Consider the following 55,426-nt stretch of genomic DNA (forward strand, 5'->3'; position numbering starts at 1 on the left):
TGTTTAACCATAACACCGGGACCTTGAAGCTCCCGGGCATGGAGCCGCCGCCCACATGTCCCTTCATCAAATCGACAATGTCAAAGAGCGAAAAATGCAGACGCCCAACCTTCCCCCGTTTTACCGGGGTGACCGGGCGTCTCGATTTTTGCGACCGCCGTAGGAGCCAGTGTGGCGCCCCGCTGCGGTGAAAGGGCATATATGGAGACGGTTCCCACCGGTCAACGTCTTTTTGCAATTTTGTTGCACAGACCCACAAAAGCCAGGAAAATCGGGCGTTCGGATCGTCTCCGTTGCAACGGTCCGCCAGCGCCCATCCCGAATCGCATCATGATCGCTTCACCGTCTCGGCGCCCTCAAGCGCGCTGAAACCCCGCCATTGCTGGCGTTCGCCCGATTCACCGTCTCAGCCGAGCTGATTCGGCCGCCCTCGCCTGCCGTCTATCCATAAAGGAGCGACAGGGTGATCGCCGCCGCTGCGACCACGATCACGACCAGCGGCGCCCCCATCCGCGCATAGTCCAGGAAACGATATCCGCCCGGCCCCATCACCAGCAGATTGTTCTGGTGACCGATGGGGGTCAGGAAATCGGACGAGGCGCCGATCAACACTGCGAGCAATGCGGCATCCGGTGGGATGCCCAGCAGCGTCGCAGCGTCCAGCGCGAGCGGCCCGATGATGATCGCGGTGGCGACATTGTTGAGGAAGATCGACAGCAGCAGCGTCAAACCGCACAGCACCGCGAGCACGCCGACGAGCGGCATCCCTGCCAGCACTTGACCGATCATCTGCGCCGCAATCGCCGCAGCCCCCGATGTCTCGAAGCTGCGCCCAACCGGAATCATCGCTGCGAGCAGCACGATGATGCTCCAGTCGATCGAGCGATAGACCTCCTTTGCCGGCAGCAGGCGAGCCGCCGTGATCGCGACCGCGGCGCCGAGGAAGGCGATCGCCGGCGATATGCCGCCGATGACGATGGCGAGGATCGATGCGATGAAGATCGCCATCGTCAGCACCGCGCGGCGCGGCGGCACCGGCTGCGGATCGAATCGATCGATCTCGAGCAGGCGTGACACGGATGCGAGTTCAGCCAGCCGCTCCGGCACACCCCGGATGAAGAGCTGGTCGCCCGCCGCGATCCGCAACCGGCCGAGCGGCTGCCGCTCACGCGCGGCCCGCGGCCCCGCCGCGGCGACCGCCAGCGCCCCTTCCGAACGGATCGCGATCGCCGCGTGCGACAGCCCGATCAGATCCGAACCATAGCCGACGACGAAGCGCGTCGTCACCGCGCGATCCTCATCGCGGTGGTGCATCGTCGGCCTGAGCCCCAGATCCTCCGCAACCTCCCACTGGTTCCGTCGCGCGAGCAGCAGCAGGCGATCCCCCGCATCGACTAGGCCGGCGCTGCCCGGCGCCCCATCCCGGTGAGTGGCGAGCAGCCGCGCCCCCGCAGCTCTCAGCCGTGGCAGCAGATCGGCGACCGCCACCGGCGCATCCGCATCCAGTTCGAACACGCGCCACGGCCGCTTGCGCGCGCGCTCGGTCGCTTCGCGTACGGGCAACAGCCGCCAGCCGATCAGCGCCAGATAGGCGAGCCCCGCCACCACGACCACGCATCCCACCGGCGTCATGGTGAAGAAGCCGAACGGTGCGCCCAATTGCTGTTCGCGCACCGAGGAGAGAATCAGGTTCGCGGGCGTTCCGATCAAAGTGGTCATCCCGCCGAGAATCGTCGCGAAGGCCAGCGGCATCAGCGTGGCGGTGGGCGAACGCCGCGCATCCCGTGCCACCTCGGCCGCCAAGGGCATGGTGATCACCAGCGCGGCGATGTTGTTCATGAAGGCCGAGAGCGCCGCCCCCAATGCCAGCAGCATCGCCAGCCGAAAGGCGAAGGGCGCCCGCGCGGGAAGCAGGCACCGCGCGGCAAAGGCCGCCACGCCGGAAAGTTCGACCGCACGGCCGACAACGAGAATCGCGGCAACCGCGACCACCGCCGGATCGGCGAGCCCGACAAAGGCTTCATCGATCGGAACGAGGCCAAGCAGCAGACAGGCAAAGAGCGCCAGCAACGCCACCAGATCGTGACGAACCCGCTCCGACACGAACAGGCCGAGCGTCGCCACGAGAATCAGCGCGCACAGCGCGGCGTCACTCATGCGGCGATGGCCAAGATCGAATTGCCGCCATGGCACCGACGATATTCGCGGCGCGCGTGCAGGTCGACCCGCTTCTCTGAAACGCTGGAATAGTGGTGCCGCTTACAGGACTCGAACCTGTGACCCCCGCATTACGAATGCGATGCTCTACCAACTGAGCTAAAGCGGCCGAACCACATACCGGCACAGGCCCATGGCCCGCCGGAGCGCCGCCCCTACCAGCGGCGGCGCGGTGAGACAAGAGGTGTCGTGACGATCACTTCGTCGGGCAGAACGCGCCCGTCGGATCCGCCGCCAGCCGCAGGTCGGCGACGCTGATCGTCAGCGGCCCATCCGCTTCCAGCGCGAAAGGCGCGGTGACCTTGGTCACGTCCGCCCCCCGATCGAGGAAGCATTTGATCGGCACGCGCAGCACCTGCCAGCCGCTGCCAGCCTTCGCCAGCGCCGGTGCAACGTCGACCACCCCTGCGCCCAGCGCCATGCGCACCGGCCCGCGTGCCGGCGAATCGAGGCGATAGGTGAGTTGCACCTGCACATCGGCATTGCTCTCCCGCGTCAGGTCGAGCGACGGCCCTTCGATTCGCACGCTGCCTTTGCCGGTCGCCGGCCAGGTCCATTGCGCAGCACCTTCCTGCAAGGTGGCGCTGTCGACCGCGCGCTGGGTGACGGCGCCGGCGGTCAGCCGGAACGGTGCCGGCACCTTGCCCTTGGCGAAGAACAGGCTGGTGTTGGCGACAGAGGCATCGATCCCCGCAACCTCGCTCAGTTTCCCCACGCGCGCAGGCTGGGCGTAGCTTGCGCCATGGCCGAACGCGAACAGCGGATCATAGCCGGGCGCGCCACGGTTGAGCACGAACTGCGCCGCGGTCTTCGGCCAGGAGAAGGAAAGCTTCCCGGTAAAATCGTGCCGCGGCTTGCCGTCGGCCCCGGCGATGAGCATGTCGGCAATGCCGCCGCCCTCAGTACCGGGCAGCCAGGCGGCGACGAACGCATCCGACGCGTTCAGTTCGGGGTTCACCCACAGCGGCCGCCCCGAAAGGAACACCGAGACGACAGGGACACCCGCGCCCTTCAGCTTCTTCAGCAGCGCCAGCGCTTCCTTGTCGCCGGCCTGAAACTCGAGCGAGCGGATGTCACCGCGCATCTCTGCATAGGGCGTCTCGCCGAACACCACGATCGCGACATCGGGCTTGCGAGTGAAGCTGCCGTCGACGCTCAACGTCGCGCGGCCGCCGGCGCCCTTCGTCGCTTCGGCAATGCCCGCATAGATCGACTGGCCATTGGGGAAATCGGCATTGCTGTTGCCGTCCCCCTGCCACGACAAGGTCCAGCCGCCGGACTGCATGCCGATATCGTCAGCACCCGGCCCCGCGACGAGGATGTCGGCGCCTGGCTTTATCGGCAGCACGCCCTCATTCTTGAGCAGCACCAGCGATTTGCGCACCGCCTCGCGCGCGATCGCGCGATGCGCGGGCGCACCGACCACGCCGGCGCGGTTGATCATCGGCCGTGCGGTCTCGAACAGCCCCAGCTTCAGCTTCACGCGCAAGATGCGGCGCACCGCATCGTCGATCCGCGTCATCGGGATGGTGCCGTCGCGCGCCTGTCGCAAGGTGGCGTCATAGAGGCCCTGCCAGCTGTCTGGCGCCATCGCCATGTCCAGCCCGGCGTTGAAGGTGGCGGCGCAATCGGTCTTGGTGCAGCCGGTCACCTGCGCATGGCCGTTCCAGTCACCGACTATGAAGCCCTGGAACCCCATCCGCCCCTTGAGCACATCGGTCAGCAAAGAGCGATTGCCGTGCATCTTTTCGCCCTGCCAACTGCTGAACGAGGCCATCACCGTCATCGTCCCGGCATCGATCGCGGGCGGGTAGCCGGCATTGTGGGTTCCGACGAGGACCGCCTCCGACACATCGGCATCGCCCTGGTCAATGCCGTCCTTCGTGCCGCCATCTCCCAGGAAATGTTTGGCGCTGGCGGCGACGTGGCCATCCTGGATGCGCCCCTGCCCAGCCTTGCCCTGCAACCCCTCCACCGCCGCCGCGGCATAACCGCGGACCAGCGCCGGATCCTCCGAATAGCCTTCATAGGTGCGGCCCCAGCGATCGTCCTGTGGTACGGTGAGGGTGGGACCGAACGCCCAGTCGATGCCGGCGGCGGCGGTTTCCGCGGCGGTCGCAGCGCCGATGCGGCGGATCAGTTCGGGATCATGCGCCGCGCCGAGCGCTATGTTGTGCGGGAAGATGGTGGCGCCGACGATGTTGTTGTTGCCGTGCACCGCATCGATGCCAAAGATCAGCGGGATCGGCTCATGCTTCGATTGCCGCGCCATCGCGACGGCGTTGAACGCCTGCGCGGTCGCCGCCCAGTCGCTGCCGGGCGACCTGTCCGGCTTGCCGATCGGCGGCGAACTGCCTCCCGCGAGGATGCTGCCCAGCGGATATTTTCGCAGATCCTCGGGCGTGATCGCGCTGATATCGGCCTGAATCATCTGGCCGATCTTTTCCTCAAGAGTCATCGCCGCGAGCAGCTTGTCGATGCGTGCTTCGGTCGCCGGATCGACAAGCCCTTGGCTTGCGGCACGTGGCCACGCGTCGGGATGCGCCGCGCCGCGCGCGCCCGGCGCCTGCGCCGATGCCCCGCCCAGGCCAACAAGGCCGGCAACCAATGCGATAACCGCGGTGCGCGTCAGTCCGGTCCGCATGCCCATCTCTCTCCTGCCCTTGTGCCATTGGCCGCATCCGGCCAAACTTTATCGAATTTCCTCGCGTGACAACATCACGGATCGACCGGCTTCCACCTCGCACATGTTATCGCTCACGTTCAAGGCCGGGCACAGCGTGTGGTTGCGCAATCCGTACTCAGAAGCCGCTCGGGTTATCCGCGTTCGGGGCCCGCAACAACACGACTTTACCATCATTTTCTATATTTGTTGCAGTGCGGCAAGTGCGCATATCCTACAACCAAGGTCGTAATCTACGACCTTGGTCTTATGACAAATCGGCAACACAAAGAAATCAGTACGGCCGCTCTGAAACGCACTGAGATATCGCGGTAACCCTTAGGGAAAAGCTGCATTTCGATTACGTGATCGGTGGATTTTACTCAGAGTTATCGCCGATATTCTCTTGGCGCCTTCCGGCGGTTCTATTGACAGCCTCCAGCCGCATGATAGCGTGTTGATGTAGCGGTCAATGGTAGCGCTATCTCAGCAGAAACGGCGTAACGGGGACAGTTTGCGCCGGTCAGGAAAAAGGGGAGGAATGGGCATGATTGCGTTCAACGTCACCGCCGCGCCCGGCACGCGCCGATTGTCGCGCGCCTTGCTGCTCGGCATGTCACTGACGGCCTTTGCCGTTTCCGCGGGCACCGCCCACGCGCAACAGGCGGATCCGACAACGCCACCCGAGGTGGCGGACGAGCAGGACATCGTCGTTACCGGCCTGCGCGCCTCGTTTGAAGCGTCGATGGACATCAAGCGTGACTCGACCGGCGTGGTCGACGCGATTTCCGCGCAGGACATCGGCAAGTTTCCCGATACCAACCTCGCGGAATCGCTGCAGCGCATCCCGGGCGTGTCGATCGACCGCCGCAACGGCGAAGGCGCACGCGTGACGATCCGCGGCTTCGGCCCGCAGTTCAACCTGGTGACTGTCAACGGCCGCCAGATCGCGACGTCGGACACCAACACCGTCGGCGGCGACCAGGACGTCGATTTCTCGCGCGCGACCAGCCGATCCTTCGACTTCTCCAACCTCGCCTCGGAGGGCGTGTCCCGCCTGGAAGTCTACAAGACGGGCCGTTCGGCGCTGCCTTCGGGCGGCATCGGCGCCACCATCAACGTCGTGACGCAACGCCCGCTTGACCGCCGCGACAGCGGCCTCACCGGGTCAATCGGCGCGAAGGCGCTTTACGACACCAGCAACGACGACTTCAAAGTGAATCCGGAAGTGTCGGGCGTGTTGAGCTGGTCGGACGATGACGACAGGTTCGGCGTTTCGCTGTTCGGCGCCTATCAGAAGCGCGATTCGGCGGCCGCGAGTTCGACCTCCAACGACTGGAACGTCGCGCGCTTTGCGGACATGCCCGGACGCGCCGCTGACACGATCATCGAGAACGCGCCATCCGACCCCAACACGCTGGTCGCGATCCCGAACGACAGCCGCTACCATTATTCGGAATCGTCGCGCGAACGTATCAATGCCTCGGCCACCCTGCAGTTCAAGCCGGTCGAAACGCTGACGCTGACCGCCGACGTCATCTATGCCCAGAACAAGATCAGCGAAGCGCGGTCGGATCAGGGCAACTGGTTCAACCGCCCCTTCGATCGCGTGCGCTTCGACGACAACCCCGTCATCGCGACTGCCGTCTATCTGGAAGAAGGTTCGCGCTACGGCGTCAAGGACATCGGCTTCGAGCAGCAATATCGTGCGACCAAGACCGAGCTGGAATCCTACGGCCTGAATGCGAGCTGGGAAATCGGCGAGGGCCTGACCCTCAACCTCGACGGCAACCATTCCAAGTCGTCGAGCCTTCCCGATGCGCGCAACGGCGCGAGCTCGACGCTCGTCAGCCTTGGCGCACCCGTGGTCGACGGCCATTCCGTCGATTATAGTGGCAAGATCCCCCAGCAGAACTGGACGCTGAACGACCGCACGCGCGGCAACGGCAATGGCGTGCTGGATATCGGCGACCTCGGCACGCAGGTGCAGCGCACCAACAGTTCGACGCAGCGGCACCGGTTGAATCAGATCCGCGGCGATCTTGGCTGGGAGTTCGAGGGCGGCGGCCGCTTCGACATCGGCGCCACCTATATCGACTCGCGGATGACCAGTGCGCGAATCCAGACCCAGCAGACGCTGGGCGACTGGGGCATTACCCAGGTCGGCGACGTCCAGCGTCTCGCGGGCGATCTGTTGCAGCCCTTCTGCATGAGCTGCAAGTTCGATCGCTACAGCCCCACTGGCAACGACATCGCCTTCCGCGGCAATGCCGTCGACCTGTATGAAGCCTTCGCCGACGCCTATGTCACCGCGGGCAACCCGATCAACGTCACCGGCCGCGACTTTGACCGGATCAACGAGAAGATCTGGTCGGCTTATGCCCAGTTCACCTGGAAGGGCGACCTGATGGGCCGGCCGAGCAGCCTCGTGGTCGGCGCGCGTTACGAGAACACGAAGACGGATGCCTATGCGATCATCGCGCTGCCCGACATTATCGAATGGGATTCGGACAATGATTTCAGCCGGATCGTAACCACCAACTCGCTCGAACGGACGCAGGAGGGCGAATATAGCAATCTGCTGCCCGCCATCGATTTCCAGATCGAGCCGATGGACAATGTCGTTGCGCGCGCATCCTACAGCCGCACGCTCGCACGGCCTGACTATGGCAATCTGTTTGCCTCCCAGTCCGCCAACGGACCGAACCGACCCACGGCGCTGGGCGGCGTCGCCACCGGGAGCCAAGGCAATACCAACCTGAAGCCGCTGGTCTCGGACAATTTCGACATCTCGCTGGAATATTATTATGCACGGTCCAGCTACGTGTCGGTCGGCTTCTTTGCCAAGAAGGTGAAGAATTTCGTCGGCGTCGGGCAGGAAAGGCTGAACCTGTTCGGCCTGCGCGATCCGACCACGGGCGCGCCGGGCACACGCTCGGGCACGGCGCTCACCCAGTTGCAGACGCTGGGCATCACCGTCAGCGATGTGAGCCTGTTCACGCTGACCGCGCTGCTCGACGAGAATAACGGCAATCTTGCCGCCGCGACCGCCCAGCTCCAGGCCAACATCAACAATGGCGTGCTCGATCAGGCATTCGTCGATCAGGTTCTGGCGCGGCGTGACGTTCTTGCCGACGGTACCGATCCGCTGTTCGAGTTCTCGGTGTCGACGCCGATCAACAACCGCCAGGGCAATATCCACGGCTTCGAAATCCAGGGTCAGCACTTCTTCGGGGAAACCGGCTTCGGCGTCTCCGGGTCGTTCACCAAGGTTTCGGGCGACGTGAGCGTGGATGTCGGTGCCGACCCGACGCAGAACGTGTTCGCGCTGGTGGGCTTGAGCGACAGCTTCAACATCACCGGCATCTTCGAGAAATATGGCGCGTCGGCCCGCGTCTCCTACAACTGGCGCGACAAGTATCTCTCGGCAACCAACCGCGGCGGCAGTCGCAACCCGGTGTTCTACGCGCCGTTCGGCACGCTCGACGCCAATCTCAGCTACGACATCACGGAGAATATCGCGGTGTCGCTGGAAGCGATCAACATATTGAGCGAACCGGTGCGCACCTATGCGCGCGACACCAAGCAGCTCTACTTCGCGCAGGAACTGAAGCCCCGCATCCTTGTGGGTGCGCGCTACCGGTTCTGAGCCAAGCGGGAGGGCGCGTCGAGCCGGCGCGCCCTTCCTTTCCCACCGCCATCGATTAAGTTCGCCGGCAGGCTATGTTGAAGGTCGTCCGTGACGAACAAGGTGCTTCTCAACAATATCGACCATCATGACCTCAGGGTCCGGCCCGGCTACCATTCCGGCTTCGGCGATGCCGTGAACCAGATGCTCGTCTTCCCGACCGAGTTCGAGGAGGCGCAGCGCGATTTTCCGATCCTGTTCCGGCGTGACGAGGCCGGCACGGTGCAGGCGGTGGTGCTGCTCGGCCTCGACCGGGACGAAAATCTGTCCCTCGGGCCCGCCGGCTGGACGACGCGCTACGTGCCGGCCCTGCTCCGGCGCGGCCCCTTCTCGATCGTGATGACGCCGGCCGCCGACGATCCGAACCGGCGCGAACCGATGATCCATGTCGATCTCGACGATCCACGAATCGGCCGCGACGAGGGCGTGCCGCTGTTCCTGCCGCAGGGCGGCAATGCACCCGCGCTGGAACAGGTCTCGGCGACGCTGAGGACGATCTATCTGGGCATGGAGATGGCGCAGCCGCTCTACGCTGCCTGGGATGCGCATGGCCTGCTCGAACCGGTCGAACTCGATGTCGCACTCGACGAGGAGCGGCATTATGCGGTGCCCGGCGTCCATGCGGTGGTCGAGCATCGGCTGGCAGCGCTGTCCGGCGACGCGCTCGAAAGCCTCAACCGCGCCGGCTTCCTGAGGCCTGCGATGCTGGCCTCGGCGTCGCTCGGCAACGTCCATCGGCTGATCGACCTCAAGCGGCAGCGGGACGGCGGCTGACATGGCGCGGACGGCGCGCGCGATCGACGACGTCGCGGCGGACGCGATTCCGTTCGCCGCGCTGATCGCCGCCGGCGAACCGGTGATCCTGCGCGGCGTGGCGGCCGACTGGCCGATCGTTACCGCGGCACGGCATTCGGACGCCGAGGCGATCGCGCAGCTCAAGCGTTTCGAGGGTCCGCGACCGGTGACCGTCTACACCGGCCCTCCCGAAATCGGCGGCCGTTTCTTCTATGACGAAACGCTGGCCGGGCTAAACTTCACCGCCACGCGCGTGCCGCTCGGCGAGGTTCTCGCTCGCCTCGAGGCGAGCGCCGGCGCGGCCGATGCGCCGGCGCTCTATATCGGCTCCACCGACCTCGACCTCTATCTGCCCGGCTTCCGCGCGGAGAATGACCTGCCGCTTGGCCCGATCGCCACGCACGCGCCGCTCGCCAGCATCTGGATCGGCAATCGCACCGTCGCCGCGGCGCACTACGACATTTCCAACAACGTCGCCTGCTGCGTCGCCGGCCGCCGCCGGTTCACCTTGTTCCCGCCCGACCAGATCGCGAACCTCTATCCTGGTCCGCTGGAGCCGACCCCGGGCGGCCAGGTCGTCTCGATGGTCAATCCCGCCGCGCCTGATTTCGCACGCTATCCCGGCTATCGCGACGCGGTGGCGGCGAGCGTGGTCGCCGACCTCGAAGCTGGCGACGCGCTGATCTACCCGGCCTTGTGGTGGCACCAGGTGGAGGCGCGCGCCGACTTCAACATCCTCGTCAATTATTGGTGGAACGAAGCCCCCGCGCATGCGGACAATCCACAGACGACCTTGCTCCATGCGCTGCTGAGCCTGCGCGACCGCCCCGCTGAGGAAAAGGCGGCGTGGCGTGCGCTGTTCGACTATTATGTGTTCGGAACCGCGGATCGCGCCGGCGCACACTTGCCCGACCCTGTGCGGGGGGCACTAACGGCCCCACTCGATCCCGCGGCCGCGCGGCGGCTGAGGGCGCAGTTGCTGAGCCGGCTCAACCGATAACATCTTCCCCGCCGCCTCTGCGCGCCGCAGCGGAAAGATGGTCCGCCGTCCTTACTGCAGTTCCGCCAGGCTCTGAGCCATGATCGCCACCTGCGTGCGGTTGCGGACGTTGAGCTTGCGCATCAGCGCGGTCATGTGCGCCTTCACGGTTGCTTCCGCGATGCCAAGATCCTCCGCGATCTGGCGGTTGATCATACCCGAGCGCACGCCTTGCATCACGCGGACCTGCGCCGGCGTGAGGTGAGCGGCATTCACACTATCGCGATCCATGCTGTCAGAATGGCGACCGGCGCCATTGGCCTGAATGTCCATTGAACATTCCCTCCCTATCCCTGATCGCGCCGTTGCGCGGACGGCTCTATGGCCGCTCTTTCAACGAAAAATGCTAGGCGCGGGCCCGGCGGAGGTCAATGGAAATTAGCGCTACCATCGCCATATGTTCTAACATATCAGATCCTTATGGTGCGCGATGCGGGGCATCTCGACCGATGGAGCGCCGATCACGGAACAACTGCTGCCGCCGGCAAAATGATGATGCCTCTATTGTGCGACAGCAATAGCACCCATGAACGCAGGATCAACGAGCGATGGGCCGATGACCGCAGGCGGCGCTGATCTCGGCGGCGGTGCGCTGCACCTCTTCGGACAGCGACTGCATCACATCGTCGCTGAGATAAAGCGCGGCGCCTGCGATCGACAGCGCGATGCAGATGCGGCCCATGGCATCGCGCACCGGTGCCGCGATCGAGCGCACGCCATCGCCCAGATCGCTGCTGTGGAGCACGACGCCGCGGCTGATATGGCCCTGCATCTCATCCAGCCACGCCGCCATCTTTGGCGACTCGAACGCATCGCCCTTCACATGGCGATAGATGCTTTCGAGCGTCGCGAGATCCTCGTCGAGCAGCAGCGCCTTGCCGAGGCCGGTTTCGACGATCGGCCGCCGATCCCCCGGCGAGGTCGAAACGCGCAGTCGCTGCCGCCCGGTGACACGCTCGAGGTGGCGGGACCAATCGCCCTCGCGCTTGCCGACGAATACGCAGAAGCTGGTGCGATCGGAAAGCGCCTCCATGAACGGGCGAGCGACCTGCACGAAGTCGGTCTGCTCCAGCGCCATCGCGCCGAGTTGCAGCAACTTGGGGCCGAGCGAATAGCCGTCGCGCGTCGCCGCGAGATAGTCGCGCGACTTTAGCGCCTGCGCCAGACGATGCGTCGTGGTCTTGCTGAGATCGAGCTTGCGCGCCAGTTCGACCGCCTTCACCGGGCCGCCGATCACCTCATCGAGTATGTCGAGCGCGCGCATCAGCGTCTGCGCGCCCTTGATGCCAGCATCCTTGCCCTGTTCTTCCACCTGCACCGACATCCATTACCCCTGATTTTCTGGCCTGATTGGCTGGCCTGCCCCCGGCACATGCGGGAATGACCCTCCCGCATGTTTCATCGGCGAAAGAAACTAGTCGTTGTCGATGCCAGTGCCTAGCCCGACAAAGGGCTGAAGCTCAGGGTGTGGAAATCCGGCGCGCAGTGTGGGCCGAAATCGCCCCCTCTGCCTGCGTTTAGTCGCCGCCAATCCGCTCGATATCCGCGCCCACCGCCTGCAGCTTCTCCTCGAGCCGCTCATAACCGCGATCGAGGTGATAGATGCGCTGCACCTGCGTCTCGCCCCGGGCCGCGAGCCCGGCAAGCACAAGGCTCATCGAGGCGCGCAGGTCGGTTGCCATCACCGGCGCACCGGTGAGTTCCTTCACGCCGCGCACCATCGCGCTGCGCCCCTGAACCTGAATGTCCGCGCCCATGCGAGCCAGTTCGGGCACGTGCATGTAGCGATTCTCGAAAATGGTCTCGGTCAACAGGCTGGCGCCATCGGCGAGCGTCAGCATCGCCATGAACTGCGCCTGCATGTCGGTGGGGAACGCCGGATAGGGTGCTGTCGACAGGTTGATGCCATGGATACCGCCGTTGGCGGAGATGTGGATCACCTCGCCGGCGCGCTCTTCGACCTTGGCGCCTACTTCGCGCAGCGCAGCCAGCACCGCGGTCATATCCTCCGCGCGCGCACCAACCAGATCGAGTTCGCCCCCGGTGATCGCCGCCGCACAGGCATAGCTGCCCGCTTCGATGCGATCGGGCATGACACGATAGGTGGCGCCATAGAGCCGCTCACGTCCCTCGATCACCAGCGTTTCGGTGCCGATTCCTTCGATCGATGCGCCCATCGCAACGAGGCAGCGGCACAGATCGACGATCTCGGGCTCGCGCGCGGCATTCTCGATCACGGACTGGCCGCGGGCGAGCACCGCCGCCATCACCGCATTTTCGGTGGCACCCACCGAAACGAACGGGAAGATCACCTTGCCGCCGGGCAGCCGTCCGCCTGGCGCGGTCGCCTTCACATAGCCCGCAGCCAGTTCGATCTCCGCACCCAGCGCTTCGAGCGCCTTGAGGTGGAGGTCGATCGGCCGGTTGCCGATCGCACAGCCGCCGGGCAGCGAGACGGTCGCCTCGCCTGCCCGCGCGACGAGCGGGCCCAGCACCAAGATCGAGGCGCGCATCTTGCGGACGATGTCATAGGGCGCGACCGTAGAGGTGATCTTGGCGGCGCGCAGCGTCATCACCCGGCCGAAATCGTCAGGCCGGCTGCCTTCGACCGTGGTCGACACGCCATGCTGGTTGAGCAAGTGGCCGAAGCTGTCGACATCGGCCAGCCGCGGCAGGTTACGTAAGGTCAGCGGCTCGTCAGTCAGCAGCGCGCATGGCAGCAGCGTCAGCGCGGCGTTCTTGGCTCCAGAAATCGGAAGGCGCCCGGCGAGCGGCCGGCCGCCGCGGATGATGATGCGGTCCATCAGCCGCCTATCCGCGATTAGGCTGCGCTCCGCAACCCGAGCCATCAACGGCCGCGCAAAGCCTTGGACCGGACCGTCTATATTTTACCGCGGTTGATCATTGTTAATGCCGGAAGCCAAACCCGTGCGCATGCGTTGTTACGGGGGCCAAACAACGGATGGAGCGCGGGGTCATTGACGGGAAGCTGTTTTGCCGAGCGGCTGGGCCATTTCCTTGAGCTTACCGACAAGGAGCGTGTAGCGCTCGCCAGGCTGGAAGAGCGTGAGCGGACGCTGAAGCGCGGGCAAATGCTGCGGCGGGAAAATGACGGCAGCGACGAGATCTACATCCTGCGTCACGGCTGGATGATGAGTTATGTCTATCTGGACGACGGCAGTCGCCAGATCCTGCGGCTGCACTTCCCTGGCGACCTGATCGGTTCATCGAACATCGCCTATCGCGATGCGCCCGAATCGTTGACCGCGATCACCGACGCGGTGGTCTGCCCCTTCGAGAAGCAGGCGATGCGCGCGGTGTTCGACGAACATCCGCGCGTCGCCGCACTGCTGTTTGCGGTATCGCAGGCCGAGCGTGTGTCGCTGACCGACCGCCTCGCCTCGCTGGGCCGCACCTCGGCGCGCGCGCGGGTGGGCGCGCTGCTGCTCGACATGCTCCATCGCATCCGCTTCATGCGCAAGGAGGTGACCAACAGCTTCGAGCTGATCCTGACGCAGGAAGAGATCGGCGACGCCACCGGGCTGACCGCGGTGCATGTGAACCGCATGATGCGCGTGTTGGCCGAGGAAGGCATGATCGAACGACGCAACGGCTCGGTCACGATCACGGACGAGCGCGCATTGGCCAGGGCCTCCGCCTATTTCAATCGCTTCGCCGAACTCGATACGAGCTGGTTTCCAGCACCGCGGGGTTGAGCGCTGCGGTAAGCGCGGACATTCGCCCTTCGCCGGCGCCATATTGGTCCGACCTGCTCGACCGCATCGGCCCTTATCACGCCATCGAACCCGGCGGCCACCGGCGACGTCGCGCCAACCGATCGGCACCGCGATCGCGCCATGACGGCAGGCATCAGGCATGACGCCGAGCAAGCCGGTCAGAAGATAGCCACGCGTACAGGCGGCGACGCCCTGCTGGTGAAGCCGCGCGCGGCGGGGGCAAGTGCGGACGTGCGCTTCACCAGTCCTTCATGGCCATAGATCATCATTTGCCGATCGGCGAGCAGACCCTGCACCTTGAGATCGGCAACGAGCCGATCCGCCTCGCCGGGATCACGGCCCTTGTAGCGATCATGAGATGGCGATCCGGAAAGGCGACCATGACCTCCGTAAGGCTGGGCAGCAGCCCCACGCCCTTGCCGCGGAGGGAAAGCGGCGGCCGCCGTCATGCGTAAACCCCGGCCCACATCCGGCCGCCTGAGATCGACCATGCGCCGTTCGCGCGTCACGCCAGGCCATCAGTGCGGCAATCCGGCGTCCCGTCATAAAGCACGGCGAAGTCGTCATCGGTGATTGATGGACATCGAGTCGAGCATGTCGGCAGCAGGATCCGCGTCGCGCTGCAACCGTCGCAACCGAGGCCAATGCGGCCAAATCCTGGTGGATGCCGCGATGCGCGAGCAGCACCGGCGTGCCCTGCGGCACGGGCACCAGCCAGGATGCATTGATCAGAAAGAGCGCCATCACAAAGATGGCGGCGACGACTGCGGCGATCCCCCAGCGTCAGGGAAGCGCACCCCGCAGTGGCGCCATCTCAAACCGTTTCGCGGGGCCTCAGGCGATCAGGCCTTTTCAAGCGTGCACTGCAGCGGATGCTGGTTCTCGCGCGCGAAATCGATCACCTGCGCCACCTTGCTCTCGGCGACTTCATAGGTGAACACGCCGCACACGCCGACGCCCTTTTGGTGAACATGGAGCATCACCCGAGTCGCGTCTTCCATGTTCATCCGGAAAAAGCGCTGCAGCACGAGGACGACGAACTCCATCGGCGTATAGTCGTCGTTGAGCATCAACACCTTGTAGAGCGAAGGCTTGCGAGTCCGCGTGCGGGTGCGGGTGGCGACGCCCAGGCCGTTCCCCTCGTCCTCGCCATCCTTGCGCGTTGTCATCGCGACGATATTCCGGTGCTGCTGCATAGGGGCAGAATATGGCATTGCCGCCGCCGAGGGCAAGGGCGGAGGGCGCAACATGCCGTCCGGGCAGCGAAAAGGCGCTAACGAAAACGGCCGCCTCCGGGGGAAGCGGCCGTCCGTTCGTCCGGTCGAAACCGATCGCGATCAGAGCGCGGCGGTCTTCATCTTTTCGACGGTGACCGAAATGCGGCTCGAAATCGGCTGAAAAACCTCGTTGGTCACCTTCAGCCAGGTCTCGCTCGCCTTCGACGCTTCGGCGACGAACGAGTCGAACGACGACTTGGCATAGTCGCTCTGCAGCTTGAACAGCTCGGTCGGGGTCTTGGCCGACGCGAAGCCCTTCAGCGCGGCGGTCGCCGTCTCGAACGACTTGCGGCCATACTCGGCGGCGTCCTGACCCAGCGTCTCGGCGTTCTTCGCAGCAAGCTTGCTCGATTCGACCAGCGCCTCGATGTTCGCCTTGTGGAACTCGACGCTCTCTTCGGCGAGCTTGGTGCTCTTGGCATAGGCAGCGGTGGCACGCTCCTTGAAATCGCCAAACAGCTTCTGGGTGGTCTCTTCGACCTTCGCCACGGTCTCGTTCATGCTCAATATTCCTTTCTGCGACGCCGTCACCACTTCGGGCGCCGGCTCTGGTGCGGGGGCAGCTTCGGGTTTCGCAGCCTCGATCGGTTCGACAACCGGCGACGCGGCAGGTTTTGTTTCGACATCGAGTGCCGGCATCGGCTCCGGCTTGGTCGGCGCCGGCGGTTCGGAAACCTTGGCGACAACGGGTGCCGCCGCGGGCTTGGCCGGGACCGGCTTCGCTGCGACGGGCTTGGAGGGAACCGCCTCGGCCACCACCGGTGCGGTCTTCAAGGCCGGCTTTGCAGCCGGCACTGGAACTTTGGCCGGCGCTGCCGGCACGGGAGCCTTCGCCGGCGCAACCGGCGCTGAAACCTTCGGCGCTGCGGCAACGGGCGCAGGCGTCTTGGCAGGAGCCTTGTCGGCAACGGGTTTCGCTGCCGCAACAGGCTTGTCCGCGGTCGCCTTCGGCGCCGCCGGCTTGGCTGTGTTCGGCTTCGTACTGCTTACTGGCTTCTTGTCAGGTGAGTCGGGCATCTGACACTCCCAAACGCTTTATGCTGCATCGCACAACTACGCCAGCAAATCAACGATTGCAAGCAGTTTTGTGCAGTGCAGCATAAAGTCATACGAGTGTCGTAAAGCCGTAACCCTGCGCAGTTCTAGCGCGCGCGCACGTAACTCCCCGGCGCATCTTCCAGAGCTTTCAATCGCCCCTTTCCTGGGACACGGGCAGCCCGGGCAGAAACGCGATTATCATCAAGCGCTTCAATCCACCGGATCCAATCCGGCCACCAGCTACCCTTGGTTTCCACAGCCTTTTCGAGAAACTCGGAAAGCGTCGCTGCGGTTCCCTCATAGCTCCAATATTGATATTTTCCCGATGTCGGCGGGTTCACGACGCCGGCGATATGGCCTGAGCCTGCCAGCAGGAAGCGCATCGGCCCGGTAAAATGCTCGGTCAGTTTCCATACGCTCTGGACCGGCGCGATATGATCCTCACGGCCGGCCTGGATATAGGCGGGTGTCTTCACCAGCGACAGATCGATCGGCGTGCCATCGACCGAGAGCGCGCCGGGCTGGACCAGCTTGTTGTCGCGATAGAGGTCAGTCAGATAAGCGCGGTGCCACAGCGCCGGCAGGTTGGTGGTGTCACCGTTCCAGTAGAGCAGGTCGAACGGCACATAATCCTGCCCGAGCAGATAGTTGTTCTGGACATAGTTCCAGATCAGATCGCGACTGCGCAGCAGGTTGAAGGTGGCCGCCATATAGCGCCCGTCAAGAAAGCCGTCATTGGCGAGGGCGTCGATCACCGAAAGTTGATCATCGTCGACGAACAATGTCAGGTCACCGGCATCTGCGAAATCGACCTGCGCGGTGAAGAAGGTGGCGCTGCGCACCTTGTCCGCCTCACCACGCGCCGCAAGAAGAGCGAGCGTGGCGGCCAGCGTGGTGCCGGCGACGCAATAGCCGATGGCGTGGACGGCATCGACGCCGAGCAGTTCGCGCACCGTATCGATCGCGTCGATCTGGCCGCGCAGGATATAATCATCCCACGTCACATCCTTCATGCCGGCATCGGCCGATTTCCAGGAAACGACGAATACGCTCAGCCCCTGCGACACCGCCCAGCGGATGAAGCTCTTCTCGGGGTTGAGATCAAGGATGTAGTAGCGGTTGATCCACGGCGGGAAGATCAGCAGCGGCGTGCGCATGACCTGCGGCGTCGTCGGTTGATACTGGATCAGTTCGTAAAGCGGCGTGCGCTTGACCACCTTGCCCGGGGTCACCGCGACGTTGCGCCCAACCTCGAACGCGCCGCTATCCGTATGCGTGAGCTGGCCCCGGCCGATATCCGACAGCAGATGGTCGAGCCCCTTGAGCAGGTTCTCGCCGCGCGTCGCCAGCGTCTTTTCGATCACCACCGGGTTGCTGAGCGGGAAGTTGGACGGGCTCATCGCATCGACGAAGCCGCGCGTCGCGAAGCGGATCTGCTCCTTCTGTTTGGCATCGAGCCCGTCGATCGCATCGACGCTTTTCAGCAGATGATCGGAGACCAGCAGATAGGATTGGCGGACGAGATCGAAGAGCGGACTGTCACGCCACGCGGGCGCCGAGAAGCGCTTGTCGCGATCGGCGCGTCGGCCGATTTCATCGGACAGCGCGCGTGCCTCGGCGGGCGCCTCCTCCGGCATCAGAAAACGCTGCCACAGCTTGAGCGAGTCGGACCAGAAGTCGGTCTGCGCCTTGAGCATCGCGCCGCCCGCCGCGGCAAAGCCGGACATCGGCGATTCGGGGTTATTCCCCCGCGCCTTTTCGATCTCCCGCAGGCTGTAATCGAGCATCATCTGCTGCGCGCGGCCGAACACCCATGTCCAGTGCTGAATGTCTTCCAGCGCCATCGGGGTCTGGGTTTCACTGGTGTCCGTCATCCGGTGTTCCTTCTCAGCGCGTCCACGTCCCCGGCCACGATCCGGCCGCCGGCGAGCGGGCCAAAATGCGGAATTCACGCGCGGCGTCAAATCGCCTATGCACGAACCGCGGGACGGTTCCCGCTACATCCGAGAAATGAAGGTCCCATGTCCGAAGAGTTTTACCGCATCAAACGCCTCCCCCCCTATGTCATCGCCGAAGTGAACGCGATGCGGGCGGCGGCGCGTGCGGCAGGCGAGGACATTATCGACCTGGGCATGGGCAATCCCGATCTGCCGCCGCCCGCACATGTGATCGACAAATTGTGCGAGGTGGCACGCAAGCCCGACGCGCACGGCTATTCCGCGTCGAAGGGCATTCCTGGGTTGCGCCGCGCGCAGGCCAATTATTATCAGCGCCGCTTCGGCGTGGAGCTCGATGCCGACCGCGAGGTCGTCGTGACCCTGGGTTCGAAGGAAGGCCTCGCCAACCTCGCGCAGGCGATCACCGCACCGGGCGACGTGGTGCTGGCGCCCAACCCCAGCTATCCGATCCACACCTTCGGCTTCATCATCGCGGGCGCGACCATCCGCTCGGTGCCGACCACGCCCGACGAGCGCTATTTCGAGGCGCTCGACCGCGCGGTGAAGTTCACCGTGCCCAAGCCTTCGGTGCTGGTGATGGGCTATCCGTCCAACCCCACCGCGGAGGTCGTCGACCTCGCCTTCTATGAGCGCGTCGTCGCGTTCGCCAAGGAGCATGGCCTGTGGGTGCTATCCGACCTCGCCTATAGCGAGATCTATTTCGACGGCGTGCCGACTCCGTCGATCCTGCAGGTGCCCGGCGCCAAGGATGTTGCGGTCGAGTTTACCTCGCTGTCGAAGACCTATTCGATGGCGGGCTGGCGGATGGGCTTCGCGGTCGGCAACCCAACCCTGATCGCCGCGCTCACCCGCGTGAAATCCTATCTCGATTATGGCGCGTTCACGCCCATCCAGGCCGCAGCGGTCGCCGCGATCAACGGGCCGCAGGATATCATCGAGGCCAATCGCCAGCTCTACAAGCGCCGGCGCGACGTGCTGGTTGAGAGCTTCGGCCGCGCCGGCTGGGATATCCCGCCGCCGCGTGCCAGCATGTTCGCCTGGGCGCCGCTGCCGCCGGCGCTTGCGCATCTCGGCAGCCTGGAATTTTCCAAGCAATTGCTGACCCATGCCGGCGTCGCGGTGGCGCCGGGCGTCGGCTATGGCGAGGATGGCGAGGGCTATGTCCGCATCGCGATGGTGGAGAATGAACAGCGCATCCGGCAGGCGGCGCGCAACGTTCGCCGCTATCTGGCGAGCATGGGCGTGAACGCCGGCGCTAGCCGCGCCGGGTGATCCGATCGCCTCATCAGGCTTTGCGTTGCAGCCCGGTGGACATTGTCCGCCGGGCTGTTTCGTTTCGGGCTACCTGCGACATGTCTTGAGGCAAGGTGCTGGCGGTCGCCGTGCTGCCCGGCCTTGGGCAAGGAGCGCAGGACTGAGCGGATAAAGCCACGCAGCCCGTGACGTCGGACGCGCGTCGGGATCCCGCTTCCTGCGCTCTGACAGACATGGTTTGCCGCGGGCCGAAGCGGCGGGTTCCGGACCGCCGAAAGGATCCACAGACCCGAAGGAGAGAGCCAAGGGATTCCGGCTCAAGGCCGCGGTGCCGGAATTCCTGCTTCGATATGGACTCAGACCGGGCCTGAACAGGTCATATCCAGTCCGGCGCGGCAGCCATACCATACCCGGACCGGGTGGATCGCGTCGCTACCGCGCCGACGTTTATCACACGCTGATGGGACACCGGCGATCCCACCTCAAAACGTCCCGTTCCAAATGACGAAAGGGGCGAACCTTGCGGCCCGCCCCCTTCGCTGCTCACTTCAATCCTCGAACGCGCGCCAGGCGCGCGTCGTCAGAAGGCCTTGCCGTAAAACTCGTTACCGACAAAACCCATCTTGGTGACCTCGGACTTCTTGATCACTGCAAGAACCTGATCGACCTTGTCGTAGCGGGCGTTCTCGTCCGGCTGCAGGTGCAGCTCGGGCTCGGGCGCCATCTGACGGGTCTGGTCGAGATAGGTGCGCAGCGTCGCCAGATCGACCGCAGCGCCATTCCAGTAAACCACACCGGCGGGATCGATCGTGATCTTGTTCTTGATCGGATCGATCGGCGGCGGATTCGAGCTGTTCGAATTCACCGGAAGGTCGATCTTCACCGCGTGGGTCTGGATCGGAATGGTGATGATAAACATGATCAGGAGCACGAGCATCACGTCGATCAACGGCGTGGTGTTCATGTCCATGATCGGATCGTCAGCACCGCCGGCCCCGACACTCATTGCCATATCGAAAACTCCTTGTTCGGGAGCGACGTCGTCAGAGACGCGTCGTCTGACCGCCAGCGGGCGGTTCGGAGATGAAGCCGACGCGGGCGAAGCCGGCGCGCTGCATCGTGAAGATCGCGCCACCGATGCAGCGGTAGGGCGTGTTCACGTCACCGCGGATATGCGCTTCGGGCAATTCCAGGTCGGGATTGTTAACCCCGCCCTGGCGCTTGATCTCCGCTTCCAGCTTCTTGACGGCGCGCTGCAGCAGGTCTTCGGAATTGACCTGGGTCTGGTTCCAGTAAACCTCGCAAGTGCCGCCGGGACCGCCGCGAACCGAGAGCGAGACGTTCTCGGGCTTGGTAGTGGTCGGATCATGACGCACGTCGGGCAGCTTGAGATCGATCGACTGCACAACGACCGGAACGGTGATCAGGAAGATGATGAGGAGCACCAGCATGACGTCGACGAGCGGCGTCGTGTTGATGTCCGACAGCGGCTTGTCGTCACCGCCCTCACCGGGCACACTCATTCCCATCTTTAACTACATCCTATCCTGCTTGGCCGGGACGCCGAGGCTTCCCGGCCGGGAGGAGGGACGGCGGCAGGGTGATGAACCCCGGTCCGCCGCCATCAAGATCAGGCCTTGGTCGTCGAAACGCCAGCCGGCTTCGGCGGGGTCGCCACCGGCTTCGCCGGAGCAGCGCGGCTCACGACAACCGGCTTCACCGCGCCACCCGACATCATGTAGCCGAGCAGGTCGTTCGAGAAGGCGCCCAGATCTTCCGCGATCGCCTTGTTGCGACGCTGCAGCCAGTTGAACGCGAGCACCGCCGGCACGGCGACGACCAGACCGATGGCGGTCATGATCAGCGCTTCACCGACCGGACCGGCGACCGCGTCGATCGACGCCTGGCCAGCCGCACCGATCTTGATGAGCGCGTTCAGAATGCCGACGACGGTACCGAACAGACCGATGAACGGCGCGGTCGAACCGACGGTGGCGAGGAAGGCCAGGCCTTCGCCCAGCTTCGAGTTGATCGCACCCTGGCTGCGATTCAGCGAGCCGTGCAGCCAGTCGTGCGCCTCGACCGGATCGGTCAGCTTGGCGTGCTGGTCGAGCGCGATCAGGGCGTCGTCGACGATCTGCTTGTACGCGCTGTTCTTTTCAAGCTTGGCGGCGCCATCCTTCAGGCTCGGGCTCGCCCAGAAGGTGGTGCGCACCTTCTTGGTCTGGCCCATGATCTTCTGCTGATCATACACCTTGGTGAACAGGATGTAGAAGGTACCGATCGACATGATCGTCAGGATCGCGGCAGTCGCCCAGGTCAGCGGGCCGCCTTCGACGATCGCCGGGATCAGACCATAGGGATTTTCGCCGGCGGGCGCCGCAGCGGCGAGGGTCGAGATGAGCATAAGGGATCTTTCCTCTATATCTGTCTGTCAGACCGCCGCCCTCGCCCCGTGACGCAACACAGGGCGGGCGGCGGGAAATCGATCAGTTGTCGGGCATCCGCCAGACGACACGCCGGCTTGCACCGGACCGGATCGGGTTGCCTGCGTTGTCGAGCGCGGGCTTGTACCGGGCGCGACGCGTGATGTTCTTGCACGCGGCCTCGTCAAGATCGGGCGAACCGCTCGACGACGTCACGCGGCAATTCTCCACGCGACCTTCGGTATTGATGTCCCAGGCGACAGCGCTGGTGCCCACCCGCTCTTCGCGCAGGGCGCGCGGCGGATAGTCATCCTGCGTGACCCACGAACCCTGGTCGCCACGCGCGACGGCGGGCTGGGCCAGGCGCGGCGCGGGCGGCGCGGCAGGCGGAGCCGGAGGCGCGGGAGCGGCCTGCGGCGTGATCACCGGACGATCAGGCGCGACGGCGGTGGTCTGGATCGGGGGCGGCGCCACATTCGTCTGAACGATCGGCGGCGGCGAAACCACGGGCGGCGGTTGCACCGTCTGTGGCTGTTCCGGCGGCGGGGGGGGCGGCTCTTCCTCGGGCGGCGGCGTTTCTTCCTGAACTTCGAAGGTCTTCAGATCCTGAGCGACCTTCTTTGCGATGTTCGGAATCAGCCCGACGATGAAGGCATAGCCGAGCAGGACATGCACGAGCGCCACAATGACGACCGCAACGACCCGGCTGTTGCCCGAATTTCTGTCAGCGTAGGCCATTCAGCTACGTAACTCCTCTTACCAGGCTGTGCGCAGAGCATGCCTATCGCGCCGGAGCGACGGCCTGACCCACTCTGCCCGGAATGATTATCTTTGGCAGACCCGGAGTGTCTATCGCGCCACACCCAGCGAGGCAATCTCTTTGTGCGGCTTGAAACGGCACGTTTCCGTATGGCAAAAGGGCTATTCAGCCCCATATTCTTGCCCCTCCAACGATGGGAAGCTGATGCGTCTGCAGTACCCTTTCGCGGCCCTCGCCGCGCTCTTCTCGACGGCCGTTTTTGCCGCCCCCCAGCCCCCACAAACCCCGCCTCCCGCCTATACTTACGCGGACCTGGCGGACCTTTCGATCACCGCGCCGGTCATTGCTAGCGCAACCATCCGAGAGGCCATCAAGGTCAAGGGCGCACAGGCCGCCGATGTGCCTTCCGGCAAGACGCGGTTTTTTGTTCAGGCCGATATCGTCAGTTTGATTCGCGGCGAGGGCGGACTTGCCCAACAGGTCTCCTACGTCGTCGACGTGCCCCTTGATTCGCGGGGACGCGCACCCAAGCTGAAGCGCGCGCAGGTGCTGTTGCTTGCGCGCAAGGTCGCCGGCCGGCCCGGCGAGATTCAGCTCGTGGCCAAGGACTCCCAGCTCGCCTGGTCGGCACCGCTGGAGCAGCGCGTGCGCGCTATCGTGCAGGAAGCGGTGCGCCGAGATGCGCCGCCAGCGATTATCCGCATCGGCAGCGCCTTCCACGTCGTGGGAACGCTACCAGGAGAGGGCGAGACACAGATCTTCGTCATCGCGACCAACAATGTGCCGATCTCTCTCAGCGTCGTGCGCCGTCCGGGGCAGGAGCGCCATTGGGGCGTGGCGCTGGGCGAGATCGTCGATGAATCCGCGAGCCCGCCCGCGGCCGACACGTTGCTGTGGTACCGGCTGGCGTGCGGTCTGCCCCGGGCACTTCCCGCCGCGGCGCTGAGCGATGCGGAACCGGCTGCGGCGCAGGCCGCGCGCGAGGATTATCGCTACGTGCTCGAAAAGCTCGGCCCCTGCACCCGTACGCGGGTTAGCGGCTAAATCTGCAGGCGGCGCTCAGGCACCGCAAGGCGCCTGAGCTGCCGGCAGGTTCAGCACTCGAACGAGGCGATCTCGACGCCTACCGCCCTGCAGTCGGCATAAACGTCCGGCTTGCGTGTCGACACGCGCAGGCGAACGACGCCGCGGCGCGCGGCGATCAGATCATAGATCTCCCGCGCCAGCGTTTCCTGCAGGTTGAAGCGGCGCCCCTGCGTCACGCGGAGAATCTCGGTGCGCAGGAAATCATAGTTCCACGCCGCGGCCGCACTGTCTTCCGCCGCGAAATGTTCGGCATCGACCCAGACATCGACCGAAATCAGGAGGCGCTGCGGCGCCCCCACCTCGAAATCATGGAACCCAATGTCTACCGGCAGATCGAACGCCTCCAGGAAGATGCGGTGGCTGCGCGGGGCGAGGCCCTGAGGCACGATGCCGTCGAGCTTGGGCGGGGTGGTCATTCGGTCTCCATGAATTGAACGTCGCGGGGCAGCCCCAGGAAGCGCTGCCCGGCATCGATGGCGATGGTCTGGCCGGTAATCGTCGGCGTCGCGATCAGGAAGCGCAGCGCCGCGACGAGATCATCGACACTGACGCCGGTGCCGAGCGCAGTCATCCGGTGCGCCTTCTCGAAATTCTCGCGGCTCTGCGGGCCCGAGACCAAGGTGACGGCCGGCGCGATGCCGCACACCCGAATCCCGCGCGGCGCGAGCACACGGGCGAGCAGTTCGGTCGCGCCCGCCAGCGCCTGTTTCGACACCGTATAGGAAAAGAAGTCGGGATTGGGCTGCGCGAGCTTGGCGTCGAGCAGGTTGACGACCAGCGCGTGCTGCCCTTCGGGCACGGCGGCGGCGAAGCCGCGCGCCAGCAGCACCGGCGCGCGCACGTTCACCGCCATGTGGCGATCCCATTGCGCGACGTCGAAATCGCCGAACAGGTCGAGATCGAAGCGCGAGGCATTGTTGACGAGCAAGGCGGGCGGCGGCAGTCCGTCGAGCGCGGCCATCACCCGTTCCGCGCAATCCGGCTCGGCGAGGTCGGCGGACACCACCGTCGCCGCGCCCAGCTCAGCCGCGAGCGCCTCCGCCTCGGCGCGGCTGGCGTTGCAATGGATCAGCAGATGCCAGCCGTCCGCGGCGAGCGCGCGCGCCATCGCGGCGCCGATGCGCTTCGCCCCGCCGGTGACGACTGCCGTGCGTTCGCTGCCCATGCGGTGCCGCTAGACGGTTGCGCGCCCGCTGGGAAGGCGCTTCGCGCCGCGCGCGCCCGGCATCAGGCACCTGCGCTCGGCCGCGCCGCCATCGCGGCGCGCCAGCGGGCGACGCCCTCCCCCGCCCCATCGATGGGCAACCGGCCGACGGTGCCGAACTCCAGCGTCACGAACGCGGCGATATCGGCATAGCTCAGCCGATCGGTTGCCACCCATTCATGCGCGGCCAGCCGCGTTTCCAGCATGTCGAGAAAGCGGCCCCACATCAGCCCGGCGCGCGCGACCAACTCGGGGATCTGCGGCACCTCCGGCCAGCAACCAGGCAGCGCCTTGCCGGCGAGGCCGGGATGGCCGTTGCGGAACGCATAAACCGCCGCCGCATAGCCTTCACCATCGACCAGCCGCAGCACTGATTCGATCCGCGCAACGTCTCGCGGGTTGCCGCCGAACAGCGGCGGATCGGGGTGCAGCGCCTCGAAGAATCGGCAGATCGCCGACGATTCGAGGATCAGTTCGCCATCGTCGAGCTGCAGCGCGGGCAAAGTGCCGCGCGGATTGATCTCGAGAAAATCCATGGCCAGATGCGCGCCGCGGCGAATGTCGATGGAGACGCGCGGGACGTTCAGCGCCTTTTCCGCAAGATACATGCGGACGCGTCGCGGGCTCGGCGCCCAATCCGCATCGAACAATTTCATCGAAAATCCCCCTGATTTCGCTTTCCAAATCCCCACATGACGCTAAAGCGCGCCGCCGCCGAAATCGATCGGCACTGCCATTGAGGAGCGAACCGAACGTTGGTCAAGATCACCCCCCTGAGCGATGCCGATCCGTCGGCGGTGGACGCGCTGTTGGACGATGCCTTCGGCGCCGACCGACGCGGCCGCACCGCCTATCGGATGCGCGAGGGGACGCAGGCGATCGACCAGCTGTGCTTCGGTGCGTTCGAGGGTGACCGTCTGGTCGGCACGATCCAGTGCTGGCCGGTCTCGCTGCTGACGCCGCTGGGCGCACAACCGATGGTGATGGTCGGCCCGGTTGCGGTCGAGCCCGATCGCCAGCGCGACGGCATCGGCCGCATGCTGGTTGCTGCTTCGCTGGCGGCATCAGATGCGCGCGGCGGCGATGTGCTGATGATGATCGGCGATCCGGAATATTATGGCCGCTTCTTCGGCTTCAGCGCCGATGGCACCGCTTCGTGGGAGGTTCCTGGCCCGGTCGAGCGGCGCCGGCTGCTTGCGCGCGTGCCGGCGGGCACCGTAATGTCGGCGGTCGGCCGGATCGCGCCGCGGGTCCACGCCTGATTTCGGCGCGCAGGCGATACGGACCGGCGGACCCGCGCTTTGCGGACGCCGGCCGAATCGCCTAAGCGGCAGGCCATGCCGATGCCTCCTCTCCCCGATCTCTCCGGCCTGTCGCTTGCCGACATCGCCCGGATGGCCGCCGAACGCCGCTTGCCGCCGGTCGACCAATGGCACCCCGATCGCAGTGGCGACAGCGAGATGCGGATCGCGGCGGACGGTAGCTGGTACCATCAGGGCGATCGCATCGAGCGGCCCGAGATGGTCCGGCTGTTCGCCACCATATTGCGTCGGGAGGCGGATGGCAGCCATGTGCTGGTGACGCCCGCCGAACGCCTCTCCATCGCAGTGGAGGACGCGCCCTTCGTCGCGGTGGAACTCAAGAGCGAATGTGAGGGCGATGCGCGCCGGCTGGCATTCCGCCTCAACACCGGCGATCTGGTGATCGCTGGCCCCGCACACGAACTGAGCGTGGTCGAGCGCGAGGACGGGCCGCACCCCTATCTCCATGTGCGCGGCGGCCTGCGGGCGCTGATCGCGCGGCCCCTCTTCTACGAACTGGCCGAAATTGCCATCGCCGAGGGGCAGACGCCCGCCGGCGTGTGGAGCGACGGCGCCTTTTTCGCGCTGGAGCCGGTGGCATGACGCTTGCGGAACGGCTGCGGCTGGCGCTGGCGCGCGGTGGCGAACGCCAGACGATATTGCTGGAGGGCGATGTGCGCGATGCGCTGGTCGGCGCACGCGAAGTGATCGTGCCCGCGGCGGTGCTGGTCGCCGTCACCGACCGCGCCGAACCCGGCGTGATCCTGACCCAGCGCACCGCCACCTTGCGTCGCCACGCCGGTCAGATCGCCTTCCCGGGCGGCCGGGTCGATCCCGAGGATAGCGGCATCGTCGCCGCGGCGCTGCGCGAGGCGGAGGAAGAGATCGGGCTGCCCCGCTCGGCCGTCGAGGTGATCGGCGAGGCGGACGGCTATCGCACCGTCACCGGCTTCCAGGTGACGCCGGTGATCGGCGTAGTGGCGCCCGATCTGCCGCTGGTGCCGCATGAGGCCGAGGTTGCCGATGTGTTCGAGGTGCCGCTGTCGGTGCTGATGGGCGAGGCCAACTATATCGAGCAGGCGGTCGAGTGGCAGGGCCGCCAGCGTCATTATTACGAGCTGTCATGGGATGGCCGCCGCATCTGGGGCGCGACCGCGGGCATGCTGATCAATCTGGCGCGGAGGCTGGCATGGACGGCATGACCCTGCCCGAGATCGACTGGCGCACGCGCGAGGGCATGGCGGCGCTGCTCGATGCGCTCGGTGCGAACGAGGGCGACAGCCGCTTCGTCGGCGGCGCGGTGCGCGATGCGCTGCTTGGCGTCGATGCCAAGGATATCGACATCGCCACTCGGCTGAAACCGCCGCAGGTGCTCGACCGGCTGAAGCAGTCGGCGATCCGCGCAGTGCCGACCGGTATCGCGCATGGCACGATCACCGCGGTGCTCAAGAGCGGCCCGGTGGAAGTGACCACGCTGCGCCGCGACGTCGCCACCGACGGCCGACGCGCCACCGTCGCCTTTTCAGACGACTGGCGGGAAGATGCCGCGCGGCGCGATTTCACAATCAACGCGCTCTATGCCGATCCGGCCACGGGCGAAATCCATGATTATTTCGGCGGTCTCGCCGATCTTGGTGAGCGCCGCATCCGCTTCATCGGCGCACCGCTGGAGCGGATCGCCGAGGACCATCTGCGCATCCTGCGCTTCTTCCGTTTCCACGCGCGCTTCGGAATCGACCGCCCCGACGAGGACGGCCTTGCCGCCTGCGCCGCGCGTGCCAACGATCTGATGGCGCTCTCGCGGGAGCGGATCGCCGATGAGATGCTGAAGCTGCTTGCGGTCGCCAATCCGCAGCCGACCGTTGCGTTGATGATCGACCAGGGCATTCTCGCGCCGGTACTGCCCGAAATCGGTGCCGATGGTGCCGCGCGGCTCGGCCGTGTCGTCGCCGGCGAATCACGGGCGGGCATCGCCGCCGATCCGGTCCGCCGGCTGGCTGCGCTGCTGCCCGACGATCCCGCGGTCGGCGAGGCCGTCACCGCGCGGCTCAAGCTTTCCAACCAGAATCGCAAGCGGATCGCGGCTGCACTGGCGGGCGCGCCCGATACGCTGCCGGTCGAAGCCTTCGCCTATCGCACCGGTGTAGCCGGGGCGGTCGATCGGTTGCTGCTGCATGATGGCGCCGAGGCCGACATCCGCCGGATCTCCGGCTGGACGCCGCCGCGCCTTCCGATCGGCGGTGGCGCGATGGTCGCGCGCGGGCTTGCCGCAGGGCCGGTGGTGGCGCGCGCGCTGCAGACGGTGGAGCGCCAATGGGTTGCCGAAGGCTTCCCGCCAGCGGAGCGCGTCAATCTGATCGCGGATGAGGTCGCAGCAATGATCCTGGCCGAGGCGAGTGCCTGACCATCTCCTCCCGGGCTCGCTCCGGGCGGGTCTGCCTCAGTCGTTTCGCTTGGGGACGGTGAACCGTCCGCTGACGCGTCCGCCGCTGCTGCCCGTCACTCCGGGCGCGCCCGGGCTCGGTGCCGCGGCGCCGTCGACGACCGAGCGGCCGGTGTTGAGATCGATCACCAGCCGGCCGCCGCGGATCGTGCTCTGGCCCTGGGTCAGCACGACACCGCCCAGCATCGTGATCCGGCGCGCGTTGAGATCGTAGATCGCGAATTCGCCGCGCGCGGTTTCGGAGGCACTGCGCACGACGACACCGCCCGCGGCGTCGAGTCGCTGGACCTGGATGCCGTCATTGCTGGCATAGGCAACAGTCAGCCGCGCCGCGTCGAGTGTGAGACCCGCCTGGCGCACCTTCACATTGCCGGAGAAGATCGCGCGATCCGCACGGTCCTGCACCTCGATTCGGTCAGCGTCGACATCGACCGGCGCGTTCGAATCGTGCCCGCGCAGCGCTTGGCCAAGCGCCGGCGCGGCAATGGCAACGAGCCCCGCCGTGGCAGCGGAGGCGATGGCGAGGATCAAAGCGGAACGCATGGCGGTCATCTGCCCCGACGCTGAACGATGTGCAAGCGGGCACGGCCCTGCAAGGTCACCGTGCGTGCCTCAAGATCGGCGCGCATCTGCTCGGCACTGAAGGTGCCGAGCGTCATCGCGCCATCGACCGGGCCGGTATTGGTCACCTGGCGGGAGCGCAGATCGACGGCGACGTCGCGCGTGTCGAGCCGATAGCCGTCCGCCGCGCGCAATTGCACCGGTCCGTCGACCGCGACCTTTTCCGCATTCATGTCATAGCGGCCGCGCGGCGCGGTGACCGTAGCCGGGCCATCCTTCAGCGCCAGCTCCGCCGACAATTTCTCCAGCCGCACCACCGGATCGCGCGAGCTCGCCTGCACCGCCGAGCCGGCGCGCAACTGGAAAGCCTGCCCCTTGCTATCCTCGCCGCGATAGATCGCGGAGGTGACCTTCATCCGTTCCTTGGCGATCTCGACGCTGTCCTTGGCAAGGACAAAGCTCAGTTCGTTGCCTCGGGTAAGCGGCGCAATCGCCAGCACCGCGACGAGCGCGCCGATCGCCGTCGGGAAGATCACCCGGCTGACCGCGATCAGCCGGTCATGGCGGCTTCCCGGCGCGGCCCAGCGCTGCCTGAGGCTGCGCTTGCGAACGGCGATCTCGGACATGCGCGCCCCTCTGCCGATTACATGTGCGCGAAAATGTCGATCTCCGGCCAACCGGCGAGATCGAGTTCGGCGCGCGCCGGCAGGAAATCAAAGCAGGCCTGCGCCAGCGCGGTACGGCCCTCGCGCGCCAGCCGGCGATCGAGCTCCTCGCGCATCCGGTGGAGATAGCGCACGTCGGACGCCGCATATTCGCGCTGGGCCTCGCTCAGATCCGCGCCGCCCCAGTCCGACGACTGCTGCTGCTTGGAGATTTCCTGCCCGATCAGCTCACGCACCAGTTCCTTGAGGCCGTGACGGTCGGTGTAGGTACGCACCAGCCGGGATGCGATCTTGGTGCAATAGACGGGGGCGGCGACAACACCCAGATAATGGCGGATCGCCGCCAGATCGAAGCGCGCAAAATGATACAGCTTGAGACGCGCTGGATCGGCGAGCACCGCGCGCAGGTTGGGCGCGGCATAGTCGCTGCCCGGCCCGAAGCGGATAAGATGCTCGTCACCGCCGCCATCCGAGATCTGGACGACGCACAGCCGGTCGCGCGGGGTGATGAGCCCCATCGTTTCAGTATCGACGGCAACGGGCCCAGGCGCGAGCGCGCCTTCGGGCAGATCTTCTTCATGGAAATGGACGGTCATTTCGAACGCATAGGCGCGCGAACGGCACGGCTCAATGGCGAAGCATGTTTTTGCGGCATGTGCCCCGCAACACACCGCAGTCTCTGCGCCAGGGCTAAGCGGTTGCGTGTGCACAGACAAAGGCGCACACTCTGCAACCTGTTCTCAATCAGTGGGGCTCAATGATGACCGATCCTTATCGGGGACCGCAACCCTCCAGCGGGTTCGATCTCAATCAGCCTACGATTCTTTCGATTCTCTATCTCGCGGGCTGGCTGACCGGCGGTGTGACCGGCCTCGTCGCCGGCGTGCTTGCCTTCGTCTGGAAAGATCAGGCGAAAGCAGATTGGGAAAGAAGCCATTATTCCTATGCCGTCGTCACCTTTATCGGTGGCTTAAGCGGCCAGGTGCTCGGCTGGATTCTGACCGTGACCGTCATCGGCGCGATCATCGGCGTTCCTCTGCTGCTCGCTGCTTCGATCTGGGTGACGGTGCGCGCGGTGATGTCGCTGCTCAACGCGCAGAAGCGTTTGCCGATGCCAAATCCGCAGACTCTTTTGTTCTGATCGACAGCGGATTGAAATCATTCGCAACGCCGAGGTTTTTCCGCTAAGAGATTCGCAGGTGCGGCCGATTTTCCGCACCGGGAGGCATGCGACCGTCGTCCGGCGCAGGTTTTCAGTAATGAAGTGCGGGCGACCGGGAAAGTACAACAGGGCATGAGTTTCGACAGAGGACGCCGCGGGGATCGCGGCGGTCGCGGCAGGGACAAGCGCGACGGTTTCGGTGACGAGGGCGGCTTCGGTGGCGGCTTCGGCGGCGATCGCTTCGGCGGCGGTGGTGGTTACGGCGGCGGTTTCGGTGGTGGTGATCGCTTCGGCGGTGGCGGCGACCGGTTCGGCGGCGGCGGTGATCGCTTCGGCGGCGGCGGCGGTGGTGGTCGCGGCGGCTTCGGTGGTGGCGGTGGTGGTTTCGGCGGCGGTGGCCGCGGAATGCCGGCGCAGATCATCGGCGAAGGCAAGGGTGTCGTCAAATTCTTCAACGCTCAGAAGGGCTTCGGCTTCGTCGTTCGCGACGATGGTGGTGAAGATGTGTTCGTTCACATCAGCGCCGTCGAGCAGGCGGGCCTGACCGGTCTGGCCGAAGGCCAGCCGCTGGGCTTCACGCTCGTCGATCGCGGCGGTCGCATCTCCGCGACCGAGCTGAAGATCGACGGCGAACCGCTGCCGGTGACCGGTGGCGGCGCAGCAGCTCCTGCGGGTGGCGCCGGCGCCGCGCGCGGCGGGCCGCAGCGTCAGCTGACCGGCGAGAAGGCGACGGGCACCGTCAAGTTCTTCAACGCGATGAAGGGCTTCGGCTTCATCCAGCGCGATGACGGCCAGCCTGACGCGTTCGTCCATATCTCCGCCGTCGAGCGGGCTGGCATGACCAGCCTGAACGAAGGTGACCGGCTCGAGTTCGAGCTGGAGGTGGACCGTCGCGGCAAGTATGCCGCCGTCAACCTGAAGCCGCTGCAGTAAAAGCAGCCGGCTGACACGATTGCACCCCGGGCCGGCCCTCGGCCCGGGGTGCTTCGCGCTTGCCGCAAAGCGTTTTGCGCCATGGAGCGCCGGCTGCCCGTCGGTGTTCTGTGGCGCTTTGTTTTTGTGATGCGCGCCTTACCGTCCCGGTTACCGGCTACGCAAGTTCAACAGAAGTGCAGGAAACGCCGCGATATTTGAAGCGCGCCGGACGGCCTCTGCCATGAAGTGCGCTATTAGTTTCAAGCAACTCGATCGCGGCCGCTTTTTTTCTCGCCCCTCCGGGGAGAGAGAGCGCGGCGGCAGCCCCGCTCAAGCCATCCACGCTGTGCGAGTGCCACAGAGAGAAGTGCGAGAGACAGCTTTTGCGCGGCTCCCAGCACAAACGTGCGAATGCCGTAACCCCGCGCTCAGTCCCGGTCGATCGCGCTGTTCGTCCGGGTGTCGCGCATCGCCAGATAGACGATCAACGACAGCCCGATCATCCCGCTGACGTACCAGTAGAAGGCCTGTTCCACGCCCTCATCCTTCAGCTTCAGCGCGACGATTTCGGCGGTGCCGCCGAACAATGTGTTGGCGATGGCATAGGGCAGCGCGACGCCGAGCGCGCGGATATGCGCCGGAAACAGTTCCGCCTTCACGATGGCGTTGATCGCGGTGTAGCCGGTGACGATCACCAGCGCACCGACCACAAGCACGAACGCGATCCACGGATTGTCGGTACGTTCAAGCGTACGGAAGATCGGCACGGTCAGCAGCAGTCCCGCGATGCCGAACCCCACCATCAGCGGCTTGCGGCCAATCCGGTCAGACAGCGCGCCGGCCGCGGGCTGCAGGCACATGTAGATGAACAGCGCCCCCGTCATGATCGTCGTCGCGGTCTCGCGGCCGAACCCGGCGGTGTTGACGAGGAATTTCTGCATGTAGGTGGAATAGGCATAGAAAGCGAGCGTGCCGCCCGCGGTGAGCGCGATCACCGTGAAGGCCTGGCGCGGATGCAGGCGGAACAGCGCAAACAGCCCCGATCGCGGCGCCTCCTTCGCCTGTCCGCGCGTGAAATGCTCTGTCTCGATCAGCCCGCGGCGGATGCGGAAGACGACGATCGCCAGCACGCCACCGATCGCGAAGGGAATGCGCCAGCCCCAGCTTTCGAGTTGCAATTCGCTGAGCGCGAGTTGCAGCAGCATCAGCACGAACAGCGCCAGTAACTGCCCCATGATCAGGGTGACGTATTGGAAGCTGGAAAAAAAACCGCGCCGCTCCGGCGTCGCCATTTCGGAGAGATAGGTGGCGCTGGCACCATATTCGCCGCCGACGCTCAAGCCCTGCATCATCCGCGCAAGCGCAAGGATGATCGGCGCGCCCACCCCGATCGCGGCATAGCCCGGCGTGATCGCGATCAGCAGCGACCCCGCGCACATCAGGGTGATCGACAGGGTCAGCCCTGCCTTGCGGCCATGCCGATCCGCGAAAACGCCCATAAGCCAGGCACCGATCGGGCGCATCAAGAAGCCGACGGCGAAGATCGCGCCGGTCTGCAGCAATTGCGCAGTGCGATCGCCCTCGGGGAAGAAAACCGGCGCGAAATAGAGCGAGAAGGCCGAATAGACGTACCAGTCATACCATTCGACGAGGTTGCCCGCGGAACCGCCCAGGATCGATTTCAGCCGGCGCTGGCTGCTGATCCCCTGTTCCGTCATGCCGTCTCTCCCTGTCGCGCGTCGCGCCGCGGACCCTGCCCCAGCCGTCACCGCCGAGCAAGCAATGCCCCAAGTCGAAAAACCACTGGCCAAGCCTTGGACAATAGGGTTGCATATGCCCGCTGCATTGCAGCGTGAGCGCATCTAGGGGGTGCCGCGCGGATGGACCTTGGCGTCTGGCTGATACCGGTGATCGCAATGCTCGCCGCGGGGCTGTTCGCTGGCTTTGCCGCAGGACTGTTTGGCATCGGCGGCGGCTTTGTCGTGGTGCCGGCGCTGTTCCTCGTCCTGCCGTTGCTCGGCGGCGGCAAGGAGCATCTGGCGCATGTCGCGATCGGCACCTCGCTCGCCACCATCGTCGGTACCTCGCTGCGTTCGGTGCAGGCACATGCCCGGCGCGGTGCGGTCGATTTCGACATCTTGCGAAGCTGGGCGCCATGGATCGTGCTCGGCGTCGGCGCCGGCGTGCTGGTCGCGGACAGGGTCGACGGCACGATCCTTGCGCTGATCTTCGGCACCGGCGTGGCCGTGATGGCGATCCATTTCCTCGTGCCGATCCTCGCAGACCGGCGCATCGCTTCCGAGATGCCGGGCGGCTATGCCCGCGCTTCGATCGCGGGCTCGCTCGGCGCCTTCTCCTCCCTCCTCGGCATCGGCGGCGGCACCATCGCGATCATCGTCATGACGTTGTGCGGCAAGTCGATCCACCGCTCGATCGCCACCGCGGCGGGGATCGGTGCGATCATCGCGGTGCCGGGCATGATCGGCTTCGTCATCATCGGGCTGGGCGAGCCGGATCTGCCGGTCGGCACGCTCGGCTATGTCAACATCCCCGCGGCGCTGGCGATCATGGCGACCTCGATGCTGACCGCGCCGCTGGGCGTCGCCGCCGCGCACCGGCTGAGCCCGCCGCTGCTGCGCCGCAGCTTCGGCATCTACCTGCTTTTCGTCGGCGCAACGATGATCCGGAACGCGCTGATGGGCTGAACGCGAACGACAAGGGGGTTATCATGACGACAGGAATTACGAGACGTTCCCTGATCGGTGCCGCCGCGGCGGCGCCCGCCGCCGTGACGGTCGGCTCACGCGCCGCCGCGGCCATGATCGCCACCCCCGCCGTCGCCGCCGAATTCGGCGCGCCCACCGGCGTGGCGCTGCTTTCCCGCAACGAAAATCCCTATGGCCCCGCCCCCAGCGCCATCCGGGCGATGGCGGATGTCGCGGCGCGCGGCTGCTATTATGCCGATCGCGGCCTCACCAAGCTGACCGCGATGATCGCCGAGCGCCATGGCGTCTCGCCCGAGCAGGTCGTCGTCGGTTCGGGATCCACCGAGATCCTCTGCGCGATCGCGATGGCGTGGCGCGACAAGGGCAGCATCCTCTGCCCCGACCTGTTCTGGGATACGACCGCGGTCTATGCCGAGCGCAAGGGCGCGACATTGAAGCGCGTGGCGCTGGGCGCTGACATGGGCATCGATCTTGCCGCGCTTTCGGGCGGGATCGGCCCCGATGTCGGGCTGATCCACATCTGCAACCCCAACAACCCCACCGGCATGGTGCTGGACGGGGATGCGCTGCGCGGCTTCGTCCGCACCGCAGGCAAGTCCGCGACGGTGCTGGTCGACGAAGCCTATAATGAACTGACCGACCGGCCCGATGCGCGATCGGTGATGCAGCTGGTGCGCGAAGGCGCCAACCTGATCGTCTGCCGCACCTTTTCCAAGATCTACGGCATGGCCGGGCTGCGTATCGGCTATTCGATCTCCAGCGTCGAACATGCCGCGATCATCCGCGGCTGGCTGACCAGCTTCGGCGGCAACAGCGCCGGGCTGGCGGCGGCGATCGCCTCCTATGACGACACCGCCTTCACCACCATGTCACGCCAGCGCGTGATCGAGGCGCGCGGCATGATCCTCGATGCGGTGAAGGCCGCCGGGCTCACCGCCCTCCCCTCCGAGACCAATTTCGTGTTCGTGAAGGTGCCCGATGCGGAGAAACTGCAAAAGGCGATGGCGGCGCAGGGCGTGATGATCCGCGGCACCTATGGGCGCTGGACGCAATGGTCGCGAGTCTCGACGGGACGGATCGAGGATGTGCGGCGCTATGCCGCGGCGCTGCCCCGGCTGGTCAGCGCCTGAGACCATTTCCCCTCCCCGCGGAACGTTCTAGGATCATCCTCCGGCACGGCGCCGGCGCGGGAGGGATGATGGCTGACGCTGAGGGTGTGTTCGTCGGGGTCGGCGGCGGCAATCGCCAGATACTCAACTTCCGCCGCGCTAACCGCCACGGGCTGATCGCCGGCGCCACCGGCACGGGCAAGACCGTGACGTTGCAGGGGCTTGTCGAGGGCTTCTCGGGCGCGGGCGTGCCGGTGTTCGTCGCCGATGTGAAGGGCGATCTCTCCGGCCTCGCCATGGCCGGATCGCCGACCGCCAAGGTGCATGACGGTTTCGCCGCACGCGCGGCCGAGATCGGCGATGCGGACTGGCGCTATGCGGACAATCCCGTGCAGTTCTGGGATCTGTTCGGTGAACAGGGCCATCCCGTGCGCACCACCGTTTCCGAGATGGGGCCGCTGCTGCTGTCCCGGCTGATGGACCTCAACGACACGCAGGAAGGCGTGCTGACCATCGCCTTCCATGTTGCCGACAAGGATGGGCTGCTGTTGCTCGACCTTGACGATCTGCAGGCGATGCTCGCGCATTGCGCCGAGCGCGCGGCCGAACTGACCACCACCTATGGCAATGTCAGCAAGGCGACTGTCGGCACGATCCAGCGCTCGCTGCTCCAGCTCCGCAGCCAGGGTGGCGACCATTTCTTCGGAGAGCCCGCGCTCGACATTGCCGACCTGATCGCGCGCGACGACAAGGGCCGCGGCGTCGTCAACATCCTCGCCGCCGACAAGCTGATGGCGAGCCCCAAGCTCTATTCCACCTTCCTGCTCTGGCTGCTGTCGGAGCTGTTCGAGACGCTGCCCGAGGTGGGCGATCCCGAAAAGCCGAAGCTCTGCTTCTTCTTCGACGAGGCGCATCTGCTGTTCGACGATGCCCCCAAGGCGCTGCTCGACAAGATCGAACAGGTCGTGCGGCTGATCCGCTCGAAGGGCGTCGGTATCTATTTCATCACCCAGAATCCGGTCGACATCCCCGAGACCGTCGCCGGCCAGCTCGGCAACCGCGTCCAGCACGCGTTGCGCGCCTTCACCCCCAAGGACCAAAAGGCGATCCGCGCGGCCGCCGAGACCTTTCGCGCCAACCCCGGCGTCGACGTCGCCACCGCGATCATCGAGCTGAAGGTCGGCGAGGCCCTGGTTTCGCTGCTGCAGGCGGATGGATCGCCATCCCCCGTCGAGCGAACCTTGATCAAGCCCGTCGCCTCGCGCGTCGGCCCGGTCACCCCGATCGAGCGCGGCGTGATCCGCGAGACCGACGCAATCGGCGACAAATATGACGAGGCGATCGACCGCGAATCAGCCGAGGAACTGCTTTCCGCCAAGGCGGCCGAGGCGAGCGCCGCTGCCGCTGAAGCCAAGGCGGCAGCCGAACAGGCCAAGCTAGACGCCGCGCAGGCCAAGGAAGATGAAAAGGCCCGCGTCGCCGCCGAGCGTGAGGCGGCGAAGGCAGCCAAGGAGGCCGAACGTGCACGCCAGGTGCAGGAGCGTGAAGCCGCCCGCGAAGCCGCGCGGCGCGCCAAGGAGGCGGCAAAGCCGAGCCTCGCCGAGTCGATGATGCAATCCGCCGCGCGCTCGGCCGCCAGCTCGATCGGCCGCAAGGTGGCCGGCAATTTCGGTGCGCAACTGGTGCGCGGCCTGCTCGGCGGGCTGTTCAAGGGCCGGTGACCGGCATCGCGCCTCCACCGGGCGCGATGCCCTCAGACCTCGCCGACGATCTGCGCGATTTCCACCGGCGCTGGGCGACGATCCGGCCACCGCTGCGCCCCGACGCCGGGGTGGCCGCGATGGTCGCTTCCCTGCTCGACGAGATCGGTGCGCGCGAAGGCGACCAGCCGACCCTGCTGCTCGGCGTCACCCCTGAGCTCGCCGCCGTGCCGCGCCATCTGGTCGCGGTCGACTGGAGCCGGGCGATGGTCGACGCCGCCTGGCCCGGCAACGCGCCGCGGCGGCATGTCGTGATCGGCGACTGGAAGCGTATGCCGCTCGCCGATGCCAGCGTCGCCGCCGCGATCGGCGACGGCGTATTGTCGATGCTTAGCCTGCCGATGGAACAGCCCCTGCTGTTCGCACAGCTTCGCCGGGTGATCCGGCCCGGCGGGCGCATCATCCTGCGCTGCTTCGCCACGCCCGACCCGTGCGAGACCGTGGCGGCGGTGCGCGACGCCGCCTTCGCCGGCGGGCTCGATTTCCATGCCTTCAAGCAGCGCTTCAACATGGCGGTCAGCGTCGCGGACGGGCTGCCCAACATCAGCAGCGCGCACCTGTTCGACCGCTTCGAGGCGCTTTTCCCCGATCGTGCCGCGCTGGCCCGCGCGAGCGGCTGGAGCCTTGCGACGATCGCGGAGATCGATGCCTATCGCGGTTCGCGCTACGTCCATTGCTATCCGTCGCGCGAAACGGTGCTGCGGCTGGTGCCCGGCTGGGCGCGCGCGGTTCGGTTCGTCGAGACGGCGGGTTATCCGCTCGCCGAGCGCTGCCCGCTGCTGGTGATCGACCTGCCATGACGCCCGATCCGCGCCTCGGCCAGATGCGCGGCGATATCGCCGGCAGCCGCTGGCCGCCCTTGTTCAGCAGCCGCGCGGCCTCGCTCGCGGCGCTGCTCCACCAGCTCGATGCCGGCCAATGGCTCCCCACCGACGAGATCGCCGCGCGGCAGCGCGCGCAGCTCGGCATCGTCTCGGATCATTTCGCGCACCATTCGCCGCGCTTCGCCCGCCGGCTGGCCGAAGCCGGGCTCGACGCCGCGGCGCTGGCGCGGCCCGCCGGCCTCGCCGCGCTGCCACCGCTGACCCGGCGGATGGTGCAGTCGAGCAGCGAGCCGATCCACATCGATCAAGTGCTGCCGGGCCATCAGCCGGTGCGCACGGTCAACACCTCGGGCTCGACCGGTGAGCCGGTGATCGTCCGCCGCACCGCGGTCAACCAGCTTCACTGGCTGGCGATGACGATGCGCTATCATCTCTGGGCCGAACCCGATTTCACCGGCCGCCTCACCGCGATCCGCGCGAATATGGTCAATTGCGGCGAGGACAGGGATTGGGGCGTGCCCGCCAACCTGTTCTTCGACACCGGCCCCGGGCTGCGCATCGACATCCAGACCGACATCCGCGCGCAGCTCGACATGCTGCTGCGCTTCCGCCCGTCGAGCGTGGTGATCTATCCCAGCAACCTCGCCGCGCTGATCGACGAGGCGGATGCGCAGCGCGCCGACCTGTCCTTCGTCGCGCGCTGGCGGACGTTGGGCGAAACGCTCTCCCCCGACCTGATCGAGCGCGTCGAGAGCCGCGGGCAGGGGCGGGTGTTCGATTGCTATTCGTCCGAGGAGATGGGCTATCTCGCGCTGCAATGCCCCTCGGGTAGCGGGCTCTATCATGTGATGGCGGAGACAGTGATCGTCGAGATCGTCGACGAGGCCGGCCGCGCCTGTGCGCCGGGGGAGCGCGGCCGGGTGCTGGTGACCGACCTGCACAACCATGTCACGCCGATGATCCGCTACGACATTCGCGACCATGCCGAGGCCGGCGCCCCCTGCCCCTGCGGCCGCGGCCTGCCGACGATCCGCCGCATCCTCGGCCGCGAGCGCAACATGATCGTCAAGCCCGACGGCAGCCGCCACTGGCCGCTGACCGGCTACAAACAGTTCCGCGAGATCGCGCCGATCCGCCAATATCAATTCCGCCAGCACGAGATCGACCGCATCGAGGTGCGGCTGGTGACCGAACGCCCGCTGACCGGCGACGAGGAAGCGGCGCTGGTGGCGCATCTCCACTGGAAGCTGCAGCACCCGTTCCGGATCGAGTTGACCTATTTCGAGGGGACGCTGCCGGTGGGGCGGAACGGGAAGTTCGAGGAGTTTTTGTCGCTGTTGTGAGGGGGGTTAAGGCGTCCGCCCCAAGTCACCGCTCGCCCTCCCCCATCCGTTCGCCCCGAGCGCAGTCGAGGGGATGTTCGAGCGAAGCCGAGAACAGAGACCCGCTCGGAGCGTGTCCCCTTGCCGTCTCGGCTTCGCTCGACGGCCCCCTCGACTTCGCTCGGGGCGAACGGGGCGGGGATGATATGTTCTTCCCTCACCCACCCCATCACCATCCATCCCATTCCCTGGTCGAGCGACATCGGTGGCCCGCTCCACCACCGTCCCCATTGCCACCCCGCGAAGTTTCGTGCGTAACGGCCGCATGACCACGGGAACCAAAACCAGCCTGCCCGAACTCACGATCCGGGGCATCATCCTCGGCGGGGTGATCACCTTGTTGTTCACCGCCGCCAACGTCTATCTCGGCCTCAAGGTCGGGTTGACCTTCGCCACCTCGATCCCCGCCGCCGTGATCTCGATGGCGATCCTGCGGCTGATCGGCGGGTCCAACATCCTCGAGAACAATATCGTCCAGACCATCGCCTCGGCGGCGGGCACGCTGGCGGCGATCATCTTCGTGCTGCCCGGCCTGATCATGGTCGGCTGGTGGCAGGGCTTCCCCTATTGGACGACGGTCGCGGTGTGCGCGATCGGCGGCATCCTCGGCGTGATGTATTCGGTGCCGCTGCGCCGCGCGCTGGTGACAGGGTCGGACCTGCCCTACCCCGAAGGCGTCGCCGCGGCCGAAGTGCTCAAGGTCGGCGCCGGTACCGAGGCGGGGGCCGAGGAGAATGCCAAGGGGCTGCGCGCGATCCTGTTCGGCGCGCTGGGTGCCGCCGGCTTTTCACTGCTCGCCGCGATGAAGCTGGTCGTTGCCGAACTGACAACCGCCTTCCGCGTTGGCGCGGGTGCCAGCGGCGCCTCCACCAGTCTCGGCATGGCATTGATCGGCGTCGGCCACCTCGTCGGCCTCACCGTCGGCATCGCGATGCTGGTCGGCATGCTGACCTCCTGGGCGGTGCTGGTGCCGATGCTGACCTGGGGGCAGGTGCCGGCCGGCGCCGACGTCGCCGCGCTGGTCGGCGACACCTTCCGCAACCAGGTGCGCTTCATCGGCGCGGGCGCGATGGGCGTCGCGGCGATCTGGACTTTGCTCAAGATCCTCGGGCCCATCGCTGCCGGCATCCGATCGGCGATGGCCGCCGCCGAGGCGCGCCGCGCCGGCGGCGTGCTCGACCTGACCGAACGTGACCTTCCGATCGGCATCATCGGCGGGGTCATCCTCGCCTCGCTGCTGCCGATCGCCGGACTGCTGTGGATGTTCAGCGCGGGCACGCCCATCGCCGACCATGCCGGCGGCATCATCGCCGGCACGCTCGTCTATGTGCTGCTCGTCGGCGCGATCATCGCCGCGGTGTGCGGCTATATGGCGGGCCTGATCGGTGCCTCGAACAGCCCGGTGTCGGGCGTCGGCATCCTCGCCGTGCTCGGCGCAGCGGTGCTGCTCGCGCTGCTGTACGGCACCGGCGGCGATCCGGAGACCAGCGCCGCGCTGGTCGCCTATGCGCTGTTCACCACCGCGATCGTGTTCAGCATCGCCACCATCTCCAACGACAATCTGCAGGATCTCAAGACCGGCCAGCTTGTCGGCGCGACGCCGTGGAAGCAACAGATCGCGCTGATCCTCGGCGTGATCTTCGGATCGCTCGTGATCGCGCCGGTGCTCGACCTGCTCAACACGACGATGACGTTCGAAGGCGCACCCAACGCCAAGGAAGGCGCGCTCGCGGCGCCCCAGGCGGCGTTGATCTCGGCGCTCGCCAAGGGCGTGCTGGGCGGCGACATCCGCTGGGATCTGATCGGCTATGGCGCGCTGATCGGCGTCGCGGTGATCGCGATCGACGAACTGCTCGGCCGCTTCACCGCCAACCGCCGCCGCCTGCCGCCGCTCGCGGTCGGCATGGGCATCTATCTGCCGATGGCGCTGACCCTGCTGATCCCGATCGGCGCGCTTATCGGCAAGCTCTACGAGAATTGGGCGAAGCGCCAGGCCAATCCCGAACTCGCCGAGCGGCTGGGTGTGCTCGCCGCGACCGGGCTCATCGTGGGCGAGAGCCTGTTCGGCGTGACCTTCGCCGGGCTGGTCTATCTGACCGACAGCGATGCCCCGCTGGCGGTGGTCGGCCCGGCGTTCGAAGGGACGGCGATGTGGCTGGGGCCGCTGCTGTTCGTGGCGACGATCTTCGGGCTGTACCGTCTCACGCGGAAGATGGCGCGGGGCTAGTTTCTTCCTCCCCGGCGCGCAGCGTCGGGGAGGACAAGAGATTGCCTTACCGCGCGGGCGTTGCCTGCCACATCGCGGGGAAGGTCGCCTTCAGATTGGCCACTTTGGGCGCATCGTTGATGCGGATATAGGGGTGGCTCGGGTTCCGGTTGAGGAAGTCCTGGTGATAGGCTTCCGCCGCGTAGAAGCGCCCGCTTTCGATCTTCGTCACGATCGGCCGCTTGTAGGAACCTGCCGCGCCGAGCTGCGCGATATAGCGGGCCGCCACCGTTTTCTGCGCTTCACTCTGCGGGAAGATGGCCGAGCGATAGCTGGGGCCGGTGTCCGGCCCCTGGCGGTTGAGCTGGGTAGGATCGTGCGCGACCGAGAAATAGACCTGCAGCAATCGGCCATAGCTGATCACCTGCGGGTCATAGACGATGCGCACCGCCTCGGCATGGCGGGTACGTTCGGTGCTGACCTGGTCATAGGTGGCGGTGTCAGCGCTGCCGCCGGCATAGCCCGATTCGACGCGTCGAACGCCCTTTACATGCTGGAACACGCCTTCCATGCCCCAGAAGCAGCCGCCGGCGAGGATCGCGGTCTGCAGCCCCTTCGGCGGATCGATATCGACGCGGGGCGGGGCGATTGCTATCGCCGCCTCGGCGTGCGCGGGCGCCGGGCTGGCGCCCTCAAAAAGAACCGCGCCAGCCCCAAGGGCGAGCGCGACGATGGCTGTGGTGGATGCAACTGCGGCCTTCATGCCTCTAACTCCGTACCTCGCCCATCGGAACGGCGATCGTCGAAGCTACGCATGAAGCGATGTGGCGGACGCAGCGGCGCCCGCCCGTTCATCAGGCGATATGCTCGACCGCGGCGTGGATCCGCGCCTTGAGTTCCGCCTTCTGATCGGCCGGCTGCAGCGCGACGAGCGCGACGGCAGCGACGACGAAGCCGCTCATGAAGTGCCGGAAAAAGTCGGACCGGATAACATTACGCATAACCAGAAACCTCATTTTGGCTTTCGCCGCATCAATCCCGATACGACTCACCCTATCTCTGTCCCGAGAGATCGTCTGTGCGACCCGTCACATGGTGGCGGGTCGCTGAATACGTGTTGAACCGTCGCTTCGCCTTCGGTTCAGCGAAGCGCGGCGCACGCCTCCGCGATGCGGTTACATGCTTCGGTGAGGATCGCTTCCGACGTCGCGTAGCTGACGCGGAACGCCGGCTCGACGCCGAACGCGCCGCCATGCACCGCCGCGACCCGGCCGATATCGAGCAGATAGCCGATCAGCGTCTCGTCGGTGTCGATCTTGAGACCGTCGGCGGTCGATTTGCCGATCAGCCCCGACACTTCGGGATAGACGTAGAAGGCGCCCTCCGGCGTCGGGCAGGTGATGCCGTCAATCGCGTTGAGCATGCTGACCACGAGATCGCGGCGCTTCTGAAAGGCGGCCGCACGATCCTTGAGGAACCCTTGGTCGCCGTTCAGCGCCGCTGTCGCCGCCGCCTGCGCGATCGAGCACGGGTTCGAGGTCGACTGCGACTGCAGCTTGGCCATCGCCTTGATCAGCCAGGTCGGGCCGCCGGCGAAGCCGATGCGCCAGCCGGTCATCGAATAGGCCTTGGAGCAGCCGTTGACGGTCAGCGTGCGATCATAAAGATCGGGGGCGACCTCGGCGATCGTCGCAAACTTGAAGTCGTCATAGACGATATGCTCGTACATATCGTCGGCCATGATCCAGACATGCGGATGGCGGCGAAGCACTTCCGCCAGCGCCTTCAGTTCGTCCGCCGAATAGGCGGCGCCGGTCGGGTTGCTCGGCGAGTTGAGGATCACCCAGCGCGTCTTCGCGGTGATCGCGGCGTTGAGCTGTTCGGCGGTGATCTTGTAATTCTGGTCGGCGCCCGCCTTCACGAACACCGGCACGCCGCCGGCGAACTGGACGATATCGGGATAGCTGACCCAATAGGGCGCCGGGATCACGACCTCGTCGCCCGCGTCGATCGTCGCGACCAGTGCGTTGAACAAGGTGTGCTTGCCGCCCACGTTCACGCTGATCTGGTTCGCGGCATAATCGAGGCCGTTGTCGCGCTTGAACTTGGCGGAAATCGCCGCCTTCAGCTCGGCGGTGCCATCGACATTGGTGTATTTGGTCTTGCCCGCGCGGATCGCCTCGATCGCGGCTTCCTTGACGAAATCGGGCGTGTCGAAATCTGGCTCACCCGCGCCCAGACCAATGACGTCGACGCCTTTCGCCTTCAGGTCCAGCACGCGGCTGGTCATCGCAAGGGTGGCGGACGGCTGGATACGGTCCAGCGCGGCAGAGGTCGTGCGCATGGTGTGCTGCCTTGGCTTGGGTGATTTCGCGCCGGCTCATAGGCGCCAGGGATCGTTACGGCAACCGCCTGTGTGACCCAAATTCGTCACATTCGACGAACGCCTGATAGCGCTCGCTCAAATGGCGAGGGTGGCGCGCATCAATCCACGGCGAGCATTGCCGATCAGCAGCCTGCCTTGCAGCAGGTCGTCCGACCGCAGATCCTGCTCCACCGCGCGGCCCGCCGCGATCAGCGATGCGCGCAGCACGCCGGGCAGCAGCCCGCGCGCCAGCGGCGGCGTCAGCAGGCGATTGTCGCGCTCGACGAAGAGGCTGGTGAAGCTGCCTTCGGTGAGGAAGCCCTGGGGATCGACGAACAGCACCTCGAAGGCGCCCGCGGCGGTGCGCGCCTGATCGTAAAAGCCGCGCGCGCTGGTCTTGTGGCGCAGCCGGAAGTCCGCCGGATCGACCGGCAGCGGCACCAGCTTCACCATGACCGGTTCCGTCCCCGCCGGCGGCATCGGCCGCCGCTCGACCGCCAGCGCGCCGCTACGCGACAGTTTCAGCCGGATGGTCGCCGGTGCGTCGAGCCCGGCACAGGTGCGCAGGATCGCGGCGCGGATCGCGGCGGCATCGCAGGCGAAATCGAGCGCGGTGGCGCTCGCTACCAGCCGGCCGAGGTGGAGGTCGAGCAGGGCGATGCCGGCCGCCGAATCGAACGCCATCGTCTCGATCAGATCGAAGCGCTCGGGGGTCGCGGCGAAGGCGCCCTTGGTCAACGCCTCGCGCCATTCGAGGTCGACATCCGAGTCGGCGACCACCCCCGATCCCAACCCCAATATTGCCCCCTGTTTCCCCCCATTTTCCCCCGTGAGACACAGGGTGCGGATCGCGACGTTGAACGAGGCGTCTCCCGCGGCGTCGATTCGCCCGATCGCGCCGGTATAGACACCGCGCGGGGCGGCTTCGACCGCGTCGATCACCTCCATCGCGCGGATCTTGGGTGCGCCTGTGATCGATCCGCAGGGGAAGATCGCCTCCACGACATCCACCGCTGACCGCCCCTCGCCGAGCCGCGCGGTGACGGTGGAGGTGAGTTGATGGACGGTGGGATAGGTCTCCACCTCGAACAGCCTGGGTACCGCGACGCTGCCTGGAGCGGCGACGCGGGTGAGATCGTTGCGGAGCAGATCGACGATCATCAGATTTTCGGCGCGTTGCTTTGGATCGGCGGCGAGTTCCGACGCCAGCGCCGCATCGGTCGCGGGATCGCCGCCGCGCTCGGCGGTGCCCTTCATCGGCCGCGCGGTCAGCCGGCCGTCCGCGAGCGTGAAGAAGAGTTCGGGGCTGAGCGAGAGCAGCCAGCGATCGCCGGTGAAGACGATGCCGCCATGCCCCGCCCGCGCGCGCTGGCGCAGCCCGGCATAGAGCGCGAGCGGGTGGCCCGCGATCGCCATACGCGTCTGAAAGGTCAGATTGGCCTGATAGGTGTCCCCCGCCGCGATCAGGCGCTGCACCTCCGCGAAGGCGGTGCCATAGGCGGCGCGGCTGATCAGGGGCCGCGCGGGGGCGACATGGCCGCCGGCGGGATCGGGGAGCAGCTCCGGCACCTCCGCGGCGGGGATCGATTGCCAGCCGCGGAACAGCCCGAACCACAGCAGGGGCCCTTCCGGCTGCGCGCCAAGCGCATCCAGCCGCGGCTCCAGCGCGTGGCCGGCTTCGTAGGCGAGGAAGCCCGCGGCATCGAGCCCCTCGGCGATCCCCGCGCGCAGCGCCGCCAGCGCCGGGCGGACATCATCGCGGTGATGCGCGACGATCACCCGCTCCGGCGCGGCATAGAGCCGTGCATCGCCCGCACCCGCCAGGCGCGCGTCATCGAGCAGGACGAACGGCGTCGGCGGCGGAGGCAAGATCATCGGCGGCGATTGGCACCACGTGCCGGCGATGTCGAGCCGCGCGCCCATTCACAGTTTCGACGAGCGTCGATGGACGCTCCGCACGGCCCCGCCTAACCTGCCGGCAACAGACTGATACAGGGGATATTCGCCATGAAACTCCGCCTCGCCGCCGCGTCGTCCGGCGCCGCGCTCCTCGCCTTCGCCCTGCCCGCCTTCGCACAGGACGAGGTTGCCACTGTCGACAAGCCCGCGGCGCTGGTCGCGGACGGCATTCCCGCCGTGCCCGCCGACCTCGCGCAGAAGACGCGGCCCTATATGGAATATCGCACCGCATCCTTTCAGGGCTGGAACAGCGCCGACAAATCGATGCTGATCGCGACGCGCTTCGCCAATGTCGCACAACTCCACCGCGTCGCCGGGCCGATGATGGCGCGCACCCAGATCAGCTTCGAGGAGGAGCCCGTCAGCGGAAGCTGGTCCCCCAAGGGCGACGTGCTCGTCGCCTCCAAGGATGTCGGCGGCAGCGAATTCTATCAGCTCTACGCGCTGAAGGACGGCCGGCTCACATTGCTGACCGACGGCAAGAGCCGCAACGAGATGGGTGTTTGGAGCCATGACGGCCGCTGGCTTTCCTACAGCTCCACCCGCCGCAACGGCAGCGATTCGGATCTTTACCTGATCGACCCGCGCGATCCGCAGAGCGACCGGATGGTGGCGCAGGTGAAGGGCGGCGGCTGGGCGGTCGCAGCGATCGCGCCCGACGGCAAGACCGCGGTGGCTGTGCAATATATTTCCATCACCAAATCCAACCTGTTCAGGCTGGACCTTGCTTCCGGCGCGATGACCCCGATCGGCGACCACAAGCGCGACATCGCTTATGGCGCCGCCGAGTTCGCGCCGGACGGCACGCTCTATGTCACCAGCGACGAGGGTTCGGACTTCCTGCGGCTCGGCATGCTCGATCCGGCCACCGGCAAGTTCACCGCAAAGAGCCCCGACCCCAAATGGGATGTCGACGGCTTCGACATCGCGCCGGACGGCAGCTTCATCGCCTATATCGTCAACGAGGCGGGCAGCAGCCGCGTCAAACTGATGGACGTGAAGACCGGCCAGGTCCGCGCGGTGGCGGGGCTGCCAGCGGGCGTCGCCGGCGGGCTCGACATCGCGCCCTGGGGCACGATCGGCCTCAGCTTCACTTCGGCGAAGAGCGCGGCGGACGCCTATACGATCGATCCGAAAACGCTGGCGGTGACCCGCTGGACGCAGAGCGAGACCGGCGGGCTCGACACCAACACCAATGTCGAGCCGCAATTCGTCGAGGTGAAGAGCTTCGACGGCGAGACGGTGTCAGGCTTCCTCTACCGGCCCGACAAGAGGAAATTCCCCGGCAAGCGGCCGCTGATCGTCAACATCCATGGCGGGCCCGAGGGACAGTTCCAGCCGGGCTTCGTCGGCCGCAACAATTATCTGCTGAACGAGCTGGGCATCGCGATCTTCTTTCCCAACGTCCGCGGCTCGTCAGGCTTCGGCAAGCGCTTCGTCAGCCTCGACAACGGGCCGTTCAAGCGCGAGGATTCGGTGAAGGATATCGGCGCCTTCCTCGACACGCTGGACAAGGATCCGGCGCTCGACACCCGCCGCTTCGCGGTGACCGGCGGCTCCTATGGCGGCTATATGTGCTATGCGGTGGCGATCCGTTACGGCTCGCGGCTGAAGGGCGCGAACTGCGTCGTCGCCATCTCCAACTTCGTCACCTTCCTCGTAAACACGCAGAGCTATCGCCGCGACCTGCGCCGCGTGGAATATGGCGACGAGCGGGTGCCCGAGCAGAAGAAGAAGCTGCTGGAGATCAGCCCGCTGACCAGCGTCGACAAGCTCACCATCCCGCTGATGGTGGTGACCGGCGGCAATGATCCGCGCGTGCCCGCCAGCGAGGCGGACCAGATCGTCAAGGCCGTGCGCGCCAAGGGCGGCATGGCGTGGCACCTGCTGGGGCAGAATGAGGGCCACGGCTTCGCCAAGAAGGAGAATGCCGATTACCAGTTCTGGACCGGGCTGATGTTCTGGAACCAGACGCTGCTGAAGTGAGCGTGGTGCGGTCGTAGCAGATAAGTCGAAGAGCGCGCCGAACTGCCCCTCTCCCGCACTTCGCGGGAGAGGCTTCTTCCTCTTCTTCGGCTCCGCATCGACAGACGCTCAGGCGCCGAAGAACCAACCCTCTCCCGCGACGTGCGGGAGAGGGCTTGAGCGGCAAATCAGAACTTCACGCCCGCCTCGAAGCCCCAGATGCGGGGTTCGTTGACGTAGGAGGTGAGGTTGTTGAAGTCGATGCCGCCCGTCGACGATTTGTCGTTGGTGATGTTGCGAACGAAACCGGCGAAATCGAAGCGATCGGTCTTATAGCCGAGGCGCAGGCCGCCCTCTAGCAGCTTGTTGTCGGAGAATTCGACCGATTCATACAGGAAGAACTGGATCTTCGAGCGGTAATACCAGTCGGTGAAGGCGTAGAGCGCGCCGTCGCCGACCGGGAATTCATAGCCCGCGGTCCAGTTGAGCGTCCACTTGGGCGCCTGCGGCAACTGGTTGCCGTCGATCGAGTAGATGTTGTCGTCGACGCTGGGATTGCGCAGCGGATCGGTGACGGTGCAGGGCGCGCCGCAGCCCGCAACGAACGCGTTGGGATCGTCGATTTCGGCGACGTTCCACGAACCGCCGAAGCTGAGGCTCAGCCCCTCGACCGGGTTCGCCTCGAACTCCGCCTCGACGCCATGGCCCTTGGCCTTGGCGTTGAGCAGGCTGGCGACGTTGGCGGTGCCGCCCACCGCCGTCAGCTGCAGATCCTTGGTGTCGAAGAAATAGCCGGTCAGGTTGAAGCGCACGCGGCCGTCGGCGAACTTGGTCTTCAGGCCGGCCTCATACGACATCGTCTTTTCGGAATCGGCGGTGGAGATGGTCCGCGCGAAGGTCAGGCGGCCCTGCACCGAGGGTGCGCGATAGCCGCGCGCCACACGGGCATAGAGGTTGACGTCATCGGTCGCGGCATAGGTCGCGCTTGCATCCCAGGTCAGCAGATTGCCCTTCACATTGGCGCGCTGCGGCGGCACCGGCGTGTTGGGGCTGACCACGAACGGCGGCCGCGTTTCGAGCGGACGCGAGGCGACGAAATCGCGCTTGTCGTCATTGTAGCGCGCGCCGGCCTGCAGCTTCAGGCCATTGTCGAACGCATAGTTCAGCGAGCCGAAGATGCCGAACGCCTCGGTTTCCTGCCGCTGCTGCGCGAAGGCTGCGGGGGCGACATCCGTTGGGTTCGAGTATTCATAGCTGACGATGTCGAGGTTTTCCTTGAAGTAAAAACCACCGAACTGATAGCCGAGCCCGCCCGTGTTGTTAGAGGCGATGCGGATTTCCTGGGTGAACTGGTCAAGGCTGGGCACATCGTCACGGCTCTGCGCCGTGAACGGGATCAGGCCGGGGCCGGACACCGGCAGGAACGACGCGCCGAAGCCGCCGTCGATATCGCCGCGGCTTTTGAGATCGCCGTTCCAGTAGGAGGTGATCGAATAGGCCGTGACCGCGCCGAAATCATATTCGAAGTTCAGCCCGGCATTGTAGGTGTTGAGCTTCTGGAAGTTCAGCCCGTCCTGCCGCACCTTGTCGCGCTCGAACGGCGAAGTCGGCCCATCGAGCCCGATCAGCTTGTTGCTGCCTACGGCCTTGGTGTTGGCGCGGAAGATGATCGCCGAGCCATCGAGCACGCGGACCTGGCCGATCAGGCGGCCCTTGAACGGCCCATCCTCATATTGCAGCTGCAGGCGCGCGGCGATGTCTTCATAGCCACCCAGATCCTTGCCTTCGCCATTGGCGATATTGTCGACCCAGTCGTTGCGACGCTGGTAGAGCCCCGAGAAGCGGACCGAGAAGCCGCTGGGGTCGGCGGCGCCCAACCCCAGCTCCACCTGCGAGGTGCCGTAGCGGCCGAGGCTTGCCTTGGCATAGCCGCCGGTCTCGCCGGGCTTCACCGTATCGAACTTGACGATGCCCGCCGGCGTGTTGCGGCCGAACAATGTGCCCTGCGGCCCGCGCAGCACCTCGACGCGCTCCAGGTCGAAGATCGGGAAGCCCTTGAGGATCGGGTTTTCCAGCACGACATCGTCATAGACGACGCTGACCGGCTGCGAGGCGTTGAGATCGAAATCGGTATTGCCGAGGCCGCGGATGTAGAAGCGCGGGAAGGAGCGGCCGAACGAGCTTTCGATGTTGAGGCTGGGGACGCGACCGGCGAGCACGCGCACGTCCGATCCGGTCGAGGTGATCGCGCTGAGCGCATCCCCGGAGACCACCCCGACCGAGACCGGCACATCCTGGATGCTTTCCGCGCGGCGCTGGGCGGTGACGACGATATCGCCGGACGCCGCATCCTCTTCGGCGGGCGCCTGGGCATAAGCGGGCATTGCTGCGGACGCGAGAAGGCCCGCGATGATCAATGAATCACGACGGAAGGCGCGCATGAATTCCTCCTGTTCATGGAGCGCCAGCGCGCGGAATCACGCCTTGCCCCCGAACCCAAATCGTCCACGCGCGCTGCCAAGGGGTCAAGCAGCCGCCATGCCGCGCTGCAAAATTGTCGCGGGCTGTTGCAAATGGATGACGGTGCGGTGACTGCTCCCGCGATCCCGCCGCCCCGGTCCGCCGAATCTAGCCCGCCGGCTGCGCTTCAGCCTCGCGCGCGGCGGCGAGATCGTCCAGCCGGATCTCATGCCGCGCCGCCTCATATTTCGTCGGGATGCGCCAACCGGTCCGATCGCGCATCAGCGTGCTGCCGCAGCGATCGCAGGGTGCCCAATAGAAATCCCCGTCGTAGCGCGCACGATCGCGCTTGGGGCTGTGTCCCACCACACGGCACATCAGGCTCATACTCACACTCCCCTCCCGGCCGCCGCTGCACATGCGGTCGTTCCAGAAGTGCAATGCTAATCCACAAGCTGGTCGCTTGTCGTGCACGAATGCATCCAGGATGGGGGCCGGGTGTCCAAGTCCAGATATCCACAGCGATTTTTTTGCAGTTCCCGGTTCGTTCACTTGCAGCACGCAGAACCCGCGGAGATCCACGCGTCGCGACGATGGAACGAACCGTGACTGCGACGAAACGAATCCCGGTGACGGTGAATCGAGTCTCTGAATCGTCATTTACCCTCTTGTGTGTGAGCGTGGATGAGGCACTATGGGTTGTGTCGCCGCTCGGTGACCAACCCAAGGAATAGTGAACGGTCCGACGCAGCGGCTCCGCGGCGAAGGGTCGTTTCGCCCCGCGAACGGCAGGCCTTGAGGGATCCCGAGTGGTGATTTGGCGTGCCCAACAGGGGGCGCGGGTGTAGAAGGGGGGTTCGCCCCCCGAGTCGAACACACGGTGAACAGAGGGTGGCGCGTATGGAGTTCAGTAACCGGGACGTGAGTTCGAACGAGATGACCATCACCACCGCCGAAGCGGCTGAAGCGGAAGCGGCCACCTCGTCGCGCAGCATCGCCCCACAGCCCTTTCCGGTCGAGGTCGATCACAGCCGCGACGCGCTGCTGACCGATTTCGGCAAGGAAACCCTGACCGACCGCTACCTGCTGCCGGGCGAGAGCTACCAGGACCTGTTCGTGCGCGTCGCCTCGGCCTATGCCGACGATGCGGCGCATGCGCAGCGCCTGTACGACTATATTTCGAAGCTGTGGTTCATGCCGGCCACGCCGGTGCTGTCGAACGGCGGCACCGGGCGCGGGCTGCCGATCAGCTGCTACCTCAACTCGGTGGACGACAGCCTCAACGCCATCGTCAACACCTGGAACGAGAATGTCTGGCTCGCCTCGCGCGGCGGCGGCATCGGCACCTATTGGGGTGCGGTGCGCGGCATCGGCGAGCCGGTGGGCCTGAACGGCAAGACCAGCGGCATCATCCCGTTCGTGCGCGTCATGGATTCGCTGACGCTCGCGATCAGCCAGGGCTCGCTGCGGCGCGGCTCGGCGGCCTGCTATCTCGACATCAGCCATCCGGAGATCGAGGAGTTCCTCGAGATCCGCAACACCACGGGTGACTTCAACCGCAAGGCGCTCAACCTCCACCACGGCGTGCTCGTGACCGACGCGTTCATGGAGGCCGTGCGCAACAATGAGGAATGGGAGCTCAAGTCCCCCAAGGACGGCTCGGTGCGCGGCAAGGTCCATGCCCGCTCGCTGTTCCAGAAGCTGGTCGAGACGCGGCTGCGCACCGGTGAGCCCTATATCGTGTTCAACGACACGGTGAACCGCGCGATGCCCAAGCATCATCGCGACCTGGGGCTGAAGGTCTCCACCTCCAACCTCTGCTCGGAAATCACGCTGCCCACCGGCCGCGACCATCTGGGCGAGGACCGCACCGCGGTGTGCTGCCTCTCGTCGATGAACCTCGAGACCTGGGACGAGTGGAAGGATCATCCGACCTTCGCCGAGGACATCATGCGCTTCCTCGACAATGTGCTGCAGGACTATATCGATCGTGCGCCGCCCGAAATGGCGCGTGCGAAGTACAGCGCCAGCCGCGAACGTTCGGTCGGCCTCGGCGTGATGGGCTTCCACAGCTTCCTCCAGGCGCGCGGCATCCCGTTCGAGGGCGCGATGGCGAAGTCGTGGAACCTGCGCATCTTCCGGCACATCAACGCCAAGGTGAACGAGGCCTCGATGCTGCTCGCGCAGGAACGCGGCCCCTGCCCCGACGCGGCCGAGATGGGCGTGATGGAGCGGTTCAGCTGCAAGATGGCGATCGCGCCGACCGCGTCGATCTCGATCATTTGCGGCGGCACCTCCGCCTGCATCGAGCCGATCCCGGCGAACATCTATACGCACAAGACGCTGTCGGGCAGCTTCGCGGTCAAGAACCCGTATCTGGAAAAGCTGCTGGTCGCGAAGTCCAAGGATTCGAGCAACGTCTGGAACTCGATCCTCGAGCGCGGCGGCTCCGTTCAGCATCTCGACTTCCTGACGCAGGAAGAGAAGGACGTGTTCAAGACCAGCTTCGAGATCGACCAGCGCTGGCTGCTCGAACTCGCGGCGGACCGCACGCCCTATATCGACCAGGCGCAGTCACTGAACCTGTTCATCCCGGCGGACGTGGAGAAGTGGGATCTGCTGATGCTCCACTTCCGCGCGTGGGAACTGGGCATCAAGTCGCTCTATTATCTCCGCTCCAAGTCGGTGCAGCGCGCCGGTTTCGCGGGCAGCGGCGGCGTGGAGGCGGACAACACCATCGACGCCCCCCGCTTCGAGATCGGCGAGACCACCGACTATGACGAGTGCCTGGCCTGCCAGTGATTGAACCCTCTCCCCCCGTGGGAGAGGGAGGGGCCCGCCCGGCAACGCCGGGTGGGAGGGTGAGGGGGCGTGCGGAAGCGAAACGCGCCTTGCTCCCTTCCTCCACCACCGCGCGGGGCCGCGCCCTTCGCCGCAACGCCACCGAGGCCGAAACCCTCCTCTGGCGCGCGCTGCGGGAAAAGCTGCCGGAGGCGAAATTCCGCCGGCAGCAGGCACTTGGCCCGTACTTCGCCGACTTCTGCTCGCACCGCGCGCAGTTGGTCGTCGAGGTGGATGGCGGCCAGCATGCCGAGGCCGAAGCTTATGATGCCGCCCGGACCGCCTTCATCGGCGGCGAGGGCTACCGAGTGATCCGCTTCTGGAATCACGAGGTGCTGACCAATCCCGACGGGGTTCTCGCGCGGATCGCGCAAGCCCTGACGCCCCCTCACCCTCCCGTCCGCTGACGCGGCCGGGCCCCTCCCTCTCCCACCAGGGGAGAGGGGAAGAAGGATAAAGACGATGCCCCTTCTCCAAGCCTCCAAGGTCTACAAGCCCTTCGAATATCCCTGGGCCTATGAGTTCTGGAAGCGCCAGCAGCAGCTGCACTGGCTGCCCGAGGAAGTGCCGCTGGGCGAGGATTGCCGGGATTGGGCGCAGAAGCTCTCCGATCAGGAGCGCAACCTGCTGACGCAGATCTTCCGCTTCTTCACGCAGGCCGATGTCGAGGTGCAGGATTGCTACCACGAAAAATATGGCCGCGTGTTCAAGCCGACCGAGATCAAGATGATGCTGACCGCGTTCAGCAACATGGAAACGGTCCACATCGCCGCCTATTCGCACCTGCTCGACACGATCGGCATGCCCGAGACCGAATATAGCGCCTTCCTCCAGTACAAGGAGATGAAGGACAAGCATGACTATCTGTCGACCTTCGGCGTCGACAGCGACGAGGATATCGCGCGCACGTTGGCGATGTTCGGCGGCTTCACCGAGGGGCTGCAGCTCTTCGCCAGCTTCGCGATGCTGATGAACTTCCCGCGCTTCAACAAGATGAAGGGCATGGGCCAGATCGTCACCTGGTCGGTGCGCGACGAGACGCTGCACTGCGAGGGCATCGTCAAGCTGTTCCACGCGTTCGTGAAGGAGCGCGACTGCCTGACCGCGGCGGTGAAGGACGACATCATGGACATGTGCCAGAAGACGGTGCGCATCGAGGATGCGTTCATCGACCTGGTGTTCGAGATGGGCCCGGTGCCCGGCATGACGCCCAAGGACATCAAGAAATATGTCCGCTACATCGCCGACTGGCGGCTGGGCCAGCTCGGCCTCAAGCCGATCTACATGATCGACGAGCACCCGCTGCCCTGGCTGACCCCGCTGCTCAACGGCGTCGAGCACGCCAATTTCTTCGAGACCCGCGCGACCGAATATTCGAAGGCGGCGACCCGCGGCAACTGGAACGAGGTGTGGGACAGCTTCGACAAGCGCCAGAAGGCGAAGTCGAGCGCGATCGCCAACGAAGATCTGGACGATGGCGACATGTTCTCGAAGGCAGGGATTGCGGCGGAGTAATCCGCCGCCCCCCCCCCCCCCCCCCCCCCCCCCCCGGGGGGGGGGGGGGGGCGGGGGGGGCGGGGGGGGGGGGGGGGGGGCGCGCGGGGGGGCGCGGGGCCGGCGCGCGGGCGCCCGACGCCCACA

The 55,426-nt window shown here is 65.9% G+C and carries 49 protein-coding genes and 1 tRNA gene; 23 read left to right on the forward strand and 27 right to left on the reverse strand.

The genetic code is table 11. The features are described from left to right. Window positions 1–441: 441 nt before the first annotated feature. From FHS96_RS28185 to FHS96_RS28195, 3 genes are all read right to left on the reverse strand, one after another. Window positions 442–2,157 carry an SLC13 family permease gene (locus FHS96_RS28185; protein WP_429599839.1) on the reverse strand — a complete coding sequence of 572 codons (1,716 nt, stop codon included), beginning with the start codon at window positions 2,155–2,157 and terminating at the stop codon, window positions 442–444. Window positions 2,158–2,250: 93 nt separating this feature from the next. Next, window positions 2,251–2,326: transfer RNA gene (locus FHS96_RS28190), tRNA-Thr, on the reverse strand. 87 nt (window positions 2,327–2,413) lie between these two features. Continuing rightward, window positions 2,414–4,861, reverse strand: a complete 2,448-nt coding sequence (locus FHS96_RS28195; RefSeq protein ID WP_429599842.1) for a glycoside hydrolase family 3 protein — start codon at window positions 4,859–4,861, stop codon at window positions 2,414–2,416. Window positions 4,862–5,426: 565 nt separating this feature from the next. Between FHS96_RS28195 and FHS96_RS28200 the strand changes: the two genes are divergently transcribed. The 3 genes from FHS96_RS28200 (at window position 5,427) to FHS96_RS28210 (ending at window position 10,362) form a co-directional block, all read left to right on the forward strand. Further along, entirely contained in the window at window positions 5,427–8,528 is a 3,102-nt protein-coding gene (locus tag FHS96_RS28200) for a TonB-dependent receptor (protein ID WP_429599844.1), read from the forward strand. A gap of 90 nt (window positions 8,529–8,618) precedes the next feature. Next, window positions 8,619–9,341 (forward strand): SapC family protein, encoded by a 723-nt coding sequence (locus FHS96_RS28205; RefSeq protein ID WP_429599847.1) that lies wholly within the window; start codon window positions 8,619–8,621, stop codon window positions 9,339–9,341. A gap of 1 nt (window position 9,342) precedes the next feature. Continuing rightward, a complete protein-coding gene (locus FHS96_RS28210) occupies window positions 9,343–10,362 on the forward strand; it encodes a cupin-like domain-containing protein (RefSeq protein ID WP_429599850.1) in 1,020 nt (339 codons plus the stop codon). A gap of 51 nt (window positions 10,363–10,413) precedes the next feature. On the opposite strand, the gene FHS96_RS28215 is transcribed toward FHS96_RS28210, so the two are convergent. From FHS96_RS28215 to murA, 3 genes are all read right to left on the reverse strand, one after another. After that, window positions 10,414–10,632, reverse strand: a complete 219-nt coding sequence (locus FHS96_RS28215; protein WP_429599958.1) for a helix-turn-helix domain-containing protein — start codon at window positions 10,630–10,632, stop codon at window positions 10,414–10,416. A 307-nt stretch (window positions 10,633–10,939) separates the two neighbouring features. Continuing rightward, entirely contained in the window at window positions 10,940–11,725 is a 786-nt protein-coding gene (locus tag FHS96_RS28220) for an IclR family transcriptional regulator (RefSeq protein WP_429599852.1), read from the reverse strand. Window positions 11,726–11,918: 193 nt separating this feature from the next. Next, on the reverse strand, window positions 11,919–13,205 hold the full coding sequence (gene murA / locus FHS96_RS28225; protein ID WP_429599854.1) for a UDP-N-acetylglucosamine 1-carboxyvinyltransferase: 1,287 nt from the start codon (window positions 13,203–13,205) through the stop codon (window positions 11,919–11,921). Window positions 13,206–13,379: 174 nt separating this feature from the next. Between murA and FHS96_RS28230 the strand changes: the two genes are divergently transcribed. Continuing rightward, window positions 13,380–14,117, forward strand: a complete 738-nt coding sequence (locus FHS96_RS28230) for a Crp/Fnr family transcriptional regulator (RefSeq protein ID WP_429599857.1) — start codon at window positions 13,380–13,382, stop codon at window positions 14,115–14,117. Window positions 14,118–14,296: 179 nt separating this feature from the next. Here the strand turns inward: FHS96_RS28230 and FHS96_RS28235 are convergent, their stop codons facing one another. The 3 genes from FHS96_RS28235 to FHS96_RS28245 all read right to left on the reverse strand — a co-directional run bounded on the left by FHS96_RS28235 (window position 14,297) and on the right by FHS96_RS28245 (window position 15,916). Then, window positions 14,297–14,587, reverse strand: coding sequence for a hypothetical protein (locus FHS96_RS28235; RefSeq protein ID WP_429599859.1), 291 nt, complete (start codon window positions 14,585–14,587; stop codon window positions 14,297–14,299). A gap of 393 nt (window positions 14,588–14,980) precedes the next feature. Then, window positions 14,981–15,307, reverse strand: a complete 327-nt coding sequence (gene clpS, locus FHS96_RS28240; RefSeq protein WP_025295402.1) for an ATP-dependent Clp protease adapter ClpS — start codon at window positions 15,305–15,307, stop codon at window positions 14,981–14,983. A gap of 168 nt (window positions 15,308–15,475) precedes the next feature. Then, window positions 15,476–15,916 (reverse strand): phasin family protein, encoded by a 441-nt coding sequence (locus tag FHS96_RS28245; protein ID WP_429599862.1) that lies wholly within the window; start codon window positions 15,914–15,916, stop codon window positions 15,476–15,478. On the opposite strand from FHS96_RS28245, the gene FHS96_RS28250 reads away from it, so the two are divergent. Beyond that, complete coding sequence (locus tag FHS96_RS28250) at window positions 15,882–16,436, forward strand: hypothetical protein (protein ID WP_429599864.1); 555 nt, start codon at window positions 15,882–15,884, stop codon at window positions 16,434–16,436. The two genes, FHS96_RS28245 and FHS96_RS28250, sit on opposite strands and share 35 nt — an antisense overlap. A 121-nt stretch (window positions 16,437–16,557) precedes the next feature. Here FHS96_RS28250 and FHS96_RS28255 read toward each other — a convergent pair whose 3' ends face one another. Further along, on the reverse strand, window positions 16,558–18,327 hold the full coding sequence (locus FHS96_RS28255) for a PHA/PHB synthase family protein (RefSeq protein WP_429599867.1): 1,770 nt from the start codon (window positions 18,325–18,327) through the stop codon (window positions 16,558–16,560). Window positions 18,328–18,474: 147 nt separating this feature from the next. Between FHS96_RS28255 and FHS96_RS28260 the strand changes: the two genes are divergently transcribed. Further along, window positions 18,475–19,683 carry an LL-diaminopimelate aminotransferase gene (locus FHS96_RS28260; RefSeq protein WP_429599869.1) on the forward strand — a complete coding sequence of 403 codons (1,209 nt, stop codon included), beginning with the start codon at window positions 18,475–18,477 and terminating at the stop codon, window positions 19,681–19,683. Window positions 19,684–20,245: 562 nt separating this feature from the next. Here the strand turns inward: FHS96_RS28260 and FHS96_RS28265 are convergent. From FHS96_RS28265 to FHS96_RS28280, 4 genes are all read right to left on the reverse strand, one after another. Next, window positions 20,246–20,671, reverse strand: coding sequence for an ExbD/TolR family protein (locus FHS96_RS28265; protein WP_429599960.1), 426 nt, complete (start codon window positions 20,669–20,671; stop codon window positions 20,246–20,248). 37 nt (window positions 20,672–20,708) lie between these two features. Beyond that, window positions 20,709–21,194, reverse strand: coding sequence for an ExbD/TolR family protein (locus FHS96_RS28270; RefSeq protein ID WP_429599872.1), 486 nt, complete (start codon window positions 21,192–21,194; stop codon window positions 20,709–20,711). 101 nt (window positions 21,195–21,295) lie between these two features. After that, complete coding sequence (locus tag FHS96_RS28275) at window positions 21,296–22,072, reverse strand: MotA/TolQ/ExbB proton channel family protein (protein ID WP_429599874.1); 777 nt, start codon at window positions 22,070–22,072, stop codon at window positions 21,296–21,298. Window positions 22,073–22,154: 82 nt separating this feature from the next. Next, entirely contained in the window at window positions 22,155–22,829 is a 675-nt protein-coding gene (locus tag FHS96_RS28280) for an energy transducer TonB (RefSeq protein WP_429599877.1), read from the reverse strand. A 226-nt stretch (window positions 22,830–23,055) separates the two neighbouring features. On the opposite strand from FHS96_RS28280, the gene FHS96_RS28285 reads away from it, so the two are divergent. Then, a complete protein-coding gene (locus tag FHS96_RS28285; RefSeq protein WP_429599880.1) occupies window positions 23,056–23,895 on the forward strand; it encodes a hypothetical protein in 840 nt (279 codons plus the stop codon). Window positions 23,896–23,945: 50 nt separating this feature from the next. Here FHS96_RS28285 and FHS96_RS28290 read toward each other — a convergent pair whose 3' ends face one another. The 3 genes from FHS96_RS28290 to FHS96_RS28300 all read right to left on the reverse strand — a co-directional run bounded on the left by FHS96_RS28290 (window position 23,946) and on the right by FHS96_RS28300 (window position 25,797). Further along, window positions 23,946–24,353 carry a dihydroneopterin aldolase gene (locus tag FHS96_RS28290; RefSeq protein WP_429599883.1) on the reverse strand — a complete coding sequence of 136 codons (408 nt, stop codon included), beginning with the start codon at window positions 24,351–24,353 and terminating at the stop codon, window positions 23,946–23,948. Continuing rightward, a complete protein-coding gene (locus tag FHS96_RS28295) occupies window positions 24,350–25,102 on the reverse strand; it encodes an SDR family NAD(P)-dependent oxidoreductase (RefSeq protein WP_429599885.1) in 753 nt (250 codons plus the stop codon). Before FHS96_RS28295 ends, FHS96_RS28290 begins: the two co-directional genes overlap by 4 nt. Window positions 25,103–25,164: 62 nt before the next feature. Beyond that, on the reverse strand, window positions 25,165–25,797 hold the full coding sequence (locus FHS96_RS28300) for a glutathione S-transferase family protein (protein ID WP_429599888.1): 633 nt from the start codon (window positions 25,795–25,797) through the stop codon (window positions 25,165–25,167). A 99-nt stretch (window positions 25,798–25,896) separates the two neighbouring features. On the opposite strand from FHS96_RS28300, the gene FHS96_RS28305 reads away from it, so the two are divergent. The 4 genes from FHS96_RS28305 (at window position 25,897) to FHS96_RS28320 (ending at window position 28,846) form a co-directional block, all read left to right on the forward strand. Then, on the forward strand, window positions 25,897–26,403 hold the full coding sequence (locus FHS96_RS28305) for a GNAT family N-acetyltransferase (protein WP_429599891.1): 507 nt from the start codon (window positions 25,897–25,899) through the stop codon (window positions 26,401–26,403). A 75-nt stretch (window positions 26,404–26,478) separates the two neighbouring features. Next, window positions 26,479–27,045, forward strand: a complete 567-nt coding sequence (locus tag FHS96_RS28310; RefSeq protein ID WP_429599894.1) for a DUF1285 domain-containing protein — start codon at window positions 26,479–26,481, stop codon at window positions 27,043–27,045. Further along, complete coding sequence (locus tag FHS96_RS28315) at window positions 27,042–27,644, forward strand: CoA pyrophosphatase (RefSeq protein WP_429599897.1); 603 nt, start codon at window positions 27,042–27,044, stop codon at window positions 27,642–27,644. Before FHS96_RS28310 ends, FHS96_RS28315 begins: the two co-directional genes overlap by 4 nt. Further along, the gene (locus tag FHS96_RS28320; protein ID WP_429599899.1) at window positions 27,632–28,846 is read left to right on the forward strand and encodes a CCA tRNA nucleotidyltransferase; all 1,215 of its coding nucleotides are present in this window, start codon (window positions 27,632–27,634) and stop codon (window positions 28,844–28,846) included. The genes FHS96_RS28315 and FHS96_RS28320 overlap by 13 nt, the downstream gene beginning before the upstream one ends. A 36-nt stretch (window positions 28,847–28,882) precedes the next feature. Here FHS96_RS28320 and FHS96_RS28325 read toward each other — a convergent pair whose 3' ends face one another. Genes FHS96_RS28325 through FHS96_RS28335 form a run of 3 tightly spaced genes read right to left on the reverse strand, consistent with a single transcriptional unit; the run spans window position 28,883 to window position 30,707 of the window. After that, a complete protein-coding gene (locus tag FHS96_RS28325; RefSeq protein WP_429599902.1) occupies window positions 28,883–29,428 on the reverse strand; it encodes an LptA/OstA family protein in 546 nt (181 codons plus the stop codon). 5 nt (window positions 29,429–29,433) lie between these two features. After that, window positions 29,434–30,072: an LPS export ABC transporter periplasmic protein LptC gene (gene lptC, locus FHS96_RS28330; RefSeq protein WP_429599905.1), complete on the reverse strand. Its 639-nt coding sequence runs from the start codon at window positions 30,070–30,072 to the stop codon at window positions 29,434–29,436. A gap of 17 nt (window positions 30,073–30,089) precedes the next feature. Beyond that, window positions 30,090–30,707: a ribonuclease D gene (locus FHS96_RS28335; protein WP_429599908.1), complete on the reverse strand. Its 618-nt coding sequence runs from the start codon at window positions 30,705–30,707 to the stop codon at window positions 30,090–30,092. A 164-nt stretch (window positions 30,708–30,871) separates the two neighbouring features. Between FHS96_RS28335 and FHS96_RS28340 the strand changes: the two genes are divergently transcribed. Then, window positions 30,872–31,252, forward strand: a complete 381-nt coding sequence (locus FHS96_RS28340) for a DUF4870 family protein (RefSeq protein ID WP_429599911.1) — start codon at window positions 30,872–30,874, stop codon at window positions 31,250–31,252. 153 nt (window positions 31,253–31,405) lie between these two features. Beyond that, a complete protein-coding gene (locus FHS96_RS28345; RefSeq protein ID WP_429599914.1) occupies window positions 31,406–32,206 on the forward strand; it encodes a cold-shock protein in 801 nt (266 codons plus the stop codon). A gap of 410 nt (window positions 32,207–32,616) precedes the next feature. Here FHS96_RS28345 and FHS96_RS28350 read toward each other — a convergent pair whose 3' ends face one another. After that, window positions 32,617–33,906 carry an MFS transporter gene (locus tag FHS96_RS28350; protein ID WP_429599916.1) on the reverse strand — a complete coding sequence of 430 codons (1,290 nt, stop codon included), beginning with the start codon at window positions 33,904–33,906 and terminating at the stop codon, window positions 32,617–32,619. A gap of 162 nt (window positions 33,907–34,068) precedes the next feature. Between FHS96_RS28350 and FHS96_RS28355 the strand changes: the two genes are divergently transcribed. The 6 genes from FHS96_RS28355 to FHS96_RS28380 all read left to right on the forward strand — a co-directional run bounded on the left by FHS96_RS28355 (window position 34,069) and on the right by FHS96_RS28380 (window position 42,216). Beyond that, the gene (locus tag FHS96_RS28355; protein WP_429599919.1) at window positions 34,069–34,893 is read left to right on the forward strand and encodes a sulfite exporter TauE/SafE family protein; all 825 of its coding nucleotides are present in this window, start codon (window positions 34,069–34,071) and stop codon (window positions 34,891–34,893) included. Window positions 34,894–34,916: 23 nt separating this feature from the next. Continuing rightward, complete coding sequence (locus FHS96_RS28360; protein ID WP_429599922.1) at window positions 34,917–36,044, forward strand: pyridoxal phosphate-dependent aminotransferase; 1,128 nt, start codon at window positions 34,917–34,919, stop codon at window positions 36,042–36,044. 68 nt (window positions 36,045–36,112) lie between these two features. Then, entirely contained in the window at window positions 36,113–37,744 is a 1,632-nt protein-coding gene (locus FHS96_RS28365; protein WP_429599924.1) for a helicase HerA-like domain-containing protein, read from the forward strand. A gap of 26 nt (window positions 37,745–37,770) precedes the next feature. Beyond that, complete coding sequence (locus FHS96_RS28370; protein WP_429599927.1) at window positions 37,771–38,583, forward strand: class I SAM-dependent methyltransferase; 813 nt, start codon at window positions 37,771–37,773, stop codon at window positions 38,581–38,583. Further along, on the forward strand, window positions 38,580–39,950 hold the full coding sequence (locus FHS96_RS28375) for a phenylacetate--CoA ligase family protein (RefSeq protein ID WP_429599930.1): 1,371 nt from the start codon (window positions 38,580–38,582) through the stop codon (window positions 39,948–39,950). The genes FHS96_RS28370 and FHS96_RS28375 overlap by 4 nt, the downstream gene beginning before the upstream one ends. 304 nt (window positions 39,951–40,254) lie before the next feature. Continuing rightward, window positions 40,255–42,216 carry an OPT family oligopeptide transporter gene (locus FHS96_RS28380; protein ID WP_429599932.1) on the forward strand — a complete coding sequence of 654 codons (1,962 nt, stop codon included), beginning with the start codon at window positions 40,255–40,257 and terminating at the stop codon, window positions 42,214–42,216. A gap of 46 nt (window positions 42,217–42,262) precedes the next feature. Here the strand turns inward: FHS96_RS28380 and msrA are convergent, their stop codons facing one another. The 4 genes from msrA to pabB form a co-directional block, all read right to left on the reverse strand. Continuing rightward, the gene (msrA, locus tag FHS96_RS28385) at window positions 42,263–42,958 is read right to left on the reverse strand and encodes a peptide-methionine (S)-S-oxide reductase MsrA (RefSeq protein WP_429599935.1); all 696 of its coding nucleotides are present in this window, start codon (window positions 42,956–42,958) and stop codon (window positions 42,263–42,265) included. A 91-nt stretch (window positions 42,959–43,049) separates the two neighbouring features. Continuing rightward, a complete protein-coding gene (locus FHS96_RS28390) occupies window positions 43,050–43,196 on the reverse strand; it encodes a hypothetical protein (RefSeq protein ID WP_429599937.1) in 147 nt (48 codons plus the stop codon). Between the two features lie 140 nt (window positions 43,197–43,336). After that, window positions 43,337–44,539, reverse strand: a complete 1,203-nt coding sequence (locus FHS96_RS28395) for a pyridoxal phosphate-dependent aminotransferase (protein ID WP_429599940.1) — start codon at window positions 44,537–44,539, stop codon at window positions 43,337–43,339. Between the two features lie 117 nt (window positions 44,540–44,656). After that, entirely contained in the window at window positions 44,657–46,435 is a 1,779-nt protein-coding gene (gene pabB, locus FHS96_RS28400) for an aminodeoxychorismate synthase component I (protein ID WP_429599962.1), read from the reverse strand. A 132-nt stretch (window positions 46,436–46,567) separates the two neighbouring features. Between pabB and FHS96_RS28405 the strand changes: the two genes are divergently transcribed. Next, window positions 46,568–48,505 (forward strand): S9 family peptidase, encoded by a 1,938-nt coding sequence (locus FHS96_RS28405; protein ID WP_429599943.1) that lies wholly within the window; start codon window positions 46,568–46,570, stop codon window positions 48,503–48,505. 167 nt (window positions 48,506–48,672) lie between these two features. Here FHS96_RS28405 and FHS96_RS28410 read toward each other — a convergent pair whose 3' ends face one another. Then, window positions 48,673–50,925, reverse strand: coding sequence for a TonB-dependent receptor (locus FHS96_RS28410; RefSeq protein WP_429599946.1), 2,253 nt, complete (start codon window positions 50,923–50,925; stop codon window positions 48,673–48,675). Between the two features lie 187 nt (window positions 50,926–51,112). After that, window positions 51,113–51,331 carry a hypothetical protein gene (locus FHS96_RS28415; protein ID WP_429599948.1) on the reverse strand — a complete coding sequence of 73 codons (219 nt, stop codon included), beginning with the start codon at window positions 51,329–51,331 and terminating at the stop codon, window positions 51,113–51,115. 513 nt (window positions 51,332–51,844) lie between these two features. On the opposite strand from FHS96_RS28415, the gene FHS96_RS28420 reads away from it, so the two are divergent. From FHS96_RS28420 to FHS96_RS28430, 3 genes are all read left to right on the forward strand, one after another. Then, window positions 51,845–53,746, forward strand: coding sequence for a ribonucleoside-diphosphate reductase subunit alpha (locus tag FHS96_RS28420; protein WP_429599950.1), 1,902 nt, complete (start codon window positions 51,845–51,847; stop codon window positions 53,744–53,746). A gap of 89 nt (window positions 53,747–53,835) precedes the next feature. Continuing rightward, window positions 53,836–54,192, forward strand: coding sequence for an endonuclease domain-containing protein (locus FHS96_RS28425; protein ID WP_429599952.1), 357 nt, complete (start codon window positions 53,836–53,838; stop codon window positions 54,190–54,192). 55 nt (window positions 54,193–54,247) lie between these two features. Continuing rightward, window positions 54,248–55,300, forward strand: a complete 1,053-nt coding sequence (locus FHS96_RS28430; protein ID WP_429599955.1) for a ribonucleotide-diphosphate reductase subunit beta — start codon at window positions 54,248–54,250, stop codon at window positions 55,298–55,300. Window positions 55,301–55,426 lie beyond the last annotated feature (126 nt).

The sequence above is a fragment of the Sphingomonas zeicaulis genome, from assembly GCF_050433225.1.
GTDB lineage: Bacteria > Pseudomonadota > Alphaproteobacteria > Sphingomonadales > Sphingomonadaceae > Sphingomonas_D > Sphingomonas_D zeicaulis.

Excerpts from the sequence above, each read along its gene's own strand:
- FHS96_RS28185 (WP_429599839.1), bottom strand. The coding sequence starts at position 2,157 with ATGAGTGACGCCGCGCTGTGCGCGCTGATTCTCGTGGCGACGCTCGGC.
- FHS96_RS28195 (WP_429599842.1), bottom strand. The coding sequence starts at position 4,861 with ATGCGGACCGGACTGACGCGCACCGCGGTTATCGCATTGGTTGCCGGC.
- FHS96_RS28200 (WP_429599844.1), top strand. The coding sequence starts at position 5,427 with ATGATTGCGTTCAACGTCACCGCCGCGCCCGGCACGCGCCGATTGTCG.
- FHS96_RS28210 (WP_429599850.1), top strand. The coding sequence starts at position 9,343 with ATGGCGCGGACGGCGCGCGCGATCGACGACGTCGCGGCGGACGCGATT.
- FHS96_RS28215 (WP_429599958.1), bottom strand. The coding sequence starts at position 10,632 with ATGGATCGCGATAGTGTGAATGCCGCTCACCTCACGCCGGCGCAGGTC.
- FHS96_RS28220 (WP_429599852.1), bottom strand. The coding sequence starts at position 11,725 with ATGTCGGTGCAGGTGGAAGAACAGGGCAAGGATGCTGGCATCAAGGGC.
- murA (WP_429599854.1), bottom strand. The coding sequence starts at position 13,205 with ATGGACCGCATCATCATCCGCGGCGGCCGGCCGCTCGCCGGGCGCCTT.
- FHS96_RS28235 (WP_429599859.1), bottom strand. The coding sequence starts at position 14,587 with ATGACGGCGGCCGCCGCTTTCCCTCCGCGGCAAGGGCGTGGGGCTGCT.
- clpS (WP_025295402.1), bottom strand. The coding sequence starts at position 15,307 with ATGACAACGCGCAAGGATGGCGAGGACGAGGGGAACGGCCTGGGCGTC.
- FHS96_RS28245 (WP_429599862.1), bottom strand. The coding sequence starts at position 15,916 with ATGAACGAGACCGTGGCGAAGGTCGAAGAGACCACCCAGAAGCTGTTT.
- FHS96_RS28255 (WP_429599867.1), bottom strand. The coding sequence starts at position 18,327 with ATGACGGACACCAGTGAAACCCAGACCCCGATGGCGCTGGAAGACATT.
- FHS96_RS28260 (WP_429599869.1), top strand. The coding sequence starts at position 18,475 with ATGTCCGAAGAGTTTTACCGCATCAAACGCCTCCCCCCCTATGTCATC.
- FHS96_RS28265 (WP_429599960.1), bottom strand. The coding sequence starts at position 20,671 with ATGAGTGTCGGGGCCGGCGGTGCTGACGATCCGATCATGGACATGAAC.
- FHS96_RS28270 (WP_429599872.1), bottom strand. The coding sequence starts at position 21,194 with ATGGGAATGAGTGTGCCCGGTGAGGGCGGTGACGACAAGCCGCTGTCG.
- FHS96_RS28275 (WP_429599874.1), bottom strand. The coding sequence starts at position 22,072 with ATGCTCATCTCGACCCTCGCCGCTGCGGCGCCCGCCGGCGAAAATCCC.
- FHS96_RS28280 (WP_429599877.1), bottom strand. The coding sequence starts at position 22,829 with ATGGCCTACGCTGACAGAAATTCGGGCAACAGCCGGGTCGTTGCGGTC.
- FHS96_RS28285 (WP_429599880.1), top strand. The coding sequence starts at position 23,056 with ATGCGTCTGCAGTACCCTTTCGCGGCCCTCGCCGCGCTCTTCTCGACG.
- FHS96_RS28290 (WP_429599883.1), bottom strand. The coding sequence starts at position 24,353 with ATGACCACCCCGCCCAAGCTCGACGGCATCGTGCCTCAGGGCCTCGCC.
- FHS96_RS28295 (WP_429599885.1), bottom strand. The coding sequence starts at position 25,102 with ATGGGCAGCGAACGCACGGCAGTCGTCACCGGCGGGGCGAAGCGCATC.
- FHS96_RS28300 (WP_429599888.1), bottom strand. The coding sequence starts at position 25,797 with ATGAAATTGTTCGATGCGGATTGGGCGCCGAGCCCGCGACGCGTCCGC.
- FHS96_RS28310 (WP_429599894.1), top strand. The coding sequence starts at position 26,479 with ATGCCGATGCCTCCTCTCCCCGATCTCTCCGGCCTGTCGCTTGCCGAC.
- FHS96_RS28315 (WP_429599897.1), top strand. The coding sequence starts at position 27,042 with ATGACGCTTGCGGAACGGCTGCGGCTGGCGCTGGCGCGCGGTGGCGAA.
- FHS96_RS28320 (WP_429599899.1), top strand. The coding sequence starts at position 27,632 with ATGGACGGCATGACCCTGCCCGAGATCGACTGGCGCACGCGCGAGGGC.
- FHS96_RS28325 (WP_429599902.1), bottom strand. The coding sequence starts at position 29,428 with ATGCGTTCCGCTTTGATCCTCGCCATCGCCTCCGCTGCCACGGCGGGG.
- lptC (WP_429599905.1), bottom strand. The coding sequence starts at position 30,072 with ATGTCCGAGATCGCCGTTCGCAAGCGCAGCCTCAGGCAGCGCTGGGCC.
- FHS96_RS28335 (WP_429599908.1), bottom strand. The coding sequence starts at position 30,707 with ATGACCGTCCATTTCCATGAAGAAGATCTGCCCGAAGGCGCGCTCGCG.
- FHS96_RS28340 (WP_429599911.1), top strand. The coding sequence starts at position 30,872 with ATGACCGATCCTTATCGGGGACCGCAACCCTCCAGCGGGTTCGATCTC.
- FHS96_RS28345 (WP_429599914.1), top strand. The coding sequence starts at position 31,406 with ATGAGTTTCGACAGAGGACGCCGCGGGGATCGCGGCGGTCGCGGCAGG.
- FHS96_RS28350 (WP_429599916.1), bottom strand. The coding sequence starts at position 33,906 with ATGACGGAACAGGGGATCAGCAGCCAGCGCCGGCTGAAATCGATCCTG.
- FHS96_RS28355 (WP_429599919.1), top strand. The coding sequence starts at position 34,069 with ATGGACCTTGGCGTCTGGCTGATACCGGTGATCGCAATGCTCGCCGCG.
- FHS96_RS28360 (WP_429599922.1), top strand. The coding sequence starts at position 34,917 with ATGACGACAGGAATTACGAGACGTTCCCTGATCGGTGCCGCCGCGGCG.
- FHS96_RS28365 (WP_429599924.1), top strand. The coding sequence starts at position 36,113 with ATGGCTGACGCTGAGGGTGTGTTCGTCGGGGTCGGCGGCGGCAATCGC.
- FHS96_RS28370 (WP_429599927.1), top strand. The coding sequence starts at position 37,771 with ATGCCCTCAGACCTCGCCGACGATCTGCGCGATTTCCACCGGCGCTGG.
- FHS96_RS28375 (WP_429599930.1), top strand. The coding sequence starts at position 38,580 with ATGACGCCCGATCCGCGCCTCGGCCAGATGCGCGGCGATATCGCCGGC.
- FHS96_RS28380 (WP_429599932.1), top strand. The coding sequence starts at position 40,255 with ATGACCACGGGAACCAAAACCAGCCTGCCCGAACTCACGATCCGGGGC.
- msrA (WP_429599935.1), bottom strand. The coding sequence starts at position 42,958 with ATGAAGGCCGCAGTTGCATCCACCACAGCCATCGTCGCGCTCGCCCTT.
- FHS96_RS28390 (WP_429599937.1), bottom strand. The coding sequence starts at position 43,196 with ATGCGTAATGTTATCCGGTCCGACTTTTTCCGGCACTTCATGAGCGGC.
- FHS96_RS28395 (WP_429599940.1), bottom strand. The coding sequence starts at position 44,539 with ATGCGCACGACCTCTGCCGCGCTGGACCGTATCCAGCCGTCCGCCACC.
- pabB (WP_429599962.1), bottom strand. The coding sequence starts at position 46,435 with ATGATCTTGCCTCCGCCGCCGACGCCGTTCGTCCTGCTCGATGACGCG.
- FHS96_RS28405 (WP_429599943.1), top strand. The coding sequence starts at position 46,568 with ATGAAACTCCGCCTCGCCGCCGCGTCGTCCGGCGCCGCGCTCCTCGCC.
- FHS96_RS28410 (WP_429599946.1), bottom strand. The coding sequence starts at position 50,925 with ATGCGCGCCTTCCGTCGTGATTCATTGATCATCGCGGGCCTTCTCGCG.
- FHS96_RS28415 (WP_429599948.1), bottom strand. The coding sequence starts at position 51,331 with ATGAGCCTGATGTGCCGTGTGGTGGGACACAGCCCCAAGCGCGATCGT.
- FHS96_RS28420 (WP_429599950.1), top strand. The coding sequence starts at position 51,845 with ATGGAGTTCAGTAACCGGGACGTGAGTTCGAACGAGATGACCATCACC.
- FHS96_RS28430 (WP_429599955.1), top strand. The coding sequence starts at position 54,248 with ATGCCCCTTCTCCAAGCCTCCAAGGTCTACAAGCCCTTCGAATATCCC.